Annotated in this window: 51 protein-coding genes and 1 pseudogene; 37 read left to right on the top strand and 15 right to left on the bottom strand. The window is 65.5% G+C overall.

What is annotated here, in order from left to right; genetic code table 11:
• On the bottom strand, positions 1-540 hold a 540-nt coding region (locus OXF11_09140), incomplete at its 3' end, for an aconitase family protein (protein ID MCY4487264.1).
• Positions 541-858: 318 nt separating this feature from the next.
• Here OXF11_09140 and OXF11_09135 point away from each other — a divergent pair.
• Positions 859-1,677 (top strand): hypothetical protein, encoded by an 819-nt coding sequence (locus OXF11_09135; GenBank protein MCY4487263.1) that lies wholly within the window; start codon positions 859-861, stop codon positions 1,675-1,677.
• A gap of 37 nt (positions 1,678-1,714) precedes the next feature.
• On the opposite strand, the gene OXF11_09130 is transcribed toward OXF11_09135, so the two are convergent.
• From OXF11_09130 to OXF11_09115, 4 genes are all read right to left on the bottom strand, one after another.
• On the bottom strand, positions 1,715-2,917 hold the full coding sequence (locus tag OXF11_09130) for a CaiB/BaiF CoA-transferase family protein (protein MCY4487262.1): 1,203 nt from the start codon (positions 2,915-2,917) through the stop codon (positions 1,715-1,717).
• A 112-nt stretch (positions 2,918-3,029) separates the two neighbouring features.
• Entirely contained in the window at positions 3,030-3,536 is a 507-nt protein-coding gene (locus OXF11_09125; protein ID MCY4487261.1) for a MaoC family dehydratase, read from the bottom strand.
• A gap of 211 nt (positions 3,537-3,747) precedes the next feature.
• Entirely contained in the window at positions 3,748-4,524 is a 777-nt protein-coding gene (locus OXF11_09120; GenBank protein ID MCY4487260.1) for a DUF3047 domain-containing protein, read from the bottom strand.
• A 160-nt stretch (positions 4,525-4,684) separates the two neighbouring features.
• A complete protein-coding gene (locus OXF11_09115; GenBank protein ID MCY4487259.1) occupies positions 4,685-4,891 on the bottom strand; it encodes a type II toxin-antitoxin system HicB family antitoxin in 207 nt (68 codons plus the stop codon).
• A 194-nt stretch (positions 4,892-5,085) separates the two neighbouring features.
• Between OXF11_09115 and OXF11_09110 the strand changes: the two genes are divergently transcribed.
• The 4 genes from OXF11_09110 (at position 5,086) to OXF11_09095 (ending at position 8,911) form a co-directional block, all read left to right on the top strand.
• On the top strand, positions 5,086-6,246 hold the full coding sequence (locus OXF11_09110; protein ID MCY4487258.1) for an acyl-CoA/acyl-ACP dehydrogenase: 1,161 nt from the start codon (positions 5,086-5,088) through the stop codon (positions 6,244-6,246).
• A 22-nt stretch (positions 6,247-6,268) separates the two neighbouring features.
• Positions 6,269-7,141, top strand: coding sequence for a CoA ester lyase (locus OXF11_09105; GenBank protein ID MCY4487257.1), 873 nt, complete (start codon positions 6,269-6,271; stop codon positions 7,139-7,141).
• Positions 7,142-7,227: 86 nt separating this feature from the next.
• Positions 7,228-8,052: an MBL fold metallo-hydrolase gene (locus OXF11_09100; protein ID MCY4487256.1), complete on the top strand. Its 825-nt coding sequence runs from the start codon at positions 7,228-7,230 to the stop codon at positions 8,050-8,052.
• Between the two features lie 70 nt (positions 8,053-8,122).
• A complete protein-coding gene (locus tag OXF11_09095) occupies positions 8,123-8,911 on the top strand; it encodes a DUF4143 domain-containing protein (protein ID MCY4487255.1) in 789 nt (262 codons plus the stop codon).
• A 31-nt stretch (positions 8,912-8,942) separates the two neighbouring features.
• On the opposite strand, the pseudogene OXF11_09090 reads toward OXF11_09095, so the two are convergent.
• A pseudogene (locus tag OXF11_09090) lies at positions 8,943-9,527 on the bottom strand (septal ring lytic transglycosylase RlpA family protein).
• Positions 9,528-9,923: 396 nt separating this feature from the next.
• On the opposite strand from OXF11_09090, the gene OXF11_09085 reads away from it, so the two are divergent.
• From OXF11_09085 to lpxC, 6 genes are all read left to right on the top strand, one after another.
• On the top strand, positions 9,924-10,670 hold the full coding sequence (locus OXF11_09085; GenBank protein ID MCY4487254.1) for a YebC/PmpR family DNA-binding transcriptional regulator: 747 nt from the start codon (positions 9,924-9,926) through the stop codon (positions 10,668-10,670).
• On the top strand, positions 10,552-11,259 hold the full coding sequence (gene ruvC, locus OXF11_09080; protein MCY4487253.1) for a crossover junction endodeoxyribonuclease RuvC: 708 nt from the start codon (positions 10,552-10,554) through the stop codon (positions 11,257-11,259). Before OXF11_09085 ends, ruvC begins: the two co-directional genes overlap by 119 nt.
• Positions 11,260-11,299: 40 nt before the next feature.
• Positions 11,300-11,887 (top strand): Holliday junction branch migration protein RuvA, encoded by a 588-nt coding sequence (ruvA, locus tag OXF11_09075; GenBank protein ID MCY4487252.1) that lies wholly within the window; start codon positions 11,300-11,302, stop codon positions 11,885-11,887.
• A 35-nt stretch (positions 11,888-11,922) separates the two neighbouring features.
• The gene (gene ruvB / locus OXF11_09070) at positions 11,923-12,960 is read left to right on the top strand and encodes a Holliday junction branch migration DNA helicase RuvB (GenBank protein MCY4487251.1); all 1,038 of its coding nucleotides are present in this window, start codon (positions 11,923-11,925) and stop codon (positions 12,958-12,960) included.
• Positions 12,961-13,089: 129 nt separating this feature from the next.
• Positions 13,090-15,324 carry an ATP-binding protein gene (locus OXF11_09065; GenBank protein MCY4487250.1) on the top strand — a complete coding sequence of 745 codons (2,235 nt, stop codon included), beginning with the start codon at positions 13,090-13,092 and terminating at the stop codon, positions 15,322-15,324.
• A 51-nt stretch (positions 15,325-15,375) separates the two neighbouring features.
• Complete coding sequence (lpxC, locus tag OXF11_09060; GenBank protein ID MCY4487249.1) at positions 15,376-16,710, top strand: UDP-3-O-acyl-N-acetylglucosamine deacetylase; 1,335 nt, start codon at positions 15,376-15,378, stop codon at positions 16,708-16,710.
• Between the two features lie 34 nt (positions 16,711-16,744).
• Here lpxC and OXF11_09055 read toward each other — a convergent pair whose 3' ends face one another.
• Both OXF11_09055 and OXF11_09050 read right to left on the bottom strand, forming a co-directional pair.
• The gene (locus OXF11_09055) at positions 16,745-17,149 is read right to left on the bottom strand and encodes a thioesterase family protein (protein ID MCY4487248.1); all 405 of its coding nucleotides are present in this window, start codon (positions 17,147-17,149) and stop codon (positions 16,745-16,747) included.
• Between the two features lie 58 nt (positions 17,150-17,207).
• Complete coding sequence (locus OXF11_09050; GenBank protein MCY4487247.1) at positions 17,208-18,131, bottom strand: S1C family serine protease; 924 nt, start codon at positions 18,129-18,131, stop codon at positions 17,208-17,210.
• A gap of 192 nt (positions 18,132-18,323) precedes the next feature.
• Here OXF11_09050 and OXF11_09045 point away from each other — a divergent pair, with 192 nt between their 5' ends.
• From OXF11_09045 to OXF11_08985, 13 genes are all read left to right on the top strand, one after another.
• Complete coding sequence (locus OXF11_09045) at positions 18,324-18,845, top strand: DUF177 domain-containing protein (protein ID MCY4487246.1); 522 nt, start codon at positions 18,324-18,326, stop codon at positions 18,843-18,845.
• Between the two features lie 32 nt (positions 18,846-18,877).
• Positions 18,878-19,060, top strand: coding sequence for a 50S ribosomal protein L32 (gene rpmF, locus OXF11_09040; protein MCY4487245.1), 183 nt, complete (start codon positions 18,878-18,880; stop codon positions 19,058-19,060).
• 33 nt (positions 19,061-19,093) lie between these two features.
• Positions 19,094-20,077 carry a phosphate acyltransferase PlsX gene (plsX, locus tag OXF11_09035; GenBank protein MCY4487244.1) on the top strand — a complete coding sequence of 328 codons (984 nt, stop codon included), beginning with the start codon at positions 19,094-19,096 and terminating at the stop codon, positions 20,075-20,077.
• A gap of 5 nt (positions 20,078-20,082) precedes the next feature.
• On the top strand, positions 20,083-21,030 hold the full coding sequence (gene fabD / locus OXF11_09030) for an ACP S-malonyltransferase (GenBank protein MCY4487243.1): 948 nt from the start codon (positions 20,083-20,085) through the stop codon (positions 21,028-21,030).
• A gap of 5 nt (positions 21,031-21,035) precedes the next feature.
• The gene (gene fabG / locus OXF11_09025; GenBank protein ID MCY4487242.1) at positions 21,036-21,788 is read left to right on the top strand and encodes a 3-oxoacyl-[acyl-carrier-protein] reductase; all 753 of its coding nucleotides are present in this window, start codon (positions 21,036-21,038) and stop codon (positions 21,786-21,788) included.
• Between the two features lie 83 nt (positions 21,789-21,871).
• On the top strand, positions 21,872-22,108 hold the full coding sequence (gene acpP / locus OXF11_09020; GenBank protein MCY4487241.1) for an acyl carrier protein: 237 nt from the start codon (positions 21,872-21,874) through the stop codon (positions 22,106-22,108).
• 122 nt (positions 22,109-22,230) lie between these two features.
• The gene (locus OXF11_09015; GenBank protein ID MCY4487240.1) at positions 22,231-23,487 is read left to right on the top strand and encodes a serine hydroxymethyltransferase; all 1,257 of its coding nucleotides are present in this window, start codon (positions 22,231-22,233) and stop codon (positions 23,485-23,487) included.
• Positions 23,484-24,056 (top strand): transcriptional regulator NrdR, encoded by a 573-nt coding sequence (nrdR, locus tag OXF11_09010; GenBank protein ID MCY4487239.1) that lies wholly within the window; start codon positions 23,484-23,486, stop codon positions 24,054-24,056. The genes OXF11_09015 and nrdR overlap by 4 nt, the downstream gene beginning before the upstream one ends.
• 144 nt (positions 24,057-24,200) lie before the next feature.
• Positions 24,201-25,298: a bifunctional diaminohydroxyphosphoribosylaminopyrimidine deaminase/5-amino-6-(5-phosphoribosylamino)uracil reductase RibD gene (ribD, locus tag OXF11_09005; protein ID MCY4487238.1), complete on the top strand. Its 1,098-nt coding sequence runs from the start codon at positions 24,201-24,203 to the stop codon at positions 25,296-25,298.
• 134 nt (positions 25,299-25,432) lie between these two features.
• Positions 25,433-26,233, top strand: coding sequence for a hypothetical protein (locus tag OXF11_09000; GenBank protein ID MCY4487237.1), 801 nt, complete (start codon positions 25,433-25,435; stop codon positions 26,231-26,233).
• Positions 26,233-27,195 carry a DUF2791 family P-loop domain-containing protein gene (locus OXF11_08995; protein ID MCY4487236.1) on the top strand — a complete coding sequence of 321 codons (963 nt, stop codon included), beginning with the start codon at positions 26,233-26,235 and terminating at the stop codon, positions 27,193-27,195. Before OXF11_09000 ends, OXF11_08995 begins: the two co-directional genes overlap by 1 nt.
• 82 nt (positions 27,196-27,277) lie before the next feature.
• Complete coding sequence (locus OXF11_08990) at positions 27,278-28,558, top strand: DUF2791 family P-loop domain-containing protein (protein MCY4487235.1); 1,281 nt, start codon at positions 27,278-27,280, stop codon at positions 28,556-28,558.
• A 19-nt stretch (positions 28,559-28,577) separates the two neighbouring features.
• Positions 28,578-30,707, top strand: coding sequence for a DEAD/DEAH box helicase (locus tag OXF11_08985; protein ID MCY4487234.1), 2,130 nt, complete (start codon positions 28,578-28,580; stop codon positions 30,705-30,707).
• A gap of 45 nt (positions 30,708-30,752) precedes the next feature.
• On the opposite strand, the gene OXF11_08980 is transcribed toward OXF11_08985, so the two are convergent.
• Positions 30,753-31,202, bottom strand: a complete 450-nt coding sequence (locus OXF11_08980) for a type II toxin-antitoxin system VapC family toxin (protein ID MCY4487233.1) — start codon at positions 31,200-31,202, stop codon at positions 30,753-30,755.
• A gap of 9 nt (positions 31,203-31,211) precedes the next feature.
• Positions 31,212-31,862, bottom strand: a complete 651-nt coding sequence (locus tag OXF11_08975) for a hypothetical protein (GenBank protein MCY4487232.1) — start codon at positions 31,860-31,862, stop codon at positions 31,212-31,214.
• Positions 31,863-32,088: 226 nt separating this feature from the next.
• Between OXF11_08975 and OXF11_08970 the strand changes: the two genes are divergently transcribed.
• Genes OXF11_08970 through OXF11_08945 form a run of 6 tightly spaced genes read left to right on the top strand, consistent with a single transcriptional unit; the run spans position 32,089 to position 38,006 of the window.
• On the top strand, positions 32,089-32,709 hold the full coding sequence (locus tag OXF11_08970) for a riboflavin synthase (GenBank protein MCY4487231.1): 621 nt from the start codon (positions 32,089-32,091) through the stop codon (positions 32,707-32,709).
• A 25-nt stretch (positions 32,710-32,734) separates the two neighbouring features.
• A complete protein-coding gene (ribA, locus tag OXF11_08965; protein ID MCY4487230.1) occupies positions 32,735-33,949 on the top strand; it encodes a GTP cyclohydrolase II in 1,215 nt (404 codons plus the stop codon).
• 25 nt (positions 33,950-33,974) lie between these two features.
• Entirely contained in the window at positions 33,975-34,442 is a 468-nt protein-coding gene (ribE, locus tag OXF11_08960) for a 6,7-dimethyl-8-ribityllumazine synthase (GenBank protein ID MCY4487229.1), read from the top strand.
• Between the two features lie 24 nt (positions 34,443-34,466).
• Positions 34,467-34,916, top strand: a complete 450-nt coding sequence (gene nusB, locus OXF11_08955; protein MCY4487228.1) for a transcription antitermination factor NusB — start codon at positions 34,467-34,469, stop codon at positions 34,914-34,916.
• Complete coding sequence (leuS, locus tag OXF11_08950) at positions 34,913-37,402, top strand: leucine--tRNA ligase (protein MCY4487227.1); 2,490 nt, start codon at positions 34,913-34,915, stop codon at positions 37,400-37,402. Before nusB ends, leuS begins: the two co-directional genes overlap by 4 nt.
• A 4-nt stretch (positions 37,403-37,406) precedes the next feature.
• Entirely contained in the window at positions 37,407-38,006 is a 600-nt protein-coding gene (locus tag OXF11_08945) for an LptE family protein (GenBank protein ID MCY4487226.1), read from the top strand.
• Positions 38,007-38,025: 19 nt separating this feature from the next.
• On the opposite strand, the gene rpsT is transcribed toward OXF11_08945, so the two are convergent.
• Positions 38,026-38,295 carry a 30S ribosomal protein S20 gene (rpsT, locus tag OXF11_08940; protein ID MCY4487225.1) on the bottom strand — a complete coding sequence of 90 codons (270 nt, stop codon included), beginning with the start codon at positions 38,293-38,295 and terminating at the stop codon, positions 38,026-38,028.
• Positions 38,296-38,330: 35 nt separating this feature from the next.
• Here rpsT and murJ point away from each other — a divergent pair, with 35 nt between their 5' ends.
• Positions 38,331-40,010, top strand: coding sequence for a murein biosynthesis integral membrane protein MurJ (gene murJ, locus OXF11_08935; GenBank protein ID MCY4487224.1), 1,680 nt, complete (start codon positions 38,331-38,333; stop codon positions 40,008-40,010).
• Between the two features lie 28 nt (positions 40,011-40,038).
• Here murJ and OXF11_08930 read toward each other — a convergent pair whose 3' ends face one another.
• Complete coding sequence (locus OXF11_08930) at positions 40,039-40,371, bottom strand: hypothetical protein (protein ID MCY4487223.1); 333 nt, start codon at positions 40,369-40,371, stop codon at positions 40,039-40,041.
• A gap of 251 nt (positions 40,372-40,622) precedes the next feature.
• On the opposite strand from OXF11_08930, the gene tatC reads away from it, so the two are divergent.
• Positions 40,623-41,354, top strand: coding sequence for a twin-arginine translocase subunit TatC (gene tatC / locus OXF11_08925; protein ID MCY4487222.1), 732 nt, complete (start codon positions 40,623-40,625; stop codon positions 41,352-41,354).
• A gap of 33 nt (positions 41,355-41,387) precedes the next feature.
• On the opposite strand, the gene OXF11_08920 is transcribed toward tatC, so the two are convergent.
• The gene (locus tag OXF11_08920; protein MCY4487221.1) at positions 41,388-42,152 is read right to left on the bottom strand and encodes an aldolase; all 765 of its coding nucleotides are present in this window, start codon (positions 42,150-42,152) and stop codon (positions 41,388-41,390) included.
• 101 nt (positions 42,153-42,253) lie between these two features.
• Between OXF11_08920 and OXF11_08915 the strand changes: the two genes are divergently transcribed.
• The 5 genes from OXF11_08915 (at position 42,254) to OXF11_08895 (ending at position 48,083) form a co-directional block, all read left to right on the top strand.
• Positions 42,254-43,744 carry a nicotinate phosphoribosyltransferase gene (locus tag OXF11_08915; protein MCY4487220.1) on the top strand — a complete coding sequence of 497 codons (1,491 nt, stop codon included), beginning with the start codon at positions 42,254-42,256 and terminating at the stop codon, positions 43,742-43,744.
• Between the two features lie 31 nt (positions 43,745-43,775).
• Positions 43,776-44,987: an MFS transporter gene (locus tag OXF11_08910; protein MCY4487219.1), complete on the top strand. Its 1,212-nt coding sequence runs from the start codon at positions 43,776-43,778 to the stop codon at positions 44,985-44,987.
• Positions 44,988-45,302: 315 nt separating this feature from the next.
• On the top strand, positions 45,303-46,367 hold the full coding sequence (locus tag OXF11_08905; GenBank protein MCY4487218.1) for an amidohydrolase family protein: 1,065 nt from the start codon (positions 45,303-45,305) through the stop codon (positions 46,365-46,367).
• Positions 46,368-46,395: 28 nt separating this feature from the next.
• Entirely contained in the window at positions 46,396-47,319 is a 924-nt protein-coding gene (locus tag OXF11_08900; protein ID MCY4487217.1) for an ABC transporter ATP-binding protein, read from the top strand.
• Positions 47,316-48,083, top strand: a complete 768-nt coding sequence (locus OXF11_08895; GenBank protein ID MCY4487216.1) for an ABC transporter permease — start codon at positions 47,316-47,318, stop codon at positions 48,081-48,083. The genes OXF11_08900 and OXF11_08895 overlap by 4 nt, the downstream gene beginning before the upstream one ends.
• Positions 48,084-48,370: 287 nt before the next feature.
• Here the strand turns inward: OXF11_08895 and OXF11_08890 are convergent, their stop codons facing one another.
• Entirely contained in the window at positions 48,371-49,438 is a 1,068-nt protein-coding gene (locus OXF11_08890) for an AI-2E family transporter (GenBank protein MCY4487215.1), read from the bottom strand.
• Positions 49,439-49,673: 235 nt separating this feature from the next.
• On the bottom strand, positions 49,674-50,088 hold a 415-nt coding region (gene ureG, locus OXF11_08885; GenBank protein MCY4487214.1), incomplete at its 5' end, for an urease accessory protein UreG.

The raw sequence follows: 50,088 nt of genomic DNA, 5'->3' as shown, positions 1-50,088 counted from the left end.
GGTGTCCGGCGGCACCACGCTGAAGTTGTCGAAGGCCTTCTGCCCCCAGCGCAGGAACGCGTACCGTTCCTGGTTGCGCTCGTACTCCAGCTTCGAGTTGGAGGCGAAGGACTGCAGCGAGCCGAAGTGGTCCACCTGCACGGAGTGGTCGATGACCAGGTCCACGGGCTGGAGCGGGTTGATCCGTTTCGGGTCGCCGCCCAGCCGTTTGATGCCTTCGCGCATGGCCGCCAGGTCCACGATGGCGGGCACCCCGGTGAGGTCCTGCAGCAGGATGCGCGCCGGCATGAAGGCGATTTCCTTCTCCGGCTTCGCCCCCGGGTCCCAACCCGCCAGCGCCCGGATGTCGTCCGCCGACACGTGCCGGTCGTCCTCGCAACGGAGCAGGTTCTCCAGCAGGATCTTGAGGGAGAAGGGCAGCCGCTCCACCGGCAAGGATGTCGCCTTCGCCAGGGCGTCGAGGCGGTGGATCCGGTAGCAGCTGCCCCCGACTTCGAGCGTGGAGGCGGTGTGAAACGTGTCGATGCTCTGTGATGCCATGTGAGGCTCCTTGATATGGATTTTCGGTTTCAGGCGGCCCGGAGGGACGCGGGCGGATGGATGCCGCGGGGCCTTGAAACCCTTCTTTCTAGCGCAACCGGTGCGGCTTGCCAAATCGGCGGAAGCGGACGGTGTAACGGCAACTACAAGATGCCCCATAGAGTCGGCGTTGATGCGGGAAAAGGATTACTTGGATAAAATTAGTTGGCAAAAATATCTCGCGTGTGGAAAAAGGAATACCCGTAAGGCATAGTCGCCAGAGGCGCGTGGGGTGTGACGCGCAAACTGCGAAACGTGCAACAACAGTCGAGGTGAAACATGACCATGAAGAGCACAGTAGCCATACTCCTTACCGCCCTCGCCGTCGCGGCATGTTCGACCACCAGGGAAGTCGCGGCACCGGTCGATCCCTTGGCGGGCGTCAACGAGATGGTCGCCACGAACAACGGGATTGTGGCCTCAAGACTACACCCGACCGGAGGACTTGCCATGTCCTTTGGGTGTAGCGCTGAGGCGTGTGTAACGACCGGAGGCTTCATCGTTACTCCAACGGGCGTCTCGCGGCAGTTGTTTCAGGATGGTTTTGAGCAAGAGCGCGAAATCGGCGGCGTCCAGTTGGTCGAGAGCATTCACGAGGACGGCGACTGGAGACTCTATGGCGGGTGGCTCGACAACGCGGCGGCATTCGTGCAGCGGCTCCGGCCACTTGGCGCGACCGGAGGATCGGACTGGTTCGTGGGGCTTGCTTTCGGCGCGCTTTCCGAAGACCCGCTTCCGGTTGAGGGAACCGCCAGTTGGCGGGGCGCGATGGTGGGCGTACATACCAACTCCCAAGACCGCTATGCGGGCGATGCCAATCTCGTCGCCACGTTCGGGGCCCTGCCGTCCATGGGCGTTTCCTTCACCCGTATCGCCAACGTGGAGACCGGTGCCGCGCGCGAGGACATATCCTTCGACCAGGTCACGCTGTTTCCTGAGACGTCCAAATTCGTCGAATTGCAGCCTGGAGACGGTCCGTTTCAGGAAGCCCCGATCTATATTAACGGCAGATTTTATGGCCCGAATCACCAGGAAGCTGCCGGCGTTTTCGGCTACAACGAACTGATCGGGGCGTTCGGAGCCAGGAAGCAGGAGTAGCCGCTATCTGGCTTCGCGGGGCACCGTCAACATTGATTCAGACTGCTTGGTCCCGGTGCAGCCGCGCGATGGCCTCGGCGTCGTAGCCGAGCTCTTCGAGGATCGAGTCGGTGGCGTCGCCCAGATCCGGGATGGGGTCGTAGCGGGGCGGGCTGCCGGACAGGTTCAGGGGGCTGCCGATGACCGGCACCTTGCCCACGGGGGAGTCCACCTCCCGGATCATGCGCCGGGCGGCGGCCTGGGGATGGGCCAGCACCTGGGCGATGCCCCGGACTTTGCCGTTGGGCAGCTCCGCCGCCTGCAGGCGTTCGAGCCAGGTCTCGTGGCCGTGCTCCAGGAAGAGCTGCTCGATGGTTTCCTCCAGCGCGCCGCGGTTTTCCCTGCGCGCCTCCACCGTGGCGAAGCGGGGGTCTTCCATCAGCGCGGGGCTTTCCATCACCTTGAGGCAGAAGACCTCCCAGTCCTTGGGCGTGGCCACGGCTAGGTTCACGTACTCGCCGTCGCCCGTCATGTAGGGGCCGTAGGGGGTCACGTAGTGGTGCCGCATGCCCACCCGGTCGGGCTCCTCTCCCCGGTGCCAGTAGTGGTGCGGAAAGTAGCCCAGCCAGGAGAGGATGCTCTCGAACATGGAGATGTCGATGACCTGCCCCTCGCCGGTCTTCTCCCGCTGGAACAACGCCAGGACGATGCCCAGGGCGGCGTACATGCCGGAGGCGATGTCGGACACGGACACGCCGGCCCGGGCGGGCTTGTCGGGGTAGCCCGTGGTGGCGATGATGCCGGCCTCGCCCTGGATCAGCAGGTCGTAGGCCTTGACGTCCCGGTAGGGGCCGTCCTGGCCGTAGCCGGATAGGGAGCAGTAGATGAGCCGCGGGTTGATCTCGTGGAGGGTTTCCCAACCCAGCCCCACGCGCTCGGCCACGCCGGGGGCGTAGTTTTCGAAGAAAACGTCGGTGGTCTGCGCGAGCTTGTGGAGGACCTCCAGGCCCTCCGGCTTCTTGACGTCCACCGTGAGGCTTCGCTTGTTGCGGTTGAGCCACACGTAGCCCGATGACAGCCCCTTGACGGCGGTGTCCCAGTGGCGGATCAGGTCGCCCACGCCGGGGCGCTCGATCTTGATGACCTCGGCCCCCATCTCTCCCAGCAGGCCGGTGCCGAAGGGCCCGGCGAGGACCTGCTCGAAGGCCATGACCCGTACGCCGCTGAGCGCGAGGCCGCCGTTGGTGTCGGATGAGCTCACTCGTACGCTCCTTGCGCTGCCGCCCTCCGTCTGCCCCCACCCGCCCGTGCGGCAGAATGCCGACAGGGGGCGACCGCCGGTCGCCCCTACATGCCTATCCGTTTCCAGTCCACTAGTCGCCGTCGACGATCTCCGGGAAGATGTCCCGCCGGGGAGCGAACTCCTTGCGCCAGACCATCACGCTGCGGGCGTAGTCGATGACCACCTTGCCCTCCTGCTGGACGCCCCGGGTGCGCACCTTGACGATGCCCCACTGGGGCTTGGACCGGGAGTCGCGCTTCTCCAGCACCTCGGACTCGGAGTACAGCGTGTCGCCGGCGAACAGCGGGTTGGGCAGCCGGATCTGGTCCCAGCCCAGGGCGAAGCCGTTCTCGCTCACGTCCGCTACCCCCATGCCCGCCACGATGGCCAGGGTGAGGGCGCTGTTGATCAGGCACTTCCCGAACTCGGTGCGCTTGCCGTACTCGTTGTTGAAGTGGATCTGGTTGGTGTTGTTGGTGAGCAGCGTGAACCAGATGTTGTCGTTCTCCGTGACCGTGCGCCCGACCCGGCACCGGTACACGTCGCCGACGTTGAAGTCCTCGAAATAACGTCCTTCCCAGCCCTGTACGACCGCCATGGGAAATCTCCTTCAGCCTTTGTTCCGTTTGCCCCTCTCCACCCCTGGGTTCCCGCTTCCGCGGGAATGACGATTAGGGGTGGCTGTGCCATTTCTTGTTGGAGCGCGGTCTTGGACACAGCCTGCTCCTCGGGAATGACGCACCGGAGTGTCGGCACGCTTGCGGCAGGGTAGCACAGCTCACACTCAAGAGTGAAAACCCGGCCTCGGGTCACCGCGCCTTGAACACGATGTCACCGAACCAGGCCACCGCGGACTCGCCCGTGTTGTCGGTATCGGTCATCACCGCCACGCCCGAGATGCGCGGCGGGTCGCCGCCGAAGGCCCTGCGGTAGTCCTCCACGAGATTGCGCGACTCCGTCACCCACTCGCCGGACTTGCCGTTGCCGCTCTGCAGCACGAACATCCGGACGCGGCCGGTGTAGGGGTTGGGGACAACGGTTCCCACCGGACTCTTGCTCTCCCAGATGTAGTTCATCGCCCCCAAGGGGGGATATTCCCCGTGGGCGAACCGGATGGCTTCGTACTTGGCGCGCTCGAAGAACCCCACCTTGCTGCTGTCGTACCTGAACGTGATGTACAGCCGGGCCGGGTAGTCGTCGCCGTCCTTGCGGGTGACGTCGCCCTTCTTCAGGACGTTCTCGACCTTCCAGCGCCACTCCACCACCGGATATTGCATCGGGTCGATGTCCACCTTGCGCACCAGTCCCGAAGCCGACGCCCGGCTCACCGCCTTGACCGCCACCGTCCCGTTGTCCTCCACGAGTGCGTATTCCGTGTGCTTCTCGATCTTGTCGAAGGTGAGCGGCTCCCAACCGTCCGGGAAGGCTCCGCCGGCCTTCGCGGCCGAGAATTTCCCCACATCCAGCGTCCCCAGGGGCTTCGCCTGGAGGGCGACCGTGATCGCCAGCCCGAGACTCACGCCGACCAAAACAAACGTAGAGCGAAAGAACCCAGGCAGGCTCAACCGACCTCGATGTGTTGTCATATCGAAAACCTACAGGAGAGAAACGCGCCTCAGCGCGCCCTTCCGCCAGCCAGGAATTCGTCCACGGTGAGCCCGGCGGACCGAAGGAGGCTTCTGAGGGTGCCTTTGGCAACTTCCTTGTTCACGACCTCTTGGCCGCTCAAGGGGCGCAAGGCGGGAGTCAAACCGCAATCTCTATCTGTCGCGTCTCAATCGTCAGTGGAAGGCCCTTCTCTGCTCGAACCTCCAGACAGAGCGCGATAGCTTCCTTGATGTTCTCCAGGGCTTGGCGCTTTGTCTCTCCCTGGCTGACGCAGCCTGGTATGGCGGGGCATTCCACCACCCATACCCCGTCTTCGTCCCGGTCAACTGTTACGTTGAATTTCACTCTTCCCTCCAAGACTTCAGAGTCAGGGCCATCAACCCGTGTTCTTTGCGATATTGAAGACCGATTTGAAGCTTGCCACGAGCCGTGGAGTGCTTCAACAAGTCGCCAGCATAGCAAACGTCTTGAAACAATCTGGCGACGCAGGCGCAAATTGGCATTCAAGGCCTCCTCTTTGTATAGTACCCGCACCCATGATGGATTTCACCCTTACCGAGGATCAAGTGCAGCTCCGGGAGGAGATCCGCAAGGTCTGCCAGGACTTTTCCGACCCCTATTGGCGGGACGTGGACGCGAAGGGCGAGTATCCGGAGGCGTTCGTCGGCAAGCTCACGGAGCTGGGCTGGCTGGCTGCGCTGATCCCGGAGGAGTACGGCGGCATCGGACTCGGCATCACCGAGGCGAGCATCATCCTGGAGGAGATCAACCGCTGGGGCGGCAACTCCACCGCGTGCCACGCGCAGATGTACACCATGGGTACGGTGCTGCGGCACGGCAGCGAGGAGCAGAAGGGGCGCTATCTGCCCGGCGTGGCCAGCGGCAAGCTGCGGCTCCAGGCGTTCGGGGTCACCGAGCCCGACTCCGGCTCCGAGACCACGCGCATCCGCACCACCGCCGTGCGCAAGGGCGACCGCTACGTGATCAACGGGCAGAAGATCTTCATCTCGCGGGTGCTGCAGTCGGACCTGATGCTGCTGCTGGCGCGCACCACGCCCTACGACGAGTTGACGGACAAGACCCGTGGGCTGTCGGCGTTTCTGGTGGACATCCGGGAGGCGGGCGATGCGCTGGAAGTGAAGCCTCTGGACATGATGATCAACCATCATACCAACGCGCTCTTCTTCTCCGACATGGAGGTGCCGGCGGAGAACCTCATCGGCGAGGAGGGCATGGGCTTCCGCTACATCATCGACGGCTGGAACGCGGAGCGGGTGCTCATCGCCGCCGAAGCGGTGGGGGACGGGCGCTGGTTCGTGGAGCGGGCGTCACGCTACGCGGGCGAGCGCAAGGTGTTCGGCCGGCCCATCGGCGCCAACCAGGGGATCCAGTTCCCCATCGCCCAGGCCTACGCGCACATCGAGGCGGCGGACCTGGTGCGCTGGCACGCGGCATCGAAGTTCGACCGCGGCGAGCGCTGCGGCGCCGAGGCCAACATGGCCAAGCTGCTGGCCTCCGAGGCCGCGTGGGAAGCGGCCAACGCCTGCATCACCACCCACGGCGGCTACGGCCTGTCGGTGGACTACGACGTGGAGCGCAAGTTCCGTGAGACCCGGCTCCTGACCATCGCGCCGGTGAGCAACAACCTGGTGCTGGCCTACCTGGGGCAGCACGTGCTCGGCATGCCGCGGTCGTATTGAGCTCACCTTGAGGTAGATCACCATGGATTTGCAACGTTCCTGGATGTTCGTGCCGGGGCACCGGCAGCGGATGATCGACAAGGCCCTGGGACTGGACGCGGACGCGCTCATGCTGGACATCGAGGACGGCGTGGCGCCGGCGGAGAAGGACGAGGCCCGGCGTCTCATCGGCGAGGCCCTGGGGCGCGAGCGGAGCCCGGGGCAGCCGTTGCGCTACGTGCGCATCAACGCCATCGGCCACCAGCGCATGGCGGACGACCTCGAGGCGGTGCTGCGCCCGGGCCTGGACGGGCTGGTGCTGCCCAAGGTGGAGTCGCCCGAAGAGATCGCCGCCGTGGAGTCGCTGGTGGCGGCGCACGAGGCGTCCACGGGCACGACGGTGAAGATGCTGGTGGCCATCGAGAGCCCCAGGGGACTCCTGGCGGCGCCGGCCATCGCGGGTTGCTCTCCGCGCGTCGTCGGGCTCATGTTCGGGGCGGAGGACTTCGGCCGCGAACTGGGGCTCCCCACCTCGCGGGAAGGCGAGGCGCAGGAACTTATCTACGCGCGCTCCGCGATGGTGGTGGCGGCGGCCTCGGCCCACGTCCAGGCGGTGGACGGAGTCTGGGTGGACCTCCAGGACCCCGCCGGCCTCGCGCGGTTCGCCTTGCAGTCGCGACGCCTGGGCTTCACCGGCATGTCGTCCATCCATCCGGCCCAGATCGCGCCCATCAACGCCGCCTTCAGCCCCGGCCCCGAGGAAATCGACTACGCCCGCAAGGTCATCGAGGCCTACGAGGAGGCCGCCGCCCGCGGCGACGGTTCGGTGGCCTTCGGCGGCCAGCTCCTCGACCGCCCGATCATCGAGCGGGCGCGCCGGACGCTGGAGATGGCCGAGGCCCTGGGCGGCGCATGACGGAGACGGCGCCGTGCGCAGGCCGCCAGATCGAGGTCCGGGTTCAGGACCCGGCTTCGAGCGGCTGAATACAAGGACACCAGTTCATGCCCAAGGTAGAGAACACCGAGAACCTCCGCTGCCTCACCGCCACCAATCCCGGCTACATGACGCTTCGGGGGACGAACCAGTACCTGCTGGGGCGCGAGGAAATCACGGTCATCGACGTGGCCCTGGGTTCGGACGAGAACATCGACGGGCTGCTGGCCGAGGTGGAGGCGCTGGGGGGGAGCCGCATCACCCGCATTCTGCTGACCCACATCCACATGGACCACTGCGGCGGCGCGCTGGCGCTCAAGGAGCGCACGGGCGCGGAGGTGGGAATTTCACGGGTGCGCGCGGGCCACCTGGGCGGCGAGGACTTCACCTACGACGAGGGTGACCGCATCGCCTATGACGGCGGGGAGCTGGAGGTGGTGTTCACCCCGGGGCACGAGGCCGGGCACTGCTGTTTCTACGAGCGCGAAAAGAAGATCCTCTTCTCTGGAGACCACATCCTGGGCAAGGGCACCACGGTGGTGCCGGCCGGGGAAGGGAACATGGCCCACTACATGGCCTCCCTGGAGAAGCTCCTGTCGCTGGACATCGACCTGCTGCTGCCGGGCCACGGCCCGTTCGTCACCGAGCCAATGGCCAAGATCCGGGAGTACATCGACCATCGCCTGATGCGCGAGGAGCAGATCCTCCAGGGCCTGCGCGACGGGCGCCATTCCATCGGCGACCTGGTGGCGGTGATCTACGTCGACTATCCGGCGGCTCTCATACGCGTGGCGCACTCTTCCGTGGAGGCCCACCTGTTGAAGCTCGTGGCGGACGAACGGGTGCATCAGGAAGGCGACCGGTACTTCCTGGCGGTCGGTGGACGGGCCTGATTGGCGGTCGATGCGGGTGCATCGGCAAGGGGATGCGGTATCTCCCGAGAACCTCTCCTGATATCTTATCATGCCCCTGGACCTTACCGAGACCGGCGATGATGACGCCGGACGCTTGTGGTTGCGTGGAGGCTTTCCGGGAGCCTGGCTGGCACCGGGCGAACGGGCCAGCTTCACGTGGCGGCGCGACTTCATCCGTACCTACCTGGAGCGCGACATCCCGTTTTTCGACGCCCGCCTGCCGGCCGAGACCTTGCGCCGGTTGTGGACCATGCTGGCCCACGCACAAGGCGCACCCTTCAATGCCGCGCGGCTGGCCTCAGCCCTCTCCCTTCACGTACGGACTCTGCAACGCTACATGGACCTCCTGGTGGACCTGCTGCTGGTCCGGCGCCTGCCACCCTGGTCCGGCAACGTGGGCAAGCGCCTCGTCCGGGCGCCCCGCCTCTACCTGCGCGACAGCGGAGTCGCTCACGCCCTGCTGGGGCTGCGTACCCTCGAAGATGTGCTCGCGCACCCGGTGGCGGGCGGCAGTTGGGAAGGCTTTGCGATCGAGAACCTGCTGGCGGTCGCGCCGTCTTGGGCGCAGCCGTTCTACTACCGCACTCAGGCCGGCGCCGAAGTGGACTTGGTGCTGGAGTTCGACCCCGGCCGCCGCTGGGCCATCGAGATCAAACGGTCCGTCAGCGCCCCCACACCCTCCAGGGGGTTCCACATCGCCTGCACGGACATCGGTGCCGCCCGGCAAATCGTGGTATATGGCGGCGCGCGGCGCTTTCTCCAGGCTGGCGGGACTGAAACCATCCCCCTGGGTGGCTTGATGGACGAATTGACCTCCGAGGCAGGGGAGGCGGCTTGACGTTGCGTCTTGACCGCTTCGATCACCGGCGTCACTGCCCCGCCACCGGCGGCCACACCTCCACGAGCACCACGGGCAGTCCTTCCCGAGACAGGCGGGCACCGTATTCTCTGGCTTCGTCCTCACCGCTGAAGGTTCCGAGGCGGACCCGGTAGTAGCCTTCGTGGGGCTCTATCACTACAGGCCTGTCGTGTCGGCTCTCGAGGCGGGCCTTCAGTTCACGGGCCTTTTCCAGGTCCGAGAAGGCCCCCACCTGCAAGGTGTAGTCGAGCCGCTCGGGGATGGCCGTCAGGTCGTGCCCGCCCGTGTCCACGACCTCCACCCGCACCGGCGCGGTGCCCGGCCGGATCATGTCCACCGCGCGGGCGGCGGCGTAGGAAAGGTCGATCACCCGGTTCTTGACGAACGGGCCGCGGTCGTTGATCAGCACGGTCACGGACTTGCCGTTGGTGAGATTGGTGACGTGAACGCTGGAGCCCAGCGGCAGGGTCTGGTGCGCGGCGGTCATGCCGTGCTGGTCGTAGACGGTACCGCTTGTGGTCTTCTTCCCGTGGAAGCCGGGGCCGTACCACGAGGCGATGCCCTCCTGCGAGAGCGGAACCGCGGGAGGGGTGGGGACGCGCGGCGTGTCCGGCGGCACCGATGGAGCGGGCCGTGACACGTCGGGCTGCGACGAATCCGCTTTCGTGGGATCGGGCTTCGACGGCGCGCACGCGGAAAGCGCCACGAGGGTTGCGATGGCCCAGAGCCAAACGCGGCCGCGCGGGCGCCAGAGGAGTGGGGAAACCATCGCTTCCCGATTATACCGGAATGTCGGTGTCATGGAAGCGGCGCACCGGGACACCCCTCGTCCGGCTCGTTTACGGGCCGGTGTCAGTTGTGGTAACTTTTCATTCGCCGACACGTTCGCCGCGCGCGTTCCCGTGTTTGGGTCAACGGGTCGGCAAGCATTCCGGCAACCCCGACCTGGCGGTCGGTGCCGGCTGATCCTGTTGGAGGAGAGCGTCGCGCCATGTCCGGACATTCGAAATGGAGCACCATCAAGCACAAGAAGGCGGCCAAGGACGCCAAGCGAGGCAAGCTGTTCACCAAGTTCATCAAGGAGATCACGGCGGCGGCGCGCATGGGCGGCGGGGATATCGCGGCCAACCCGCGCCTGCGCACGGCGGTGCAGACCGCCCGTGACAACAGCATGCCCAACGACAACATCGAGCGCGCCATCAAGAAGGGCACGGGCGAGCTCGAAGGAGTGTCCTACGAGGAGATCAGCTACGAGGGTTACGGCCCGGGCGGCGCCGCCTTCCTGGTGCAGGTGCTGACGGACAACCGCAAGCGTACGGTGTCCGACATCCGGCACCTCTTCAGCAAGCACGGCGGCAGCCTCGGCGAGACCGGCTGCGTGGCATGGATGTTCGACAGCAAAGGGCTCATCGTCGTCTCCAAGGACGCGGTGGACGAGGAGGAGTTGATCGGTCTGACGCTCGAGGCCGGCGCCGAGGATGTCGCCGAGAGCGATGATGTCTTCGAGATCGTCACCGCGCCGGAGGACTTCAACGCGGTCCGGGAAAGCCTCGACAACGCCAAGGTCGCCGTGGTCTCGGCCGAAGTCACCATGATCCCCAAGAACACCACGACCCTCGGTGAGAAGGAGGCCGAGCGCACCCTCAGCCTCACGGAGGAGCTTGAGGACCACGACGACGTCCAGAGCGTCGCGGCGAACTTCGACATACCGGACGAGATGCTCGAGAAGGCCGGTTGATGCCGGCGGGATCGGAGAAGTTCCTATCGAAACGATCCTGGGCATAGACCCCGGAACCATCAAGACCGGCTGGGGCGTCATCCGCGTCGACGGAAGCCGGCTCCGGCACGTCGCCCATGGCACGGTAAGAGCCGCCGCGACCTTGTCGCAGGACCGTCGCCTCCACCGCATCTTCACGGAGTTGATCCGCGTCGTCCGAGAACACCAGCCTACTCAAGTCAGCCTGGAGAAGGTCTTTCTCGCGCGCAACGTTCAGAGTGCGCTGAAACTCGGCCAGGTGCGCGGCGTGGCGCTGCTGGCCGCCGCGGAGGGTGACGTGCCGGTCGCGGAGTACAACTCGGTCCAGGTGAAGAAGGCGGTGACAGGCTACGGGCACGCGAGCAAGGCACAGATACAGCAGATGGTCACCGTCCTCCTCGAACTCGCCGCGGAACCGCAGGAGGACGCCGCCGACGCGCTGGCGGCGGCCATATGCCACGGCCATCTGCGCGCGTTCCACACCAGTGCCGTCGCGACGTCGGGCCGGAGCGGGAGAAGCTCCCGCGGGCTGCGCTGGCCGGTCGAGGCTCTCCCCGGCGGCAAGCAGTGAGGAACATCCGACCCATCGCCGCATCATTCCGAGTCTTATCGTGATCGCCAAGGTTCGCGGCACATTGGACCAGAAGGCGCCCGGCGAGGTCATCGTCGACGTCAACGGCGTCGGCTATCAGCTCTTCACGGCGCTGAGCGTGTTCTACCGGCTGCCGGAAGTGGGAGAGCCGGTGAGCCTGTTCGTGTACACCCACGTCCGGGAAGACGCCATCCAGTTGTTCGGTTTCTTCGATCCGGCGGAGAAGCAAGCGTTCACGCTGCTCACCGGGGTGTCGGGCATCGGCCCGCGGCTGGCGCTCAACATCCTGTCCGGCCTTGCCGCGGGTGAGTTGCTGGCCGCACTGCGGGACGGCGACGTCGCCCGCCTGGTGTCGATTCCCGGGATCGGCAAACGCATGGCCGATCGCATGATCGTGGAGCTGCGTGATAAAATAGCAGGGTTGCCGGAAAGCGCCGCGGAGTCGACGGCGGTGGACCCGGGAATCCGTGGCGACGCGGTGTCGGCGCTCGTGAATCTGGGTTACCGCCGCGCCGATGCGGACCGGGTGGTGCGGCGGTTGCTGGACAAGGGTGCCGCCGATCTGGAGACCGTGCTCAAGGAAGCCCTGCGCCAGCTCAGCCTCTAGCACACTAGCGTATCGGTGCTCGTCGAACCGCGTTCATGGAAAACAGGACCATCTCGCCCACGGGCACGGAAGACGACGTCGTCTACGACTCGAGCCTGCGTCCGCGGCGCTTCAGCGAATACGTCGGTCAGGACAAGGTCAAGGCCAACCTCGCCATCGCCATCACCGCCGCCAAGCAGCGCGGTGACGTCCTCGACCACCTGCTCTTCCACGGCCCTCCCGGGCTCGGCAAGACCTCGCTGGCGCACCTCATCTCGCACGAGATGGGGGTAGACATCCGTCCTACCTCGGGTCCGGTGATCGAGCGCCCCGGGGACCTGGCCGCTCTGCTGACGAACCTGGATGCCGGCGACATCCTGTTCATCGACGAGATCCATCGCCTCAACCACGTGGTGGAGGAGGTGCTCTACCCGGCCATGGAAGACTTCCAGGTGGACGTGATGATCGGGCAGGGTCCCGGCGCCAAGTCCATCAAGCTCGATCTGAAGCGCTTCACCCTCATCGGCGCCACCACCCGTTCCGGCCTCTTGACGCCGGCCTTGCGCAACCGGTTCGGCGCGGTGTTCCGCCTCGACTTCTACGAGCCGGAGGTACTGACCAAGCTGTTGGCCCGCTCGGCGTCGCTGCTGGGCGTGGGCGGCGACGACGCGGGTTTCATGGAAATCGCGCGCCGCTCCCGCGGCACGCCGCGCATCGCCAACCGGCTGCTGCGCCGGGTGCGGGACTACGCGGAGGTCCACGGCGAGGGCAGGGTCACCCGGCCGGTGGCGTGCCGGGCGCTGGAGATGCTGGAGGTGGACGAGCAGGGGTGCGACAAGATGGACACGCTGATCCTCGTCACCATCATCGACAAGTTCGACGGCGGTCCGGTGGGCCTGGACACCCTCGCCGCCGCCACCGGCGAGGAGCGCGGCACCGTCGAGGACGCCTACGAACCCTACCTCATCCAGGCCGGTTTCCTGGAGCGGCGTCCCCAGGGCCGAGTGGCCACGCCGATGGCCTACCGGCACCTGGGACGGTCGCAGTCGGCGTCGCGCGTGGACCGGGAGAAGCGCCAGAAGCGTTTGCTGTAGGCGGCGCGCGAGGCGCTTGTGCTCATTTCCTTTGTGCTTTGCCGGTGGAAACGTTAGTGTGATGCCGTGCATTCGTATTCCGTGCCTGGTGTGACGCAACGCACCAGGGCAGCGGGTATGGCCACTCCAATGAGCAGCACAGCCAAGGCCGACGAAGAACGGGCGCAGGCGCTGCAATCCGCGGAACGCAGACGGCGCCGGCGCGAGGGGTGGTTGATCCTCATCGCCGCCCTGTTGATCCTGCTGTTCGCGTTCTTCGAGGACATCCTTCCGGACGTTTCCGCGGACTACACCCTCGTCAGCAATATCGCGTTCTTCCTGCTGGTCAACCTCAACATCATCCTGCTGGTGTTGCTGGTGTTCCTGGTGGTGCGGAACCTCCTGAAGCTGGTGCTGGACCGGCGCCGGCGCATCCTGGGCTCCCGCCTCCAGGCCCGCCTGGTGTTCGCGTTCATCGGTCTGTCGCTGGTGCCCACCGTGTTCCTGTTCCTGACCGCCGGAAGCCTGGTGACGCGATCGGTGGACAAATGGTTCGACGCCCAGGTGGTCAACGCCCTCAGGGGCTCCCTCGACATCAGCTCCACCTACTACCAGAACTCGGCCGACAACGCGCTTTTCTTCGCGCGCGAGCTAAGCCACCGCATCGGCGACGCGAAACTCTTCGAGCCGCAAGGCCTCGACGGGTTGAAGCGTCTGGTGGAGGAGAAGCAGCGAGAATACAACCTCGGCACGGTGGAGGTCTACAAGCCCGACGGGACCGCGCTGGTGAAGGCGTTCAACGACCAGGTCCCCACCGGAGTGACGGTCCGGCCCCGGGCGGATTTTCTCGACAGCGCGTTGCGCGGCCTCGAGGTGACCCGGAGCGAGACGTTGGGCGACGGCGACGTGCTGCGCGGCGCGGTGCCGGTCTACGGCGAGGGCCGGCGCATCATCGGAGCGGTGGTGGCGGACTTCTTCGTGCCCGTGAGCGTCAGCAAGAAGGCGCGGGCGATCTCCCGATCGTACGAAGAGTACAAGCACATGGCCATCCTCAACGAGCCGGTGAAGAACGCGTACATGCTGACGCTGCTGCTCATCACGCTGGTCATGATCTTCGCGGCTTCGTGGTTCGGCTTTGCGCTGGCCAAGGGGATCACGGTACCGATCCAGCAGTTGGCGGAGGGCACGCACGAAGTCGCCCACGGCAACCTGGACTACCGCATCGAGAGCGGCGGCGACGACGAGATCGGCACCCTGGTGGCCTCGTTCAACCAGATGACCGAGGACCTCAAGCACACCCACTCCGAGCTGGAGCAGCGCCGGCAATACATGGAGACGCTGCTCGCCAACATCACCGCCGGGGTGATCTCGGTGGACCGGTCCGGGAAGGTGACCATCGTCAACAAGGCCGCGGAGCAGATCCTGGACCTGCGCGCCGCGGACATCCTGCACCGGCGCTACGAGGAGGCGCTGGGAGCACCGGAGCTGCAGCCCCTGCTCGACGTCATCGAGCAGGTAAAGGACGGCGTCGCGGTGGAGTGCGGGGTGCGTGTCGGCGGTGCCGAGCGGGCGCGGATGCTCATGACCGTGGCCGCCGATCTGCGCGACGACGAGGGCCGCACGCTCGGGGTGATGGTGTTCATGGAAGACCTCACCGAGATCCAGAGCGTGCAGCGGGTGGAAGCGTGGCGCGAGGTGGCGCGGCGCATCGCCCACGAGATCAAGAACCCGCTGACGCCGATCCAGCTCTCGGCACAGCGCCTGCGCAAGCGTTACGAGAACGTCCTGGACGGAGACGGCGCGGTGCTCGACAAGTGCACGTCCACCATCATCCGGCAGGTGGAGGAGCTCAAGACCCTGGTGAACGAGTTCTCGAACTTTGCGCGGCTGCCCACCGCGAAGCTTGGCCCCGACGATTTGAACGACGTGGTGCGGGAAGCGCTGTTCCTTTTCAAGGAGGGTCACCGGGAGGTCGAGTTCGATTTCTCGGAGCAGGATACCATTCCGTTGGTGGAGCTGGACCGCGAGCAGATCAAGCGCGCCTTGTTCAACCTGCTGGACAACGCGGTGGCGTCCCTCAAAGGCGGCGGACGCGTCGAGATCGCCACGCGCTTCGACGAAGCCTTCGGCATGGTGCGGCTGGAGGTGGCGGACGAGGGCGAGGGCATCGCCCGTGAGGAACGGGGGCGGATCTTCGAGCCGTACTATTCGACCAAGGAGGACGGCACGGGCCTGGGCCTTTCGATCGTCGGCACCATCGTCGCCGACCACCGGGGATACATCCGCGTGCGCCAGAACCAGCCCCGCGGCACGCGCTTCATCATCGAGTTGCCGGCGGCCGCGCAGGTCGAGCCGCTCGACATCCGCGCGAGCGAGGCGTCCTGACGCGGGAGCGCGGAAGGCGGGAACACCACACCAGTGGAGGATTCACAAACGATGCAGGCAGCGCAACGAACCGTGCTGGTGGTGGACGACGAGGACGTCATCCGCGAAACCGTGCGGGAGATACTCGCCGACGAGGGCTACCGCGTGATCGCGGCAACCGAGGGCTCCGAGGTCCTGCACCTGGTGGCGCAGGAGGCCCCGGACGTGATTCTGCTGGACATCTGGATGCCCGAGATGGACGGTATCGTGCTGCTCAAGCAGATCAAGAGCGTGCACCCGGACGCGCGCGTCATCATGATATCCGGCCACGGGAGCATCCACACCGCGGTGACCGCCACCAAGCTCGGCGCCTTCGACTTCATCGAGAAGCCGCTCTCCCTGGACGGGCTGCTGGCCACCATCAAGCGCGCCTGCGGCGATGCGCGGCGGGAGGGTCCGGTGGCGGAGCAGCAGTTGCGGCTGCGCTGGGCCGCGGGAGCGTCGTCCGGGGCTGGTTCCGCGAACGGCGGCGCGCCCCAGAAGACCCTCAAGAAGAGCGTCGTGGCATGCGGCCTGGGGCTGCATTCGGGCGTCAACACCGGCGTCATCCTGCACCCGTTGCCGGAGAACAGCGGCATTCACTTCGGGGGCATCTCCGGCGACGCCACGGTCCCCGCCCACCTGGACTTCGTGCGCTCCACCGATTTCGCCACGTCGTTGCGCCGCGGCGCCGTGGTGGTGGGCACCGTGGAGCACTTGATGGCGGCCCTTTACGCCTACGGCATCACCAACCTGTTGATCAAGATGTACGGCGAGATCCCCATCATGGACGGCTCGGCCATCGAGTTCTGCCGCCTGATCGAGGAGGCCGGGGTGGAGGAGCAGGAGGCGGCGTGCCCCGAGATCGTCATCGATCGGACCCTGAGCGTGACCGGAGACGGGCCGGAGGAGATCCTCATCGAACCGGCCGACGTCTTCACGGTGGACTACCGCCTGCGGTATCCGAGTCCCGTGGGGGCTCAGGAATACGTCTACGTCCACGGCGGAGCGGCGTCGTTCCGGGATGAGATCGCCCCGGCGCGGACCTTCGGCTTCTTGCGCGATTTCGAGAAGCTCGAACGGATGGGCTTGATCAAGGGGGGCCGCCTCGGGAACTGCATTCTCATCGACGACGAGCGCGTGATCAACACCTCCCTGCGCTTCGACGATGAATTCGTGCGTCACAAGATACTGGATATCGTCGGCGACTTCTCGCTCATGGGCCGTCCCATTCGCGGCCGCGTGCGCGCGCGGATGACGGGTCACGCGGACAATGTCGCGCTCTTGCGGCGCGTCGCGGAAACCTACGGCCTCCCCGGGTTCGAGACCGGCGCCGGCGCCCACGCCGCGGCGGAGCCGGCGCGCTGACTCTTCCCGGAACAGGGGGTCCTCGGACAGGAGCCTAGTTCCCGGTAAGCCCGAGCAGGCGCGCGTAGGCGTCGGGCAGGGGCGTCAGCCTGCGTTCACGGCCGAGGCACGCGTGCTTCGTCCAGCCGGACGCCAGCGCGGTGCGGTCTCCCTCCAGGCCGATGCGATAATGGAACCTCACCGCCACGGGGCTGAGCGATTCGATGGTGGTCTCGATCCACAGCAGGTTGTCGTAGAGGGCCGGTTTGCGGTAACGGCACTGGACTTCCGTCACCGGGAAAAAGATCCCGTCGCGTTCCGCCTGGTCGTAGGGAATGCCCGCCTGGCGCATGAACTCGGTCCTGCCGATTTCGAACCAGCGGAGATAGTTGGCGTAATAGGCGACACCCATCTGGTCGGTGTCGCCGTAGATTACCCGGTAGGTGGTGATGTTCTTCACGAGGCGCGTCGTCTCGGAAGGGCGGCCTGTACGCCGGATGGGAGACGGGAGGCGCCGGTCAGGCGCCGGCCTGGCCCCCCGGAGGGTTGTTCTGGTTGCGGTCCCAGCGATCGATGCTGGGAACCTGAACGTCCATGGAGCCGTCGCCCCGGATCACGCGGAAAGTGATGACGTCGCCGGCCTGTTTCTTCCACACCTCCCGGTAGAGCTGGGGCCGGGTCTGTACCTCCTGCCGCTCCACGGCCAGGACGATGTCGCCCTGCTTGAGCCCCGCTTTCTCCGCGGGTCCGGACGGGGTGACTCCGGTGATGAGCACGTGACCGCCCATGGCCTGTGAGTAGAGCCCGAGCCAGGGCCGCGCGGGGCGACTGCGCACCCGGCCCAGGTTTCGCAGCTCGTCCGCGTCCCGAAGGTAGTACTCCACCGGGATGGCCATGGTGAATTTTCCGATGTCGTTGAGGTTCAGCGAGACGACTCCCAGCAACCGTCCGCGGGAGTCCGCCAGGGTGCCGCCGCCGAAGCCCGGATTGAAGGCGCTCACACGGATGGACTTCTCCAGCATGTACTCCCACTGTCCGTCGTAGCCTTCCAGCGACGTCACGTTGCCGTCGCTGACGCGCCGGTTGTGCTGTCCGCTACTGGCGATCATGAAGGCCGGCTGCCCCACGGTCAGGGTCTCCGCCGGGCGCAGGAAGGGCAGGTCGTGGGCGTCGATCTTGACCAGGGCGATGCCGCTGTCGAAGTCCTGGGCCATGAGCTGCCCGGGGTATTGCTTCCCGTCCGCGAGCGTCACGGTGATGGAGTCGGCGCCGTTGACGACGTAGTTGACCGTGAGAATGACGCCGTCGGCGTCGACGATCGTCCCCGAGCCCATGCGCTCGGTGCCAAGGTTCCGCGCGGAAGGATGCTGTGCCGGCACCGTGGTGTTGAGGTCTGCCGTGGCGAGCAACACCGCGTGCACGAGTCCGAGACGGGCGTTCACGCGTCGCCTCCGACGCAGTTGCGCCAGCGGGCGCGGCCTCGACGCCCGGCGTTCCGGAGATGCGGGGAAAATCTCACGGACTCATGCGTTAGCAGAAACGATTCACGTACACAAGGCGCGCCCGTGCAGGGGCTCCGGAGATTGACAGGCTTGATGCCTGCCAGCTATGAAGATCGTTTGACTGGAGCCGCCTTGAAGATCCCTCTTAGCCGAATCGAGACCGTACCCAGGGAGACCCGCTTCACCGAACCCCTCGACATCGTTGGGGAAGAAGCCTGGGCCACGGTCCGCTTCCCGTCGCCGGTCCAGGTCGACGTCACCTACTATCGGTCGGGACGGGAAATATTCTTCCACGGGAGCCTCAAGGGAGCGGCGCGAGCCGAGTGCGGCCGCTGCCTGGAGGATTGCGGCTTCATTATTGAAAAATCCTTCGACTTCGTATTGACCCCGGACCCCCTTCCGACTAATAAGAACATGGAGCTTACGGCGGACGAAATGGGCTTGAGCTTCTACACCGGGGAGGACATCGACCTCTCGCCCTTCGTCCGTGAGCAGACGTTGCTCGCCCTGCCCCTCCGGCCCCTGTGCAGTGACAATTGCCGCGGCCTGTGCCCCGACTGCGGCGCCGAGTTGAACCGGACCACGTGCGGGTGCACGTCGCCGGGGGATCTCCGCATGGCCGTTTTTCGCAACCTCCGGCCGGACCGGCCGTAGCGCCGGCACGCCGGCAAACACAGGATGAAGACATGCCCGTACCCAAGAGAAGAACCTCCAACAGCAAGCGCAACAAGCGCCGCGCCCATGACGCCATCGCGGTCCCGCAGTGGGTCACTTGCTCCCGCTGCGGCGCGGCGATGCTGAGGCACCGGGTCTGCGCGGCCTGCGGCTACTACAAGGCGCGGCCGGTCACGACCGGCGAAGACACCTAGGGTGCTCTCGAGTGCGCCTGTCCCCTGTGCGTGATGCGGCGGATTATCGTTGACGCGATGGGCGGTGACCACGGCCCGAGTGTCGTCGTGGACGGAGCTCTGGAGGCGGCGGAGGAGTATGGGGTGGAGGTGACCCTGGTCAGCCAGGGGCACGCCGTGGAGTCCGAGCTGTCGAGCCGCAAGTACGACCCGGCGGCCGTACGCGTGCTGTCCGCGGCGACGTTCATCGGCATGCAAGACTCGCCCAGCCGCGCCCTGAAACAGAAGGATTCCACCATGAGGGCCGCCTTCGACCGGCTGAAGGCCGGGGAAGGGGACGCGGTGGTAAGCGCGGGGAATTCCGGGGCCATGTTGGCCATCGGCATGTTCGTACTGGGGCGGTTGCCCGGCGTGGACCGGCCGGCGATCCTGGCGGTGAGCCCGTCCCTGTCCGGCGGCACCGTGCTGGTGGACGGGGGTGCCAACACCGACTGCAAGCCCCGGCAACTCGTGCAGTTCGCGCATATGGGAGCCATTTACTCGGAGAAGATTCTCGGCATCGCCCGCCCGCGGGTCGGTGTCCTGAGCAACGGCGAGGAGGAAAGCAAGGGCAATGACCTCACGCGCGAGGCGCTTGGCGAGTTGCGGGGTTCGGACCTGAACTTCGTGGGTTACGTGGAGGGCCGGGACATCACGAACGGCCGGGTCGAGGTCGTGGTCTGTGACGGCTTCACCGGCAACGTCGCGCTGAAGACCATGGAGGGTCTCGGACAGTTCGTTTCCACGGTGCTCAAGGAAGCGTTCCGCAGCAGCCTGTCGAGCCGCCTGGGGTACCTGTTGAGCCGAGGCGCCATAAGACGCGCCTACGACCGTCTCGACTACGCGCACTACGGCGGCGCGCCGCTGATCGGCTTGAACGGCATCGCCATCGTCGCGCACGGGGGCTCGTCCGCGAAGGCCATCAAGAACGCCGTGCGGGTCGCGGCCGAGGCCGTCTCGCAGGACGTCAACAGAGAGATCGTGAGCGCGCTTGGTTGAGAACGGTGAAGGAGCAGACTCGAACCGCTTTCGTCTTTCCCGGGCAGGGTTCCCAGTACGTGGGCATGGGCCAAGCCTTGTGCGACCGGTTCCCCGAGGCCGCGGCCGTCTTTGAAGAGGCGGAGGATGCCTTGGGTTTCGGCTTGCGGGAGCTCTGCTTCCACGGTCCCGAGGCCGACCTCAACCGAACGGAAAACACGCAACCCGCGATCCTGACAGTGTCCGTGGCGGCGCTGCGGGTGCTGGAAGGCCAGTGCGGTCTCAAGCCCGCCTGGGTGGCGGGGCACAGCCTCGGAGAGTACAGCGCCCTGGTGTGCGCGGGCGCGCTCGGGCTGGCGGACGCGGCGCGGGTGGTGCGGGAGCGGGGCCGTCTGATGCAGCAGGCCGTACCCGAGGGCGAGGGCGGCATGGCCGCCATTCTCGGGCTGGAGGCCGCCGCCGTGGAGGGGATCTGCGCCGAGGCGGCGGACGGCGAGGTGGTGGCCCCGGCCAACCTGAACGGCGGCGGGCAGGTGGTGGTGTCCGGCGCGTGCGCGGCCGTGCGACGGGCCGCCCAACTGGCACGCGAACGGGGCGCGCGCAAGGTGGTGGAGCTGGCGGTGAGCGCGCCGTTCCACTGCGCGTTGATGAAACCCGCGGCCGAGGGTTTGCGCGAGGTGCTGGAGGCCGTGGCGGTGCGTCCCTTGTCGGTGGGAGTCGTCACCAACGTCGAGGCGGCGGTGAACGCGGACCCGGCGCGGGTGAAACCCCTGCTGGTGGAGCAGGTGGTGGCGCCGGTTCGCTGGGACGAGTCGGTGCGCGCGCTGGTGGAGCTTGGTTGCGAGCGCGCCGTGGAAATCGGTCCCGGCAGGGTCCTCTCGGGACTCATCCGACGCATCGACCGGGGCGTGCACAACCTCCACGTGGAAGCGCCCGAGGACGTGGACAAGCTCGTGACGGAGCTGGGGGCCTGACGGGCATGGCGGCGGCACCGTTGGCGGACAGAGTCGCGCTGGTCACGGGCGGGAGCAGGGGCATCGGACGGGCGGTGGTCCTGTGCCTGGCCGGGCTGGGCGCCCGGGTCATCATCAACTACCGGGAGAACCACGCGGCGGCCGAGGAGGTGCTGGAAGCAGTTCTGAGCGACAACGGTCGCGCCGAGTTGGCACCCTTCGACGTGGGACGGGCGGACGAGGTGGAGGCGGCCGTCAAGGGGATCATTGACGGGCATGAAAAACTTGATATTTTAATCAACAATGCGGGTGTGACCGGCGACGGTTTGTTGCTGCGCCAATCGTCCCCGGACTGGGATCGGATCATCGACGTCAATCTGAGAGGCCTGTTCCACTGCACCAAGGCGGCCGCGAGGAGGATGATCCGGCAACGGTACGGACGGATCGTGAACCTGACCTCGGTGGCCGGGCAAATGGGAAACGTTGGCCAGTCGGTTTATGCTGCTTCCAAGGCGGGCATCGAGGGGTTCACCAAGTCCATGGCCCGGGAACTCGCGCCGCGCGGCATTACCGTCAACGCGGTGGCACCGGGCTTCATCGAAACGGAGATGACGGCCAGCCTGAACGAGGAAACCCGCGGCCGTTATCTCGAGGCGATTCCCCTGGGACGGTTCGGCGGCGGCGACGACGTTGCGCGAACCGTGGCTTTTCTGGCGGGACCTGGGGGCGAGTACATCACCGGGCAGACCATCGCGGTCAACGGCGGCCTGTATATGTGACTTTGGTGATTTTGCCACCGGCGGAGAGCGCGGGACACCCGTCATCGCGAATACGAGCACGGATACGAAGAGGAGGGTACAAGATGGCGACAGAGGTCGAGGCGAGGGTCAAGGAGATCATCTGTGAGCAACTGGGAGTGAGCGACGGAGAAGTCAGTCCCGAAGCCTCGTTCATCGAGGATCTGGGGGCCGATTCTCTGGACATCGTCGAGCTGGTCATGGCGTTGGAGGAAGAGTACGAGATGGAGATCTCGGACGAGGACGCCGAAAAGATCAAGACCGTGCAAGACGTCATCGACTACATCGTGAGCCACCGATAGCGTCCGGGACGTGCGTTCGCCGCGCGGTCTCATCCGCCCGGCGGGAACGTGCCACGCCTATGAAAGGGCATGGGTGACCCTTTGGTCGCGCCATGCCGCTCAACGACGAGGAACAGAGAGTGATCTCAGCCAGCCTGGAACAAGTCGATCCCGAGGTGTTTCAAGCGATCGCCGACGAGAGCGAGCGCCTCGAGTCCAACCTGGAGTTGATCGCGTCCGAGAATGTGGTGAGCGAGGCCGTGCTCGAGGCCCAGGGCTCGCTCATGACCAACAAGTACGCGGAGGGCTATCCGGGGCGGCGCTACTACGGTGGCTGCGAGTACGTGGACGTGGTGGAGCGTCTGGCGGTGGAGCGGGCCAGGGAGCTGTTCGGCGCGGAGCACGTCAATGTCCAGCCGCACTCGGGTTCCCAGGCGAACATGGCCGTCTACTTCGCCGTGCTGAACCCCGGTGACACCTACCTCGGGATGAACCTTTCCCACGGTGGGCACCTGTCCATGGGGAGTCCCGTGAACTTCTCCGGGCGGCTTTACAACGTGGTGCCCTACGGCGTCTCGGAGGAAACCGAGACCATCGACTACGACGCGTTGGCGGATCTGGCCCGCGAGCAGCGCCCGCGCCTCATCGTGGCGGGCGCGAGCGCGTATCCGCGCACCATCGACTACCCCAGGTTCCGCGAGATCGCGGACGAGGTGGGAGCGCTGCTGATGGTGGACATGGCGCACATCGCCGGACTGGTCGCCGCCGGCTGCCACCCGAGCCCGGTGCCCCACGCGGACTTCGTCACCACCACCACGCACAAGACCCTGCGGGGGCCGCGCGGGGGCATGATCCTCTGTCGCGAGGAACACGCCAAGACGCTCAACAGCCGGGTGTTTCCGGGCATGCAGGGAGGCCCCCTCATGCACGTCATCGCGGCCAAGGCGGTAGGTTTGAAGGAAGCCGCGACCCCGGAGTTCGCCGACTACCAGCGGCAGATCGTCGCCAACGCCAAGGCCCTGGCCGGCGCGCTGATGGAACGCGGCTTTCGCCTGGTTTCCGGCGGCACCGAGAACCACCTGATGCTGATGGACCTGCGGGACTCCGAACTCACGGGCAAGCTCGCGCAGGACACTCTGGAGCAGGCGGGAATCACCGCCAACCGCAACACCGTACCCTTCGACAACCGCTCGCCGTTCGTCACCAGCGGCGTGCGCATCGGCACCCCGGCCGTCACCACACGCGGCATGAAGGAGCCGGAAATGCGGCTCGTCGCCGAGCTGATCCAGCGCGCCCTCTCCCACGTCGGAGATGACGCCGGACTCGCCGCCGTCGCCGCCGACGTGCGGGCACTGTGCGAGCGCTTTCCCGTGTACCGCGGAAAGACGGCGGTTCCATGAAATGCCCCTTTTGCCGCCAGTCCAACAGCCACGTCATCGACTCCCGGCTGGGGAAGGACGGCGAGATGATCCGGCGGCGGCGGGAGTGCATGGTGTGCTCGCGCCGCTTCACCACCTACGAGCGCGTGGAAGAGGCCATGCCCATGGTGGTGAAGAAAGACGGACGCCGGGAAGCCTTCGACCGACTCAAGATCATCAACGGACTCAAGCGCGCCTGTCAGAAGCGTCCCGTCAGCATGGACGCCATCGAGGCCATGGCCGACAGCATCGAGCGCGGCCTCCAGGAACGCGGCGAAAAGGAGGTCCCCGGCTCCATCATCGGCGAGGCCGCCATGCGCGAGCTGCACGATACCGATGCGGTGGCCTACGTCCGTTTCGCCTCGGTCTACCGTTCCTTCAAGGACCTCAACGAGTTCATGGCCGAGTTGGAGGACCTCCTCAACCAGCGGAGCAACCGCGCCACGCCCAAGCCGCCGCGCAAGGCGGGAACTCCGCGCAAGGTGCGGCGGAAGTCCGCCGGTGCCGGCAACCCTCCGACCTCCGCTCCCTCCGGCAGCGAATCGGCATGAGACGCGCTTCAAGGCGAGCGACGGCCGCGCACGCGCGGGCAACCGTACTCCCTGGCCGATCGAAGCTCCGTCCGCCGGTCCTCGGGCGCGCCCTCGGGCAGGTGTGAGCATGGAACCGTGGCCGTTGGTTTCCCCGACTCAGCCATGAACGTTTCCGCGCACAGTGATGAGCGTTACATGGGCGCGGCCCTCCGGCTGGCGCGCCGGGCGGCGGGCCGGACCAGCCCGAATCCCATGGTGGGCGCGGTGGTGGTGCGTGACGGGCGTGTCGTGGGGCGCGGCCATCATGCCCGGGCCGGCGCGGACCACGCGGAGGTGGCCGCCCTTCGCGACGCCGGAGCGGCGGCGCGCGGCGCCACGCTCTACGTCAACCTGGAGCCCTGCAGCCACTTCGGACGTACGCCCCCATGCGCCCGCGCCGTCATCGAGGCAGGTGTCGCACGGGTGGTGGCGGGCATGATCGACGCCAACCCCGCGGTGGCGGGCCGTGGCGTGCAGGCTCTGCGCGATGCCGGTATCCGCGTGGATGCGCCGGTGCGGGAAGAGGAATGCCGCCGGCTCAACGAGGCCTTCGTCAAGCACGTCACCCGTGGGCTGCCCTTCGTCACCCTCAAGCTGGCGGCCTCCCTGGACGGCCGCATCGCCACCGCCACCGGAGACTCCCGCTGGGTCACCGGACCGGCCGCGCGCCGCTACGTGCACCGCCTGCGCAACGAGCTGGATGCCGTATTGGTGGGCTCCGGCACCGTGCTCGCCGACGACCCCCAGCTCACCTGCCGCCTGCCGGGCGGACGCGACCCGTTGCGCGTCGTGCTGGACCGGCGCCTGCGCACGCCCCTCACCGCCAAGCTGGTCACCCAGCCGCACCCCGAGAGGACCGTGCTGGTCACCGGCAACGACGCCCCCGCGGACCACGGCAAGCGCCTGCAAGACCTCGGGGTCCAGGTGTGGCGCTTCCCCGTGAGCCGCGGCCGCATCTCCTTCCGGCGCGTGCTGCGGAAGCTCGCCCGCGCGGACGTCCTCAGCGTCCTGGTGGAAGGCGGCGCCGTGACCGCGGCCCGCGCCATTTCCGAAAAGGCCGTGGACAAGGTCCTGTGCTTCTACGCCCCCAAGTTCATCGGCGCCGAGGGCCTCCCCATGGTGGGCGACCTCGGCATCGAGCGCATGCGCCAAAGCCCGCGGCTGGAAGCCCCGACGGTCCGGAGGCTGGGCGAGGATATCCTGGTGTCGGCGTACCTGTGAGGCAACTTCCTGCGATGCTCTTGTTCCAAGGTCGTGACTGTCGCTCTAGTGACACCACTACTGGTATTGAATGGGCATTTGCAGTCGATTTGAACGGTTGTTATATCACTTGGACTGAACGTTTGGAGTAACTAATGCCTGATTTCGAGCAAGGGTTCCGCGACGCTGAACGTGCTTCCGCGATGATGTTGGACGCGGTAGCGGAGCTGACAAAGCTGGCTAGGCAATTGCAGAAGGCGGCCCGGGAAGGTTCCATCGTCGGTATGAAGAGGGTTCAGGAGAGACTTGATGGCGCGTTGGCGTCCGTGAGCCAATCGACGTCCAATGCCACGCAATCCTGGCCATTCACGGATATCGACGAAGAGCAGTATCTCGGGGACAGTTACGTAGGGGAGTTGCGCCGTGTCGCTTCCGAGCGCGGGCTGACGATTCACGAACGGGAAGGTCGCTTGGTCTCTCATCCTTCCATCTTGCGTGTCATTCCCAGTGACCGGGCGGTTCGTGTCGACAAGAAGAAGGTTTCCACCATCCGCCCATCTTACTTGGTCGGTCTACTGCTAGGGAACCAGAAGAAGGCCGGCCGCTTCGAGTCGGCCCGGTTTCTTGAATCGCTTTACAGTGTCTACGTGGAGATTGTGCGCGACGTGTCCGCGGATTTGGCTGGTAGTGGAGGCTTCGGGACAGTCGTGCCGCTCGACCGCATCTACCGACTGTTCACATCCCTACCCGGCAGCAGTCGAGACTATGACCGTACCGACTTCGCACGAGACGTTTACCTCCTCGATTTGAATGGTCCCCGATCGACACGTAAGGGCGCCTCCGTTTCTTTTCCATCCTCCACGGGTGCGCGCAGTGCCAAGGGCTTGTTTACGTTCGTGGGTCCTGACGGCAACGATGTGGCGTATTACGGGATACGATTTTCCGGAGGCGGCTGATGTCGACAACCTTACCGTTACAGGAGTGGATGCGGTTCATTGACGATGAGTATTTGTCGTCCGGATTCATCAGGGACGGTGGTGCGGCGGTGAAGTTCGCAGTAACTCCCGAGCTATTGAAGTCGGCGCTCCAAGACACCGTGAGGCAGCGCTGCGACGAGGACGGCTTTGTCGTTGCCAGTCTGAACGCTGCAGAGTTGCGAGCGCACATGCCCCAGGACATTTTCTTCGGGCTGGCCCGTCAAGTCGATTGGCGACTTCTGGCCCGTCGTTTCATCCTTTGTTCGGCGGCGGAGAAGTCCTACTCCGTCGACGGTCTGGATGTCAACGCCTCCGACAATATCTTCGATGCTATTGCCGACGCTAACGCTCTGGAGAAGCGGCTGATCATACAGAACCTGAGGCCGATCATTCAGGACAAAGTCTTCAGGAACCCGAACATGGCCCGAGACTTCCGTGTGGCCATGTGCCACCTTTGCGAAAACGAGGATGTTCTGGAAAGCGGCTCCTACAACGCTCAGCCCATCCTCGATTGGTTGAGGGGAGACAACACTCGCGTCAGCAGCGTTCGTCCTTTCGCCATCTACAGCGGCATCAACCGAACGACGGCGCGATACTTCATCCAGTCCACGCTCTATTGGATCCAGTTTTCCGGCTGCGCAGGGACGGTGGTGTTGCTGGATAACTCACGGGTGACGCTGGCGCGCAACCCGAAGGACGGCCGCCGCTATTACAGTCGGGCCATGACCCTGGACCACTACGAATTGCTGCGCGAGTTTGTCGACGACAGCGATCGCTTGCCTGGGATGCTCCTATTCGTTTTGACCAACGACGAGTTTCTCGACGAAAGTCCAGCCTCCAGAGGCTACGGCGTATATCCGGCTCTACGCACCAGGATCATGAATGACGTGCGTGACCGAAATCTTGTCAATCCTGTGGCGTCTCTGGTCCGACTGTCGTGAGAAGCCCGTCAGTGATTGGGCTTCCGGGTCAGCGCTAGTCGCACATCCCGTGGTTCATCATCACTGAATGGAGGAGGAAACGGTGCCCACTGAACAGTCCGTGACAACCTGCCGGCGTGCTCTTGAAGCGCTCCGCAACGGCGTGCCAAACAGGGATGCCGTGAGCCTTCTCGGCTGCAACCAGCCAGAGGCGGAACGCCAGTTCGACGAACAGCTCACCAAGGCTGCCGATGGGGAGGCCCCGCCCGAGGATGCTCTCGGGATGCTCGTGTCGGGTGACTTCGGTGCGGGCAAGTCGCATCTTCTTACCTACCTGGAACAACTGGCCCTGTCCCGTGGTTTTGTCTGCAGCAGGGTCGCCGTCAGCAAGGAAACGCCACTCTACGACCTTGGCAAGGTGTACAAATCCGCCGTGGAGAACGGCCGGCTCCCCAAGCGTCGCGGCCGCTTAATCGAGGAGTTGGGACAGTCCCTGAATTTCAACTCTGCCGCCTACGCCCGTCTCTATGAGTGGACGAACCGAGCCGCAGAGGCCGGTATCTTCAATCGCATGTTTCCGGCAAGCCTCATGGTCTATGAGAGGCTGAATGGCGACCTTGATCTCCACTGGGACATCGAGCGGTTTTGGGCGGGCGAGAAAATCAAGATCTCGCGCGTGAAGGACGGCCTACGCCAGATCGGCCAATATCGGAATTATTCCTTTGGCGCACCTAAGGCAGCGGAGCTGCCGTCGCAGTGGCTGCGGTTTGCAACCCAACTGATCAAGGGCGCTGGCTACAAGGGTTGGGTCGTGCTGCTAGACGAGATCGAGTTGATCGGTTCCTACTCGCTGTTGCAACGGGGCCGGGCGTACGCGGAGTTGGCCCGGTGGATTGGCAAAGCGGTCGGAGAGAAGAATCCCGGGTTGGTCGTTGTGGGGACGGTGTCAGGGGACTTTGCCACCGCCGTCATTAGCACGGACGGCAAGAAGGATCGTGATTATGTAGGTCCGAAGATGGCATCCAGCCGGTACATGGAACTTGCTCCGCGCGCCGAGACCGGTATGCGGCTCCTGGAACAGGCGTGCCAAAAAGAACTGGGACGACCTGCCGAAGCTGACATGCACGACACGCTGGAGAAGCTTCGTCAAATTTATTCTACTGCCTACGAATGGGATGCTCCCCCGTTGGCAGCGAAGACCGCCGGCGATAGCCATCGTAACCGGATGCGTTACAGAGTAAGGGCAGCAATCAATGAGTGGGACCTGCGGCGGCTTTACCCTGGTGCAAAGCCTGAGATCGAGGGTGAAGAGTATCGCTTGGCGTACACGGAGGACCGAGACCTGGAACGCGGCTCTGAGGACGAGAGCACGGATTCCCTGTGATCGCGCCTGGAACTGAACCGTGTCTATCGCCGACGTAACCGAGACCCTAGGATCGGGGGTAGTAGCGTGGCTACGGTTCGTCAAGGACGAAGACGGCAACGGTATCCGAGCCGGACTGTTCCAAACGACGCCCAACGGCGCGCCTGTCAGTTTTCGTTTTACCCGGGCCAGGATGGGACGGCAGTCGGTCAACTCGGAGGTGATGTCACGGCTGAGCGACACTTTGTTCGGTGGCATGGAGCCTTGCCCTGTGCTGGTGCTCACCTTGGCGGCGGAGACGCCACGGGACGGAGTGATCCCCCATGAACCTTCCAGTGGCTCTTCAGTCTACCGCGTCGTGACGACGGCGGGCCTCAAAGAGAATCGTGAGGGGCGCCCCGGCGAGGTGCTGCGAACCACAAGGGTAGCTGTCGATGGGCAATCCGAGCACCTCGACGATGAGACAGTCTCACATCAACTCTTGAACCAAGTTCTATGTGGTGCCGATCCGACCGAGCCGTTCGAGCGCACCCGCCGCGGCCTGGATGAAGCGTTCGCGGATCCACATGTGCAGGCCCTGACCGCAACGTCGGGCCTTGTTGTCGTAGTCAGTCTGACGTCGTTGCAGGTCGCAGCCGAATCTTCCGAATCTCCCGGATCTCCGGGATACCGGGTTCCGGCGGAGAATGACGAAGAGGGCAACGCGATCCCACGAGATGGTTTGACGCTGGCGGAACGCCTCTGGGCGGTACTGGCAGCCCCCACAAGTGTACCTCGGGAATCTGAGGACCACTCATTGAGTTGGCCCGGCGAGTTGATGCCGTTTCAGAAGGACGGCGTGCGTGCGTTGTTGGAGAATGAGCGTTTGCTTCTGGCTGACGACATGGGCTTGGGGAAGACCGTCCAGGCCATCGCCGCCTTACGGATTCTTCAGATGCAGGGCGAGGTCAAAACGTGTCTCGTGGCCGCACCAGCCAGTCTTCTGGACCAGTGGAGGCGCGAGTTGGCGAAATGGGCTCCAGATCTCTCCGCCATCATTGTCCGTGGCGTCCCCAACGATCGCGACTGGCAGTGGAACGCCGACGTGGACGTTACTTTGATCAGCTACGACACGTTACGGGCGGACTTCAGCAGGGGACCGGAGTTGCCGTTGCGCGGACAAACCTGGGATTTGGTTGTTGCCGACGAGGCCCAGCGCATCAAGAACCGGAACGATACCAGTCGTGCCCTCAAGGGTTTGCGGCGGCGGCGTTCGTGGGCGCTAACGGGTACGCCTATCGAAAATCATGAAGAGGAGTTGGCCTCGATCCTGGAGTTTGTGGACCATGATGACGGCGGCTTGGTGAGCAGCTACTATCCGGGCGTGAGATTGCAGGCGCGGCATAGGGAGTTGCAGGTTCGCCGGAAGAAGGCCGATGTCCTGGCCGATCTCCCGCCAAAGCAGACGACCAAGGTGACAATTGACTTGAACCCGAGGCAGCGTGAGAGCTACGACAAGGCGGAGAAGGAAGGAATCGTGTATCTCAAGTCCCTGGGGACCGAGGTCGGCGTCGAGCACGTCCTTCAGCTCATCACGCGTTTGAAGCAGATCTGCAACGCAGATCCCAAGACGGGTGAGTCCAGCAAGCTCGCCGACATCCGAGAACGCTTGCTACAATTGTCGGCACAAGGGCACAAGGCGTTGGTGTTTTCCCAGTACACCAGCGAAGTGTTTGGGGTGACGGCTGCCGCACAATACCTGAGCGAATTTGGGCCGCTGTCCTTTACTGGCGCCATGAACGCAGAGGAAAGGGAGGCCGTCGTCCAGCGGTTCAAGGCGAACAGCGAGCACCGGGCGTTGGTGCTGTCCCTACGAGCCGGCGGCCTGGGGCTCAATCTGCAAGAAGCGTCCTATGTATTTCACCTCGATCGGTGGTGGAACCCGGCAGTGGAGCGCCAAGCAGAGGATCGCAGCCATCGTATGGGCCAACCTGTCAAGGTAAATGTGATCAAATATTCCAGCACCGGCACCATCGAACAACGCATTGACGAGATCCTGGAAAGAAAGCAAAAGCTGTTCGATGAACTGGTGGATGATGTGTCGTTGGATTTGTCTGCCCAGATGACGCGCGAAGAACTCTTCGGCCTGTTCGCGTTGGAAGCGACGGTCGCTTCACCCGGCCGCCGGTGAAGATCGCGCCACACCAGGCGTCGTGCCGTACCCCCTCATACGGCCTCAAGGTTCCAGCGGGTTCAGTGTGTTCACCCCTTCGAGGCTGGCGGCTTCGCATAGGCGAGTATCCGCGCAGACGAATGTCAGCGGACCAGGCACATCGTTCCGGACCACCAAACATCCCGCGAGCTGAAGCGCGTCGTAGGCCCTGAGCGGATGACGGTCGAGCAAGCGCGCCGCCTCCTCCATCACCGCCGACGTGCAGGGTTGAACGAGAAATGTCCCCGTCGCGTCTTCCTCGATCTGTTTGAGGACGCGGTCCGCGTCCGCACTCGGGACGTCGCCCTGACGTTGGCGGCGACGGATTGCGGACCTTGACTCAATCAAGGTGATGTCCAGGATGACCCCCTGTACGGCATCACGATCCGCCGTCAGGGCCACGACTCGGGCGCTTCCCTCCTCCTCGATGTAGAGTTTGACCAGCGCGCTGGTATCGAGATAGACGCTTGCCATGAGACCGGGTCAGCGTCTGTCCTCAATCACGGTATCGGAAATCGAGCCGCCCCGGATTCGGATTGGCGTGAATCTATTCGCCTGCCTTTGGGCTTCCGGTTGAAACAGGGGATGCCTTCGATTGGTCCGTATCGCAGTCACCGGATGGTGCGGCTGATTGGGGTTCGGGACTTGGCTGGTGAGGATCATGCGCTGGTCCGTCGCATAACGCAGCAGGGAATGGAGCGTGCCCGGATCACGCGTCCATTCGTGTCCGCTCGCGGGAAGTACTTGATCGCGAAACCACTTCAGACCAACGAAAGGGCGGGTGCCTTCAACTCTCCTGAGTTCGTCAAGAAATTGTTTCAATGGCTCGCCTAGTTCGGAAGGACCGGAGAATTCCTCGAAGTCTGGAATGCCAGCCGCGGTTTGGCTGTCGCCGTGCTCGATCTTCCCGACCGGAATGAAGCGGATCACCACCTCGCAACGGTCCGGGTCAAAGTAGCTGGCTGCTGCGTCGTCCCGGACTTTTCTGCCGCCATTCAGGTTGCGAATGCTGACTTGCGGATCATGATCTCCGACTGGGAGGTGTCTTAATCCTTCTAGTGACGGCGGCAGTGTTGCCGTAGTCAAGTTTGCGAGACCCTCCTCTATTTCTCGCTGTATATGGGCGATCTTCATCTAGCAATCTCCTTATAATGATTTAGATATTATCTCTAAAATATCGTGATTTTAAAGTAGGGTCAACACCCTCCGATCGGGTCTCGACGAAGGAAACCGGTTGTCGGAAAGGCTTGGGTTGGACTCAGACTCTACATCAGTCGCCTCAACTCGACCACAGGCGTGGATTCTGGTAAGCGTGTGGGACGGAGAAGCAAATCGACGACTCCGGACCCCACTAACGACCATGTTTACGGGACTCATCGAAGACGTTGGGAAAATCTCTCGCTGGCGCGCCGAGCCCGAAGGCGGCGCACTCACCTTCGAGAGCGCGCTGCCGGGGCGGGAGATCGCGCTGGGGGACAGCATCGCGGTGAACGGCTGCTGCCTGACGGTGGTCAAGAAAGCGGCCCGGCGGCTTACGGTGGACGTTTCTCCCGAAACGCTGAAGCGCACGAACCTGTCGGACCTCGCCGAGGGCGGCCGCGTCAACCTGGAACGGCCGCTGCAGCTCAACGACCGGCTCGGCGGGCACATGGTCACGGGACACGTCGATGCCGTGGGACAGATCACCCGCGTGGAGCCGAGTGGCGACTTCACCTCCTTCCGCTTCAGCGTCCCCGCGGCGGTCGGACGTCTGCTGGTGCCCAAAGGCTCCATCGCCGTGGACGGCATCAGCCTGACCGTGAACGAATGCACGTCGCGATCCTTCTCGGTGGCGATCATACCCTTCACGCTGGCGCATACGAATTTGCAGGACCGTGGTGTTGGTGATAGAGTCAACCTCGAAGCCGACATCATCGGCAAGTACGTTCAACAATTCGTGAAGGCCTATCGCACTCCGCCGCGCGCGCCGGAGAACCGGTGACGTGAACGGCGGCGTGAAACCCCCCATGTCTCTGACTCCCATCGAAGAAATTTCGGAAGAACTCCGTCAGGGTCGTCCGGTGCTGCTCGTCGACGAGCCGAGCGACGACGGCGTGGGCTTCGTTTGCATGCCCGCCGAAAAGGTGACCCCCGAGTCCGTCAACTTCATGCTGCGCCATGCACGGGGCGTTCTCTACCTGGCGCTGCACCCCTCGTACATGGTGCGGCTGGGTTTCCGGGCCGAGGAGCCCGCCAACCTGGTGCCGGGTCATGCCCCGGTAGGCGCTCCGGTGGGCGCCAACTCCGTTCTGGGTCTCGAGGTGTCCGCCGCCGGCAGGGCCCATACCATCCACGCATGCGTTCGCCCCGACGCGGGCTCCCGCGACTTCGTGATGCCGGGCAACGTGTTGCCGGTGCAGGCCGGCGAAGGCGGCGTGCTGGCGCGTGCTGGCGCGGCCGAGGCCTCGGTGGACCTGGCAACACTGTGCGGCCTGCAACCGGCGGCGGCGTTCTGCCAAGTGCTGAGCGAGGACGGGGCCGTCGCCGTCGGGCCTCGACTCCGTGAGTTCGCGCACGCGCATGACCTGCGCATGGTTTCCATCGTGGATCTCATCGCGCACCGCCTGCGCCGGGAAGCGACCATACGAAGGGTCTGGGAAGAAGACTTCCCGAGCATCCACGGCAGGTCCTTCAAGGCGATTCTCTACCGCACGAACCTCGATCCCTTCGAGCACATGGCCCTGGTCAAGGGGGACGTCAGCGGGTGCGACAACGTCCTCGTCCGGGTGCATTCCGAGTGCCTGACCGGCGACGTGTTCTCGTCGGAGCGCTGCGACTGCGGCGACCAGTTGCGCGCGGCCCTCCGCCTCATCGACCAGGAGGAGAGCGGTGCCATCGTGTACATGCACCAGGAAGGGCGCGGCATCGGCCTGACCAACAAGATCAAGGCGTACGCGCTGCAGGACCAGGGGCGCGACACCGCCGAAGCGAACCTGGAGCTGGGCTTCGACGTGGACCTGCGGGACTACGGGGTGGCGGCGGAGATCCTTCGCAATCTCGGCATCCAATGCATGCGCCTGTTGACCAACAACCCGCGCAAGATCGTCAGCCTGGAGGGTTATGGCTTGTCGGTGAGCGAACGCGTGCCCCTGGAAATCCAGCCCAACGACGGCAACGCGCGCTATCTGCGGACCAAGCGCGACAAGCTCGGACACCTCCTCACCCACATCGAGGGGGAATGAACACAGTGTCCCGAGAGGGCCGGCCATGCGAGTGATCGAAGGAAAACTGGACGCCACGGGGATGCGCTTCGGCATCATCGCCAGCCGCTTCAACAGTTTCATTACCGAGCGGCTTCTTCAGGGCGCCGTGGACGGCTTGAGGCGGCACGGCGCCGACGTGGACGGGAACGTCGATGTCGCATGGGTCCCGGGTGCCTTCGAGATCTCGTTCTGCGCTCACACGATGGCGGCCAGCGGCAGGTACGACGCGCTGATCTGCGTCGGCGCGGTCATCCGCGGCGACACCCCCCACTTCGACTACATCTGCGGGGAAGCCTCCCGCGGCGTGGGCAACGCCATGAACCAGCACGGCGTTCCCATTGCCTTCGGCCTGCTCACCACCAACACGGTGGAGCAGGCGGTGGACCGCGCCGGCGCGAAGATGGGCAACAAGGGGTTCGAGGCCGCGGTGACGGCCATCGAGATGGCGAGCCTGGGCAAGCAGCTCGCCTGACCCCGCGCAACGATTCCCCCGTCGATGGCAGGCATTCGCCGCAAGGCTAGGGAGCTGGCGTTGCAGGTGCTCTACCAGATGGAGATCACCGGCGAACCGGCCCCCACCGGTCCGGAAAGCTTCTGGGGCCACTTCCCGTCGCGCCCCGAGGCGCGGGATTTCGCGCAGCGCCTGATCGCCGGCACCTCGGCGCGCCGCGACGAGATCGACGTCCTCATCGGGAACGCCCTCGAGCACTGGAAGCTTGAGCGCATGTCGAAGGTGGATCTGATCATCCTGCGGCTCGCCACCTACGAGCTGCTCTTCTGTCCGGACATCCCGCTGAACGTGAGCATCGACGAAGCCATCGAGATCGGCAACCGCTACGGGTCGGACGATTCCCCCGCCTTCATCAACGGAGTGCTCGACCAGGTAGCCCATGCCAACGGGCTCAAGGAGATCGAGACCAAGGAGAGCGAGCGGCCGGAACCATGATCGAGAAGTACGACTTCTGGAAGATCGAAGAGAAGTGGCAGAGCGAGTGGGAGCGCGAGGACAGCTTCCGGGTGGGCGAAGACTCGCCCCTCCCCAAGTACTACCTGCTGGAGATGTTCCCCTACCCGTCGGGGCGCATCCACATGGGACACGTGCGCAACTACTCCATCGGCGACGTCATCGCGCGCTACAAGCGCATGCGCGGTTTCAACGTGCTCCATCCCATGGGATGGGACGCCTTCGGCCTGCCCGCGGAGAACGCGGCCATCGCCAACAAGGTGCATCCGGCCCGCTGGACCGTGGACAACATCGACTACATGCGCTCCCAGCTCAAGAAGATGGGCTTCAGCTACGACTGGACCCGGGAGCTGGCCACGTGCGACGCCGACTACTACCGTTGGGAGCAGTTGTTCTTTCTGGAGATGCTCAAGCGCGGTCTCGCCTACAAGCGCAGCTCGGCGGTCAACTGGTGCACCGGCTGCGAGACGGTTCTGGCCAACGAGCAGGTGGTGGACGGCGTCTGCTGGCGCTGCGAGCAGGAAGTGGTCATGCGCGAGCTGCCGCAGTGGTTCTTCCGCATCACCGACTACGCCGATGAACTGCTGGCGGCGTGCGACGATCTCGCGGGCGGGTGGCCCGACAAGGTCCTCACCATGCAGCGCAACTGGATCGGAAAGTCCATCGGCGCCGAGATCCGCTTCCCGCTGGTGGACCGGGAGAGCGACCTCACCGTCTTCACCACCCGTCAGGACACCATCTACGGCGCCACCTTCGTCTCACTGGCGGCGGAGCATCCGCTGGCCCTGGAACTCGCCGAGGGGACGCCGCAGCAACAGGCGGTCCAGGAGTTCGCCGGACACGTGAAGCGCATGAGCCATTCCCGGCGCGACGACGCGGAAATGGAGAAGGAGGGCGTTTTCACCGGCTCGTACTGCGTCAACCCGTTCACCGAGGAAAAGATCCCCATCTACGTGGCCAACTTCGTGCTGATGGAGTACGGCACGGGCGCGGTCATGGCGGTGCCGGCCCACGACCAGCGGGACTTCGAGTTCGCCCGGAAGTACGACCTTCCGGTGCGCCCGGTCATCCATCCGGCCGGGGCCACCCTGGCGGCCGAGGACATGACCGAGGCCTTCGTGGCCGACGGCGTGATGGCCGACAGCGGCCCCTTCAGCGGCTCGGGCAGCGCCGAGGGCCGCGCCCGCATCGCCGCCTACCTTGAGGAGAAAGGCTGGGGCAAGGGCACCGTCCGCTATCGGCTGCGCGATTGGGGCATCTCCCGCCAGCGTTACTGGGGCGCGCCCATCCCGGTGGTCTATTGCGACCGCTGCGGCATGGTGCCGGTACCGGCGGACGAGTTGCCGGTGCGGCTCCCCACCAACGTGGAGTTCACGGGGGCCGGGGGCTCGCCGCTGGCGAACCTCCCGGAGTTCCACGAGGCCGCCTGCCCCACGTGCAAGGGGACGGCCCGCCGAGAGACCGATACCATGGACACGTTCGTGGAATCGTCGTGGTACTTCGCGCGCTACGCCTGCCCCGACGAGGACCGGCAACCGCTGGACCGGGAGCGGGCCAACTACTGGATGGCCGTGGACCAGTACGTCGGCGGCGTCGAGCACGCGGTGCTGCATCTGCTGTACGCGCGTTTTTTCACCCGCGTCCTGCGGGACATGGGCTGGCTCGCCGTGGACGAGCCCTTCAGCAACCTGTTGACCCAGGGCATGGTCATCAAGGACGGCGCCAAGATGTCCAAGTCCAAGAACAACGTGGTGGACCCGGACGAGCTGATCCAGCGCTACGGCGCGGATACCGCGCGTCTGTTCACGCTGTTCGCGGCCCCGCCCGAGAAGGACCTGGACTGGAGCGACCAGGGCGTCGAGGGAGCGCACCGCTTCCTGAACCGGGTGTGGCGCTTCGCCATGCGCCACGGCGAGCGCCTGGCGGACGTCGCGGCCGATGCCGGCGCCGAGCCGGCGGCCGAAGGGCTCAAGGAACTGCGCCGGCGCATCCACTGGACCATCAAGAAGGTCACCGACGACGTCGAGCGATTCCACTTCAACACGGCCATCGCGGCCGTGATGGAGCTTCACAACGCCGTAAACGCGTTGAGCGAGGAAGAGCTTCGATCGGACGGCAATGCCGCGCTGGCGAAGGCCGCGCTGGAGACCGAGGTCGTGCTCATGGCGCCGTTCGTGCCGCACGTGGCAAGCGAGTTGTGGCAGCGCCTGGGACACCGCGAGTCCCTGGCGGACGTGGCTTGGCCCGAACACTCCGAGGCCGCCCTCGTGCAGGAGACCCGGCTCATCGTCGTCCAGGTGAACGGCAAGCTGCGCGGCAAGATCTCCGTGCCGGCCGACGCCGCCGGGGAGGACGTCGAGTCGGCCGCGCTGGCGGACCCGAAGGTGGCGGGCTTCCTGGACGGCCGCCCCATCAAGCGGGTCATCCAGGTGCCCGGGCGCCTGGTCAACATCGTGATCGGGGGCTGAGAGCTTGCCCGGCCGGCGCGCCTTGCGGTTGGCGTTGGCGCTGGCGGCGGCGCTCCTGGCGAGCGCCTGCGGCTACAGTTTCGTGGGTTCCGGCTCGGGATTGCCGGAGGGTGTCCGAACCGTATACCTCGATCGTTTCCTCAACAAGACCCGCGTCACCGGGCTGGAGCACGGGGTGGGGCTGGCGTTGCGGCGGGAGCTCGCCGGCGCGGAGCGGCCGCGGGTGGTGGACCGATTCGAGGATGCGGATGCGGTCCTTTCGGGAGTGATCCGGCACTACGGTACCCGGAACCTGTCGGTGGACGGAGCGGACCGGGTGCTGCAGTCGGAAGCTCGACTCGACGCCGAGGTCACCCTGCGGCGGCGGGCGTCGCGGGAAGTCTTGTGGCCGCGGCAGGTGGTGCGGTTGCGGGAAGTCTACGCGGGCGCCCGCGGGGCGGTGGTCCCCGGTTCCGGCGAATTTCTGCGCGACGCACTGGATGCCGCCGACGTCGGCCGTATGAGCGACGCCGTGATCGCGGAGAGTTCTCGAATGGCTGCGAGGGAACGGTTGCTGCTGCGGCTGGCTCGTGTCATCCGGCAGCGGATGGCGGAGGGGTTCTGACGGGTGCCTTGACGGCGGTCTACGAGGAAGCGGCCTGATGCGCCGCCCGCGCCAGCCGCGCCATCGTGCGCGAGGCCGTGTTGCGCTTGAGCACGCCCTTGAGCACGGCCTTGTCGAGCAGCCCGTTCACTTCCTTGATCTTCTCCGCGATGGCAGCGGGGTCCTTGCTCCCGATCGCCACCCGGGTCTTCTTGACCAAGGTGCGGACCCGGGAGCGAAACGCCTGGTTGCGCATATGGCGTTGCACGCTTTGCTTGTGCCGTTTGATGGCCGACTTGTGGTTCGCCAAGATGTACCTCCTAGAGTTTGTCTGTGTAGCACCGCATGAGTGAGGAGTCAACGGCGAGAGAGCTGGGCCGGGTCGCGAAAGCCACGGGGATCGTGGGCTCGATGACCCTGTTGAGCCGTTTCTCCGGCCTTGCCAGGGATATCGTCATCGGCTACCTGCTGGGGGCGCGGAGTTCCGCCGACGCATTCTTCGTCGCCTTCCGGATTCCCAACCTGTTGCGGCGGTTGACCGCCGAGGGCGCCTTGTCCGCCGGCTTCGTGCCGGTCCTGTCCCAGATCCTCGCCAACCAGGGGCGCCGGGAAGCGATCGAGGCGAGCCGCGTGCTCATGACCTTCGCCGTGCTCGTCCTCCTGGTGGTGACCGCCGCCGGCGTGCTCTTGCCGGGGCCGTTGACCTGGCTGTTCGCACCGGGTTTCTCCGCCGCGCCCGAGAAGTTCTCCCTCACGGTCCGGCTGGTCCGCATCATGTTCCCCAGCATCTTCTTCCTGAGCCTCGTGGCGCTGTGCATGGGGTACCTGAACACGTTCCGCCACTTCATGGCGCCGGCGCTGGCGCCGGTGCTGCAGAACCTGTCCATCATCGCCGCGGCCTTTCTGCTGATCCCGCTGCTGTCGCAGCCGGTCATGAGCCTGGCCTACGGAGTCCTGCTGGGCGGGGCCGCGCAACTCGCGTTGCAGCTTCCTTTCCTGCGACGGCACGGCTTCTCCTGGATGCCCAGCACGAACTTCCGCAGCCCCGCGCTCTCCAGGTTTCTGTGGCTCATGGGTCCGGCCGTCATCGGCGCCGCCGTCTATCAGTTGAACGTGCTGGTCAGCACCATCCTGGCCTCGTTGCTGGAGCCTGGAAGCGTTTCCTATCTCTACTATGCTGACCGTTTGCTGCAGTTCCCGCTGGGGGTGTTCGCCGTGGCCCTCGGCACGGCCGCGCTGCCGAGCTTCTCCTCGCTGGCGGCGCGTCAGGACGTGGATGGGCTGCGCACGACCCTGGGCTACTCGCTACGGATGGTGAACTTCATCTCGCTGCCGTCCGCCCTGGGGTTGATGGTCGTCGCGGTGCCCGCGTTCTCCCTCCTGTTCCAACGGGGCGCGTTCGGCCCCGCCGACGTCGCCGCCAGCGCTCGCGCGCTGATTTTCCTGGCACTGGGCCTGTGGGCCATCTCCGCCACGCGCGTTCTCGTGCCGATCTTCCACGCCATGCAGGATACGAGAACGCCGATGCGGGTGGCGCTCTGCACCTTCGTGTTGAACTTCCTTCTGAGTCTGGCCTTGATGGGACCGGTGGGAACGGCCGGGGCAGGCAACGCGTTCGCCGGGGCGGTGGCGGGCCTCGGCGGGAGTATCGGGGTGCTGAGTCTGTCCTACGCCGGGCTCGCGTTGGCCAACTCGCTGTCGGCGACGTTCCAGTTCGCGGTGCTCTTGTGGCTCATGACGCGGCGCCTCGGGAGCTTCGCCTGGAGAGACTACGGGTCGTCCCTTTGGCGCAATTTCGCCGCCGCCACCGTTATGGCGGGCTCCCTGGCTCTGGTGGCGGGACGGGTTCCGTGGGGATCGGCGACGTTGTTCGCGCAGATTCCCATCTTCGTGGGGCTGCTTGCGGGTGGAGTCGTGCTTTACGCTGCGGCCGCCAATCTCTTGCGCAGTCCGGACTGGCCGCTCGCTCGGAAGATGGGAATCTCCTTGCTCGAGAGACTCCCGATCCTCCACGCGAGGAAGTGAGGTGACGTGGGGTTGTAAGCGTGTCCGCTTACTTCGTCATGGACTTTTCGAACGCGGCCTCTGCCTTGGCGGCGGCGCGCTCGGCGCGTTCCGCGGCGGCTTCGGCCCGAGCGGCGGCCTCGCCGGCCTTCGCCGCGGCGGCTTCAGCCTGCTTGGCAGCGGCCGAGGCCTTGTCGGCGGCGGCATTCGCGCCCGAGCCCGCGGTCTCCGCCGCCTTGGTGGCGTTCTCCACCGCCTGGACGTTTACCTTGTAATCCGGATGCTCGTGTTCGGGAATACAACCGGTGCCGAGCAGTGCGACAGCGGCCAATGCGACGGCGGATTTTCCGACCAAACTGGCGAATTTCGTTGAAACCTTCACAGGTGCCTCCTTCTGGAACGTCAATTATATGGCGTCGCGTTAAGGGTGACGTCGATTGCGCGCAATCTTAGCTTGTATCCTCGGAAAACTCAACAGTTTGTTCTCAATAATGGCGCGTATGCCTCAACAAAGACCGATATTGCCTTTTTCGTCGCGTGGCGTCCGGGGATCTGATAACAGAAAGGAGGCCCGGACTCGAAGTCCCGCGCACGGAGGGAGTCCGGCGCGCCGGCCGTTGGAACGCCCCGCACATGACCGACGATCCGATCCTACCCACGTTCGTCCACCAGTTGGAGCGGACACGCTCGTGTCTGGCATGGTCGCTGGCCGCGGTGTTCGTTCCGTTCGTTGTGGGCTTCCTGCTCGCGCCGCAACTCTTCGAGATCCTGGTGGAGCCCCTCAAGAGCCGGCTTGAACCAGGGCAGAGCCTCATCGGTACCGGCGTGGCGGAGGTCTTCTTCGTCGAGATCAAGGTGGCGTTCCTGGCCGGCGTGCTTGCCGGAAGCCCGATCATCTTCCTCCAGTCGTGGCGCCTGCTGGCGCCGGTGTTCGGTGCCGAAGGCAAGAACGGCTACATGGCGGGCTTCGTCGGCGCGACCACCGTTTTTTTTCTTTCCGGCGCGCTTTTTTGCTACGAGACCGTCCTGCCGGTGGCGTTTCTGTATTTTCTCGACCAATACGGGTCGCTGCAGGTGAACCCGGAGATCCGCGTCTCCGAGTATTTCTCCTTCTTCTTCCGCATCGTCGTGGCCTTCGGCGTGACCTTCCAACTGCCGGTGTTCTCGTTCTTCATGGCGCGCGCCGGGATCTGGAACCACCGCTTCCTGTGGCACCATTTCCGCTACGCCGTCTTGGTGATGTTCGTCCTCGCGGCGGTGTTGACGCCGCCGGACGTGGTTTCGCAGGTGCTCCTGGCGGGGCCGCTCATCGGCCTCTACCTCCTGAGCATCGGCGTGGCGTATCTATTCGGGCGCAAGTTGTAACGACCGCAAGGCGGCGGCCGCACCGGGATCACGTCAGTTCGCGTAGTCCGGTTCTTCCCGGTCGAGAATGCGTTTCAGGGCGGCGAAGTGGTGCACGGCCGCCACATTCTCGCCTTCCCCTCGTTGGCGTCGCAGCAGGTCCATGGCCTCGCCCGTGATGCGTTGGAGCGGGTGTCCTCCCGTTTCCGCCAGCACCTGCACCTTGCAGGCGCGTTCCAGGAAGTAGAGCCGGTCGAAAGCCTCCGCGACGGTCCTGCCGGCGGTGATCACGCCGTGATTGGCCATGAAGAGCACGTTCTTGTCGCCCATCACCCGCGCGATGCGGTTCCCTTCCGTGCGGTCGAGCACCAGAGCGTTGTAGTCTTCGAGGTAAGCGACGTCGTCGTCGAACCGGCTGCTCACCTGGTGCACCATCTCCAGGCGTCCGCCTTGGCGGCAGGCGATGGCGCTGGCATAGGGCATGTGGGTGTGCAGCAGGCAACGGAACCCCCGCGGGTTGGCCTGGTGCAGTGGCGCGTGGATGTGCAACGCGGTGGGCTCCACCTCGTGTTCGCCTTCGAGGCGGTTGCCCTCGAAATCCACCAGCAGGAGGTTGCCGGCCGTCACTTCCGTCCAGTGCAGCGGATAGGGGTTCAGCAGCATCAGCGCGTCCTGGCCGGGCAGGAGCAGGCTGAAGTGGTTGTCGATGGCCTCGTGAAAGCCGTACCGCACCGCCAGCCGGTAGGCGGCCGCGAGATCCACCCGCGCCTGACGCGCCGCCTCCCGGTCGTACCACCGTGTTTCTTCGGGCTTCGCCATGTGTGCCTCCTTGCCGCCGGCCCTTGATCCATGTGTTGACGCAGGGCCGTGGAGGTGATTTGTAACAAATCGGCCGCACGGCGCAAAGGCATCCGAGTCCAATGCACACACTCGAACAACTCTACAGCAACTCGCTCGCGCTCCTCACGGACCTCTACCAGCTCACCATGGCGTACGCCTACTGGAAGTCCGGGACCGATACGAAAGAAGCGGTGTTCCATCTTTCGTTCCGCGAGAACCCCTACCAGGGAGGGTTTGCCGTGGGTTGCGGACTTGGGCACGTGGTCGGGGTGCTCAGCCGTTTCGGCTTCGATGCCAGCGATCTCGAATATCTGTCGGGGTTGCGCGGCAACGACGGCGAGCGCATGTTCGAGGACGCCTTCCTCGACTATCTGCGGGATGCGCGCTTCGCCTGCGACGTGGACGCGGTGCCGGAGGGAACGGTGGTGTTCCCGCACGAGCCGCTGGTGCGGGTGCGCGGCCCCATCCTTCAATGCCAGATCCTGGAGACGGTGCTGCTCAACATCATCTGCTTCCAGACCCTCATCGCCACCAAGGCGGCGCGGGTGTGCCAGTCGGCCCGGGGGGAGCCCGTGCTGGAGTTCGGGCTCAGGCGCGCCCAGGGTTTCGACGGCGCCCTGGCGGCGAGCCGGGCGGCGTACGTGGGCGGTTGTGCCGGGACCTCCAACGCCCTGGCCGGCAAGCTCTTCGACATTCCCGTCAAGGGCACCCACGCGCACAGTTGGGTGCTGTCCTTCAACGACGAGATGGAGGCCTTCGACACGTACGCCGACGCCATGCCCAACAACTGCCTTCTGCTGGTGGACACGTTCGACAGTCTGAACGGGGTGCGCAAGGCGGTGGAGGTGGGGCGCAGGCTGCGGGAGCGCGGCCACAAGATGGTCGGCATCCGGCTGGACTCGGGCGATCTGGCGTTTCTGAGCATCGAGGCGCGCCGTATTCTGGACGAGGCCGGCTTCCCCGAAGCCGTCATCGTCGGCAGCAACGACCTGGACGAGCACCTGATCGCATCTCTCAAGGAGGAGGGCGCGCGCATCAACGTGTGGGGCGTCGGCACACGGCTCGCCACCGCCTTCGACCAACCCGCTCTGGGCGGCGTCTACAAGCTGTCCTGCGTCCGTTCCGCGGGCAACGGCAACGAGTGGGTCAACAAGGTGAAGCTCTCGGAACAGGCCGTCAAGGTGTCGACGCCCGGCATCCTCCAGACACGGCGTTTTCGCCAGGGCGACCGGTACCTGGCGGATGTCATCTACGACGAGAACCTGAGTATCGCCGACGGCTGCACCATCGTCGATCCCATGAACATGACCCGCCGGAAACACATCGCTTCCGGCACCGAGCACCACGACCTGCTGGTGCCGGTGTTCCGTGGCGGCGAGCTGTTGTACGAGGTCCCCTCGGTGCACGCGGCCAGGGAGCGCACGCAGGCCGAGCTCTCGGCGTTCCACAACAGCATCAAGCGCCGGGTCAATCCGCACGAATATCCCGTCGGGCTGGAGGCGCACCTCCACGAGATGAAGACGCGGCTCGTGCTCCAGGCCCGCGGCGACAACGGAGTGACGGGCCGGTGACGGCAGGCGCGACGCCGTTCCAGGGATTCTCATGAAGACGCTGCAACAGCTTCGCGGCCTGCCCGCGCAAGTCGGCCGGGAACGCCTCCGGTTCCTGGGTTTCATCACCCTGGCGCACCTCGCCATCCACTGGTTCATGCAGCTCATCACCATGCTCCTTCCCACCCTCAAGGCGGGCATGGGGCTCAACGACGTTCAGGTGGGCGGCCTGTCCTCCATGCGCATGTTCGGCCAGGCCGCCCTGGACGTTCCGTCCGGAATCATGGCCGACACATGGGTGCGCCGGCGCGGGCTCATCGTGACCTCCTCGCTGGTGTGCATGGGACTCTGTTACTGGGTGTTGGGGGCGTTGCCCGGGTATGGCTGGGCGCTGTTCGCCGTGGCGCTCCTCGCCACCGGGACCACCCTGTTCCATCCCGCGTCGGTGGCCTCGCTGTCGAACCGGTTCCCGGAGAGCCGGGGCACGGCCGTGGCGCTCTACGGCATGGGCGCCACGCTGGGCAACACCGTCACCTACGTGACCGTGGGCTTCCTGCTGGCCAGCTTCTCATGGCAGGCCCTGGCGGAGAGCCAACTCCTGGTGGCGCTGGCGTGCGCCGGCCTGGTGTGGCTGTACGCCGCGCGCATGTTCGAGGGCGACGAGGTTCCGACCAAGAAACCCAAGCCGTTTCAGGAGCTCAAGGCGCTGGCGCGGAACCGGGCGATCCTGGTGGTGACGCTGGTACGAAGCTTCAATCAGATGGCGCGGCAGGTGACCATCACCTTCCTGCCCATCTACATCGTCGAGCACTTGGGCCTGTCCAACCCCGAACTGGGAATCTATATGACGCCCATGGCCGTGTCGGGCCTGATCGCCCAGCCCATCATGGGAGTTCTGTCGGACCGGCTGGGCCGCAAGGTGGTTCTGGCACCTTCGTTGGTGGCGCTTGCCTTCACTTACTTCCTGCTGCGATGGGCGCCCCCGGGCCTGGCGCTTGGGGCCGTCGTCTTCGCCATGGGGTTTCTCTTCTACACGGTGGCCAACGTGACCACGACGGTCGCGCTCGACGTGGCGGACAAGGAGAGTCAGGCATCTTCCTTCGGCTTGGTGTCCCTGGGCACGCACATCCTGGTGGTTCCGGCGCCCACGCTGGCGGGATATCTCAGCGAGCGTTTCGGCATCATGGCAGCGTTCTTCTTTCCCGGCGTGTGCCTGTTGGTGGGCGCGTGCCTGGTCATTCCCTTGAGGCTGCGCAGGGACTGAAACGACAGTGTCCTGCGCGACGTCACTCCCGCCCCCCCGGTTCGTCATTCCCCCCCCTGGTTCGTCATTCCCGCCCCCTGGTTCGTCATTCCCGCGAAAGCGGGAATCCATGGGTGGGGGCATGGCGCCCCCTTTGCCCGGCCCCACCCCGCCTGGATTCCCGCTTTCGCGGGAATGACGAACCAGGGGTCGGGAATGACGAACCGGGGGCCGGCAACGACCGCTTACGCGACACCGGACTTGTAACCTGCTGGTTCATGTGACTAAGTTTCTCACGTCAGTGACGGGTAGCCCAGATCCTACTGGAGGTTTGCCATGAGCGAGATTACCGTTGTCGATGCCGACGGCCACCTGATCGAGTCCATACCGGAGATGGCAGAGTACATGGTGGCGGATGCCAAGGAGTACGCGCTGCATCCGCCGCGGAACCGAGCGGGCGTGTTTCCGTCCATCGACGGGATGCACTACCCCGAGACCGAGGAGATGACCGCGGAGAGCCGCGTCCACCCGGTGCGGGCCAGCGACGAGCGCGCGGGCTCGGGCGAGGACATCTTCGAGTTCGTCAAGAAGGCGGAGATCACCGACTCGGTTCTCTACGCTACCGAGGGGCTGTCCCTGGGTTTCATCCAGCAGCCCAGCTACGCGGTCAAGGTGTGCCGCGGTTACAACGACTATGTGACGGAACGCTACCGCGGCATCAGCAAGCGACTCCATCCCATCGCGCTGCTGCCCATGCAGGATCCCAAGGCCGCGGCCGCGGAACTGCGCCGGTGCGTGAAGGAGCTGGGGCTGCTGGGCGGCATGCTTCCCTCCACCGGCCTGGGGCTGCATCTCGGCCACGAGTTCTACGCGCCCGTCTACGAAGAGGCGGCGGAGCTGGGCTGCGCGCTGGGAATTCACGGCGGCTCCAACCGCGGCGTGGGCCTGGATTCGTTCAGCAGCCGGCTGGGCTCCCGGCTGTTGCATCACCCGGTGCCGCTGATGATCGCGCTGGTGTCGTTCATCTACCATGGCTGGTTCGACCGCTACCCGACCCTCAAGGTGGCGTTCCTGGAGGGCGGGTGCGCTTGGCTCACCTGCATCGCCGACCGCATGGAGCGGGACGCGGAGCTGGAAGGACTGTCGTGCAAGCCGCTGCCCGAGTATGTCGCCAGCGGGCAGATCCTCATCGGCTGCGAGGGCAACGACGCGAGCCTGCCGTACTTGGCTCGGCGCGTGGGCATCGAGCCTTTCGCCTACTCCTCGGACTATCCCCACGAGGTGGACCTGCCCGCGGCCCGGAAGATGATCGAGGAGACGCGCGGCCACGCGGCGCTGTCGGAAGGGGACAAGGTCGCCGTCCTTGGGGACAACGCGCGCCGCTTCTACGGCCTCCACTGAGGCTCCGCCCTTCGCCCGCGGCCGGGGCGTGATCGTTCATCTTGCCCGCGTCACCAAGCGCTTCGGCGAGCGGGTGGCGGTGGACGAGCTGACCCTGAACGTGCCCCGGGGGGTCTGCTTCGGCCTGCTGGGCCCCAACGGGGCGGGCAAGACCACGACGCTCCGGATGATCTACGGCGTCACCCGGCCCACAAGCGGGGAGGTGCGCGTCTTCGGCATGGACGTGGCGCGGTACGTGCGCGCGGTGCGGCGGCGGCTGGGCGTGACGCTCCAGCAGAACGTCCTCATCGAGACCATCTCGCCGCGCGCCAACCTCACCGTGTTCGGCCGCTACCACCTCATGGACGGGGCGGACCTGGAGCGGCGGGTGGAAGAGCTTCTCGACTTCCTGGAGTTGCGCTCCCACGCGGACGTGCCGGTGGACAAGCTGTCCGGCGGCTATCAGCGCCGGCTGGCCGTGGCCCTGTCGCTGATGAACCGCCCGGAGCTGCTGATCCTCGACGAGCCCACCACCGGCCTCGACCCGGCGGTGCGGCTGGCCCTGTGGACGCGGGTGCGCGAGCTGCGCCAGCGCGGCACCACCGTGCTCCTGACCACCCATTACATGGACGAGGCCCAGCGGCTGTGCGACGTCGTTGCCATCATGTCCGCCGGCGACGTCATCGCCCAAGGGGCCCCGGAAGCGCTCATCGAGCGCTACCTGGCGCGCGAGACCGTGGAGCTCGACGCCACCCCCGAGGAGGAGCACACTCTCCTGCGCGGCCTCGATGAGAGCCCGCCGCGCTACCGCGCGGGCAACCGCACCATGCTCTACACGGAGGCCGCCGGCCCGTTGCTGGAGCGGATCCGCCGGCGCGCGGGGTTCGAGGACCGGGCGATGGTGGCGCGGCCCACGAACCTGGAGGACGTCTTCCTCTCCCTCACCGGCACGCGCCTCGAGGACGACGGGTGAACCTCTCCTGGCGGCACGCCCTGTCGGTGTGGCGGCGCAACGCCACCATGTACCGCCGGACCTGGAGATGGAACATCCTGCCGAACTTCTTCGAGCCGGTGCTCTACCTCGTCTCCCTCGGGGTGGGCCTGGGCGCCTACATCACCACCATGGGCGGCACTTCCTACATCCAGTTCCTCGCTCCGGGGCTCGTGTGCGTGGCCGCCATGAACGGCGCGAGCTTCGAGGTCACCTACAACATCTTCGTGCGCATGAACATCGAGAAGGCCTACGACGCCATGCTCACCCCCCCGATCCAGCCCGTGGACGTGGTGGCCGGCGAGCTGCTCTGGGCCATGACCCGTTCGTGCGTGTACGGCCTGTGCTTCGTCATCGTGGTGACCGTGGCCGGCCTCGCGCCGCTGCCCCAGGCTCTCTGGGTGCTGGCGGTGATCCCGCTCACGGGCTTCCTCTTCTCGGCCATCGGGCTGGCCTTCACCCTGCGCATCGCCACCATCGAGCTCTACAGCTTCTACTTCACCCTGTTCCTGACGCCGCTGTTCCTCTTCTCGTCGGTCTTCTTCCCCCTGGAAGAACGCCTGTCGGCGTCCTGGCTCTGGGTCGCCGAGTGCCTGCCGCTGCTCCACCCGGTACGGCTCGCCCGCGCCGCCTTCCACGGCCAGCCGTCCGCCACGCTCATCTGGGACGTGGTCTACATCCTGGGCCTGTCCACCGCGCTGGTGGCGTACGCCACGCGTCTGATGCAGCGCAAGCTGACCCAGTGACGATGTAGCCGCGCCCCCCCGAATCGTCATTCCCGCGGAAGCGGGAATCCAGGGGTGGCGAGGCGGGGAAACGCAGATGTAGTGCCCACCACCGCCCCTGGATTCCCGCTTCCGCGGGAATGACGATTCGGGGGTTTGGTGCCAATTCTTGCCCGGTCGACGTTTTGACACAGCCTGTTTCGCGGGGTTGACGACGCGAGGTGGCTCTGTCTCGTGAGTTTTGACACAGTCTGTTCCGCGGGAATGACGTATTCGAAATGATGGAGGTTCCCGGCGGCGCGGCCGGCTCATGCGTCGCCGGCGCCGCGGTACAGCGATGACTGTTTGTAGCGTCCGATGAAGAAGCGGGCGAGGACGCCGACGGCGGCGGTGGCGGGTATCGAGAGCAGCATGCCGACGAAACCGAAGAGGGCGCCGCCGGCGAGCAGGCCGAAGATCAGCCACAGGGGATGGACGGCGATGCGGCTGCCCATGACTCGTGGGGTCAGCACGTAGTCGGCCAGGACCTGACCCGCGAGAAAGATGCCCAGGACCACGGCGATGCGGATCCATTCCGGCCAGAACTGCAGCAGGGCGACCCCCATCGATGATACCAGTCCGAAGAGCGTTCCCACGTAGGGGATGAAGGAGAGGGCGCCCGTGGCCAGTCCGATGGTGAGTCCGTAGTCGAGGCCCGCGAGCGAGAGTGCGACGCCGTAGAAGGCGGCGAGCGCGGCGCAGACGATGACCGACCCGTGGACGAACCCTTTGAGCACCACGTCGATGTCGCGCATGATGCCGCGCACCGGGTCGGCATGGTCCCGGGGCAGCCAGTCGTCCACGGTTTGCACGATGCCGGGCCATTGCCGCAGCACGTAGAAGGTGGTGAGGGGGGTGATGGTCAGGAGGGTAGCGACGTTGACGACCGCGGCGCCGCCCCCGAGAACGCCCTTGAGCAGGGCGAGCCCCAGGGCGGCCATGCGCTGCAGGTTCCCGGCCATGGTCTGGTGCAGGCCCTCGGGCTGGTCGGCGCCGATGGCGTTGAGCGCCCGGGAAAGGAGCGGGCCGACGGCGTCGACGAGGCGCGCGACGAGGCCCGGAAGCCGCTGGAGCAGGTCCGCGGCCTGCCCGGCCACCGGCGGGATCAGCAGCAGCAACAGCACCAGGCCGGCGCCGAAAAAGCCGGCGCCGATGAGCACGGTGGCCGCCGTGCGGGAGCACCCCCGCCGTTCCAGCGCGGTGGCGGCCGGGTCCAGGGCGTAGGCCAGGGCGATGCCCAGAACGAAGGGGAACAGGATGGCACTCAGGAGCCAGACCAGCAGCAGCGTGATGGCCAGCACCAGGAGCCAGAACAGGCCTTGTGAGCGAGCGTTCATGAACTAACCCCGCGTCCCGTATGTTACCGTCGCCATCGGCGGCTGTCCATGTCGACGCACTACCGGACACCACACTAGTGTTGCGTTTGGGAAATACGTTGACGGATCTGCTTGTCATTTTTGTCCTCGGCTGCGGTACTCTTCCTCGCGTCGTGCCCGCCACCGCTCGTCAGCGCGCCTTGCCGACGACAAAAATTCCTGCGCATATTCGTCAACGGATTTCCCAAACGCAACACTAGAGCCCGCCCGTTTGCACGATGAAATCGACGATCTCCGCCAGCCCGGTTTGCTTGCGCAGGTTCGAGAACACGAAGGGGCGGTCGCCACGCATCTTGCGGGCGTCGCGGTCCATGATGTCCAGGCTCGCGCCCACCAGTGGGGCCAAGTCGATCTTGTTGATGATGAGCAGGTCCGAGCGGGTGATGCCGGGGCCGCCCTTGCGCGGGATCTTGTCGCCGGCGGAAACGTCGATGACGTACAGCGTCAGATCCGCCAGTTCCGGGCTGAAGGTGGCGGCGAGGTTGTCGCCTCCGGATTCGATCAGGATGAGGTCGAGGCCCTCGAACCTTTCGTTCAGCTCCCGGACCGCGCCCAGGTTGATGGAGGCATCTTCGCGGATGGCCGTGTGCGGACAGCCGCCGGTCTCCACG

The organism is Deltaproteobacteria bacterium (assembly GCA_026712905.1).
GTDB lineage: Bacteria > Desulfobacterota > Binatia > UBA9968 > JAJDTQ01 > JAJDTQ01.
This window is presented reverse-complemented; position numbering and strand designations above follow the sequence as displayed.

Excerpts from the sequence above, each read along its gene's own strand:
- OXF11_09095 (MCY4487255.1), top strand. The coding sequence starts at position 8,123 with ATGCCCCTGGACCTTACCGAGACCGGCGATGATGACGCCGGACGCTTG.
- OXF11_09100 (MCY4487256.1), top strand. The coding sequence starts at position 7,228 with ATGCCCAAGGTAGAGAACACCGAGAACCTCCGCTGCCTCACCGCCACC.
- OXF11_08995 (MCY4487236.1), top strand. The coding sequence starts at position 26,233 with ATGTCGACAACCTTACCGTTACAGGAGTGGATGCGGTTCATTGACGAT.
- ribE (MCY4487229.1), top strand. The coding sequence starts at position 33,975 with ATGCGAGTGATCGAAGGAAAACTGGACGCCACGGGGATGCGCTTCGGC.
- nrdR (MCY4487239.1), top strand. The coding sequence starts at position 23,484 with ATGAAATGCCCCTTTTGCCGCCAGTCCAACAGCCACGTCATCGACTCC.
- ruvB (MCY4487251.1), top strand. The coding sequence starts at position 11,923 with ATGGAAAACAGGACCATCTCGCCCACGGGCACGGAAGACGACGTCGTC.
- OXF11_09065 (MCY4487250.1), top strand. The coding sequence starts at position 13,090 with ATGAGCAGCACAGCCAAGGCCGACGAAGAACGGGCGCAGGCGCTGCAA.
- lpxC (MCY4487249.1), top strand. The coding sequence starts at position 15,376 with ATGCAGGCAGCGCAACGAACCGTGCTGGTGGTGGACGACGAGGACGTC.
- ribA (MCY4487230.1), top strand. The coding sequence starts at position 32,735 with ATGTCTCTGACTCCCATCGAAGAAATTTCGGAAGAACTCCGTCAGGGT.
- OXF11_08910 (MCY4487219.1), top strand. The coding sequence starts at position 43,776 with ATGAAGACGCTGCAACAGCTTCGCGGCCTGCCCGCGCAAGTCGGCCGG.
- OXF11_08920 (MCY4487221.1), bottom strand. The coding sequence starts at position 42,152 with ATGGCGAAGCCCGAAGAAACACGGTGGTACGACCGGGAGGCGGCGCGT.
- OXF11_09085 (MCY4487254.1), top strand. The coding sequence starts at position 9,924 with ATGTCCGGACATTCGAAATGGAGCACCATCAAGCACAAGAAGGCGGCC.
- nusB (MCY4487228.1), top strand. The coding sequence starts at position 34,467 with ATGGCAGGCATTCGCCGCAAGGCTAGGGAGCTGGCGTTGCAGGTGCTC.
- OXF11_08980 (MCY4487233.1), bottom strand. The coding sequence starts at position 31,202 with ATGGCAAGCGTCTATCTCGATACCAGCGCGCTGGTCAAACTCTACATC.
- leuS (MCY4487227.1), top strand. The coding sequence starts at position 34,913 with ATGATCGAGAAGTACGACTTCTGGAAGATCGAAGAGAAGTGGCAGAGC.
- rpmF (MCY4487245.1), top strand. The coding sequence starts at position 18,878 with ATGCCCGTACCCAAGAGAAGAACCTCCAACAGCAAGCGCAACAAGCGC.
- OXF11_08905 (MCY4487218.1), top strand. The coding sequence starts at position 45,303 with ATGAGCGAGATTACCGTTGTCGATGCCGACGGCCACCTGATCGAGTCC.
- tatC (MCY4487222.1), top strand. The coding sequence starts at position 40,623 with ATGACCGACGATCCGATCCTACCCACGTTCGTCCACCAGTTGGAGCGG.
- OXF11_09135 (MCY4487263.1), top strand. The coding sequence starts at position 859 with ATGACCATGAAGAGCACAGTAGCCATACTCCTTACCGCCCTCGCCGTC.
- OXF11_09000 (MCY4487237.1), top strand. The coding sequence starts at position 25,433 with ATGCCTGATTTCGAGCAAGGGTTCCGCGACGCTGAACGTGCTTCCGCG.
- murJ (MCY4487224.1), top strand. The coding sequence starts at position 38,331 with ATGAGTGAGGAGTCAACGGCGAGAGAGCTGGGCCGGGTCGCGAAAGCC.
- OXF11_08970 (MCY4487231.1), top strand. The coding sequence starts at position 32,089 with ATGTTTACGGGACTCATCGAAGACGTTGGGAAAATCTCTCGCTGGCGC.
- OXF11_09110 (MCY4487258.1), top strand. The coding sequence starts at position 5,086 with ATGGATTTCACCCTTACCGAGGATCAAGTGCAGCTCCGGGAGGAGATC.
- OXF11_09125 (MCY4487261.1), bottom strand. The coding sequence starts at position 3,536 with ATGGCGGTCGTACAGGGCTGGGAAGGACGTTATTTCGAGGACTTCAAC.
- OXF11_09105 (MCY4487257.1), top strand. The coding sequence starts at position 6,269 with ATGGATTTGCAACGTTCCTGGATGTTCGTGCCGGGGCACCGGCAGCGG.
- OXF11_09120 (MCY4487260.1), bottom strand. The coding sequence starts at position 4,524 with ATGACAACACATCGAGGTCGGTTGAGCCTGCCTGGGTTCTTTCGCTCT.
- OXF11_08915 (MCY4487220.1), top strand. The coding sequence starts at position 42,254 with ATGCACACACTCGAACAACTCTACAGCAACTCGCTCGCGCTCCTCACG.
- fabG (MCY4487242.1), top strand. The coding sequence starts at position 21,036 with ATGGCGGCGGCACCGTTGGCGGACAGAGTCGCGCTGGTCACGGGCGGG.
- ribD (MCY4487238.1), top strand. The coding sequence starts at position 24,201 with ATGAACGTTTCCGCGCACAGTGATGAGCGTTACATGGGCGCGGCCCTC.
- OXF11_08890 (MCY4487215.1), bottom strand. The coding sequence starts at position 49,438 with ATGAACGCTCGCTCACAAGGCCTGTTCTGGCTCCTGGTGCTGGCCATC.
- acpP (MCY4487241.1), top strand. The coding sequence starts at position 21,872 with ATGGCGACAGAGGTCGAGGCGAGGGTCAAGGAGATCATCTGTGAGCAA.
- plsX (MCY4487244.1), top strand. The coding sequence starts at position 19,094 with ATGCGGCGGATTATCGTTGACGCGATGGGCGGTGACCACGGCCCGAGT.
- OXF11_08975 (MCY4487232.1), bottom strand. The coding sequence starts at position 31,862 with ATGAAGATCGCCCATATACAGCGAGAAATAGAGGAGGGTCTCGCAAAC.